The sequence below is a fragment of the Flavobacterium sp. Arc2 genome, from assembly GCF_041431385.1.
Taxonomy (GTDB): domain Bacteria; phylum Bacteroidota; class Bacteroidia; order Flavobacteriales; family Flavobacteriaceae; genus Flavobacterium.
On record NZ_JASMRH010000009.1, the window covers coordinates 1 to 57,671 of the forward strand.

59 protein-coding genes, 1 pseudogene and 1 riboswitch (1 of these 61 running past the window's edge) are annotated in these 57,671 nt (G+C 34.6%); of the genes and pseudogenes, 22 read left to right on the forward strand and 38 right to left on the reverse strand.

Features of this window, described 5'->3' with window-relative positions; genetic code table 11:
• Positions 1-104: 104 nt before the first annotated feature.
• From QO182_RS07695 to QO182_RS07725, 7 genes and pseudogenes are all read right to left on the reverse strand, one after another.
• Entirely contained in the window at positions 105-638 is a 534-nt protein-coding gene (locus tag QO182_RS07695; protein ID WP_371560828.1) for a carboxymuconolactone decarboxylase family protein, read from the reverse strand.
• Between the two features lie 27 nt (positions 639-665).
• Positions 666-824: a hypothetical protein gene (locus tag QO182_RS07700; protein WP_371539254.1), complete on the reverse strand. Its 159-nt coding sequence runs from the start codon at positions 822-824 to the stop codon at positions 666-668.
• A 547-nt stretch (positions 825-1,371) separates the two neighbouring features.
• Complete coding sequence (locus QO182_RS07705; RefSeq protein WP_371560830.1) at positions 1,372-2,193, reverse strand: helix-turn-helix domain-containing protein; 822 nt, start codon at positions 2,191-2,193, stop codon at positions 1,372-1,374.
• Complete coding sequence (locus QO182_RS07710; protein WP_371560832.1) at positions 2,171-2,452, reverse strand: hypothetical protein; 282 nt, start codon at positions 2,450-2,452, stop codon at positions 2,171-2,173. The genes QO182_RS07705 and QO182_RS07710 overlap by 23 nt, the downstream gene beginning before the upstream one ends.
• Before the next feature lie 15 nt (positions 2,453-2,467).
• Positions 2,468-2,602 (reverse strand): annotated as a pseudogene (locus tag QO182_RS07715) (FAD-dependent oxidoreductase); the annotation flags it as partial.
• Between the two features lie 113 nt (positions 2,603-2,715).
• On the reverse strand, positions 2,716-3,468 hold the full coding sequence (locus tag QO182_RS07720) for an SDR family NAD(P)-dependent oxidoreductase (RefSeq protein ID WP_371539248.1): 753 nt from the start codon (positions 3,466-3,468) through the stop codon (positions 2,716-2,718).
• Between the two features lie 84 nt (positions 3,469-3,552).
• Positions 3,553-4,425, reverse strand: coding sequence for an AraC family transcriptional regulator (locus QO182_RS07725; protein ID WP_371539245.1), 873 nt, complete (start codon positions 4,423-4,425; stop codon positions 3,553-3,555).
• Positions 4,426-4,638: 213 nt separating this feature from the next.
• Between QO182_RS07725 and QO182_RS07730 the strand changes: the two genes are divergently transcribed.
• Entirely contained in the window at positions 4,639-5,985 is a 1,347-nt protein-coding gene (locus QO182_RS07730) for a deoxyguanosinetriphosphate triphosphohydrolase (RefSeq protein ID WP_371539243.1), read from the forward strand.
• Here QO182_RS07730 and QO182_RS07735 read toward each other — a convergent pair whose 3' ends face one another.
• The 3 genes from QO182_RS07735 to QO182_RS07745 are packed head-to-tail and all read right to left on the reverse strand — an operon-like array spanning position 5,986 to position 9,775.
• Positions 5,986-6,954 carry a DUF3078 domain-containing protein gene (locus QO182_RS07735; RefSeq protein ID WP_371539239.1) on the reverse strand — a complete coding sequence of 323 codons (969 nt, stop codon included), beginning with the start codon at positions 6,952-6,954 and terminating at the stop codon, positions 5,986-5,988. It abuts the gene before it with no gap.
• Positions 6,955-6,994: 40 nt separating this feature from the next.
• Positions 6,995-8,776, reverse strand: a complete 1,782-nt coding sequence (locus QO182_RS07740) for a 1-deoxy-D-xylulose-5-phosphate synthase (RefSeq protein ID WP_371560834.1) — start codon at positions 8,774-8,776, stop codon at positions 6,995-6,997.
• 48 nt (positions 8,777-8,824) lie between these two features.
• On the reverse strand, positions 8,825-9,775 hold the full coding sequence (locus QO182_RS07745; RefSeq protein ID WP_371560836.1) for an energy transducer TonB: 951 nt from the start codon (positions 9,773-9,775) through the stop codon (positions 8,825-8,827).
• Positions 9,776-9,836: 61 nt separating this feature from the next.
• On the opposite strand from QO182_RS07745, the gene QO182_RS07750 reads away from it, so the two are divergent.
• Positions 9,837-10,280 carry a nucleoside deaminase gene (locus QO182_RS07750; RefSeq protein WP_371560838.1) on the forward strand — a complete coding sequence of 148 codons (444 nt, stop codon included), beginning with the start codon at positions 9,837-9,839 and terminating at the stop codon, positions 10,278-10,280.
• 52 nt (positions 10,281-10,332) lie between these two features.
• Here the strand turns inward: QO182_RS07750 and QO182_RS07755 are convergent, their stop codons facing one another.
• The 3 genes from QO182_RS07755 to QO182_RS07765 all read right to left on the reverse strand — a co-directional run bounded on the left by QO182_RS07755 (position 10,333) and on the right by QO182_RS07765 (position 14,997).
• Positions 10,333-11,373: a potassium channel family protein gene (locus QO182_RS07755; RefSeq protein ID WP_371560840.1), complete on the reverse strand. Its 1,041-nt coding sequence runs from the start codon at positions 11,371-11,373 to the stop codon at positions 10,333-10,335.
• Positions 11,374-12,695: 1,322 nt separating this feature from the next.
• Positions 12,696-14,240 carry an Rne/Rng family ribonuclease gene (locus QO182_RS07760; RefSeq protein WP_371560842.1) on the reverse strand — a complete coding sequence of 515 codons (1,545 nt, stop codon included), beginning with the start codon at positions 14,238-14,240 and terminating at the stop codon, positions 12,696-12,698.
• A gap of 466 nt (positions 14,241-14,706) precedes the next feature.
• Positions 14,707-14,997 (reverse strand): HU family DNA-binding protein, encoded by a 291-nt coding sequence (locus QO182_RS07765; RefSeq protein WP_016989051.1) that lies wholly within the window; start codon positions 14,995-14,997, stop codon positions 14,707-14,709.
• Between the two features lie 134 nt (positions 14,998-15,131).
• Between QO182_RS07765 and mutY the strand changes: the two genes are divergently transcribed.
• From mutY to gldD, 4 genes are read left to right on the forward strand one after another with little or no spacing between them, the layout of a single operon-like run.
• Positions 15,132-16,166, forward strand: a complete 1,035-nt coding sequence (mutY, locus tag QO182_RS07770) for an A/G-specific adenine glycosylase (protein ID WP_371560844.1) — start codon at positions 15,132-15,134, stop codon at positions 16,164-16,166.
• Between the two features lie 50 nt (positions 16,167-16,216).
• Positions 16,217-16,657: a single-stranded DNA-binding protein gene (locus QO182_RS07775; protein WP_371560846.1), complete on the forward strand. Its 441-nt coding sequence runs from the start codon at positions 16,217-16,219 to the stop codon at positions 16,655-16,657.
• A gap of 23 nt (positions 16,658-16,680) precedes the next feature.
• Positions 16,681-17,979, forward strand: coding sequence for a gliding motility-associated protein GldE (locus tag QO182_RS07780; RefSeq protein ID WP_371539209.1), 1,299 nt, complete (start codon positions 16,681-16,683; stop codon positions 17,977-17,979).
• Positions 17,972-18,562: a gliding motility lipoprotein GldD gene (gldD, locus tag QO182_RS07785; RefSeq protein ID WP_371539207.1), complete on the forward strand. Its 591-nt coding sequence runs from the start codon at positions 17,972-17,974 to the stop codon at positions 18,560-18,562. Before QO182_RS07780 ends, gldD begins: the two co-directional genes overlap by 8 nt.
• Positions 18,563-18,845: 283 nt before the next feature.
• Here the strand turns inward: gldD and QO182_RS07790 are convergent, their stop codons facing one another.
• Positions 18,846-19,226: a heavy-metal-associated domain-containing protein gene (locus tag QO182_RS07790; RefSeq protein ID WP_371560848.1), complete on the reverse strand. Its 381-nt coding sequence runs from the start codon at positions 19,224-19,226 to the stop codon at positions 18,846-18,848.
• A gap of 110 nt (positions 19,227-19,336) precedes the next feature.
• On the opposite strand from QO182_RS07790, the gene QO182_RS07795 reads away from it, so the two are divergent.
• Positions 19,337-20,203 (forward strand): DMT family transporter, encoded by an 867-nt coding sequence (locus QO182_RS07795; RefSeq protein WP_371560850.1) that lies wholly within the window; start codon positions 19,337-19,339, stop codon positions 20,201-20,203.
• A gap of 77 nt (positions 20,204-20,280) precedes the next feature.
• Here the strand turns inward: QO182_RS07795 and QO182_RS07800 are convergent, their stop codons facing one another.
• From QO182_RS07800 to QO182_RS07815, 4 genes are all read right to left on the reverse strand, one after another.
• Entirely contained in the window at positions 20,281-22,329 is a 2,049-nt protein-coding gene (locus QO182_RS07800) for a M16 family metallopeptidase (RefSeq protein WP_371560851.1), read from the reverse strand.
• Between the two features lie 12 nt (positions 22,330-22,341).
• Positions 22,342-23,667: a M16 family metallopeptidase gene (locus tag QO182_RS07805; protein WP_371539197.1), complete on the reverse strand. Its 1,326-nt coding sequence runs from the start codon at positions 23,665-23,667 to the stop codon at positions 22,342-22,344.
• Between the two features lie 217 nt (positions 23,668-23,884).
• A complete protein-coding gene (locus QO182_RS07810; RefSeq protein WP_371539194.1) occupies positions 23,885-25,252 on the reverse strand; it encodes a M16 family metallopeptidase in 1,368 nt (455 codons plus the stop codon).
• Positions 25,253-25,311: 59 nt separating this feature from the next.
• Positions 25,312-26,622, reverse strand: a complete 1,311-nt coding sequence (locus QO182_RS07815) for a M16 family metallopeptidase (protein WP_371539191.1) — start codon at positions 26,620-26,622, stop codon at positions 25,312-25,314.
• 257 nt (positions 26,623-26,879) lie between these two features.
• On the opposite strand from QO182_RS07815, the gene rplU reads away from it, so the two are divergent.
• Together rplU and rpmA are read left to right on the forward strand one after the other, a co-directional pair.
• On the forward strand, positions 26,880-27,515 hold the full coding sequence (gene rplU / locus QO182_RS07820) for a 50S ribosomal protein L21 (RefSeq protein ID WP_371539189.1): 636 nt from the start codon (positions 26,880-26,882) through the stop codon (positions 27,513-27,515).
• Between the two features lie 32 nt (positions 27,516-27,547).
• The gene (rpmA, locus tag QO182_RS07825) at positions 27,548-27,814 is read left to right on the forward strand and encodes a 50S ribosomal protein L27 (RefSeq protein WP_091082981.1); all 267 of its coding nucleotides are present in this window, start codon (positions 27,548-27,550) and stop codon (positions 27,812-27,814) included.
• 304 nt (positions 27,815-28,118) lie between these two features.
• Here the strand turns inward: rpmA and QO182_RS07830 are convergent, their stop codons facing one another.
• From QO182_RS07830 to ahcY, 5 genes are all read right to left on the reverse strand, one after another.
• On the reverse strand, positions 28,119-28,457 hold the full coding sequence (locus QO182_RS07830; RefSeq protein WP_371539186.1) for a DoxX family protein: 339 nt from the start codon (positions 28,455-28,457) through the stop codon (positions 28,119-28,121).
• Positions 28,458-28,467: 10 nt separating this feature from the next.
• Positions 28,468-28,803, reverse strand: coding sequence for a DoxX family protein (locus QO182_RS07835; protein ID WP_371539184.1), 336 nt, complete (start codon positions 28,801-28,803; stop codon positions 28,468-28,470).
• 250 nt (positions 28,804-29,053) lie between these two features.
• Positions 29,054-29,653: a hypothetical protein gene (locus tag QO182_RS07840; RefSeq protein WP_371539182.1), complete on the reverse strand. Its 600-nt coding sequence runs from the start codon at positions 29,651-29,653 to the stop codon at positions 29,054-29,056.
• A 282-nt stretch (positions 29,654-29,935) separates the two neighbouring features.
• Positions 29,936-30,295, reverse strand: a complete 360-nt coding sequence (locus QO182_RS07845) for a hypothetical protein (protein WP_371560853.1) — start codon at positions 30,293-30,295, stop codon at positions 29,936-29,938.
• 249 nt (positions 30,296-30,544) lie between these two features.
• On the reverse strand, positions 30,545-31,861 hold the full coding sequence (gene ahcY, locus QO182_RS07850) for an adenosylhomocysteinase (protein ID WP_371560855.1): 1,317 nt from the start codon (positions 31,859-31,861) through the stop codon (positions 30,545-30,547).
• 270 nt (positions 31,862-32,131) lie between these two features.
• Here ahcY and QO182_RS07855 point away from each other — a divergent pair, with 270 nt between their 5' ends.
• Positions 32,132-32,776, forward strand: coding sequence for a 4'-phosphopantetheinyl transferase superfamily protein (locus tag QO182_RS07855; RefSeq protein WP_371560857.1), 645 nt, complete (start codon positions 32,132-32,134; stop codon positions 32,774-32,776).
• Positions 32,777-32,958: 182 nt separating this feature from the next.
• On the opposite strand, the gene QO182_RS07860 is transcribed toward QO182_RS07855, so the two are convergent.
• Positions 32,959-33,351, reverse strand: coding sequence for a group III truncated hemoglobin (locus QO182_RS07860; protein ID WP_371539176.1), 393 nt, complete (start codon positions 33,349-33,351; stop codon positions 32,959-32,961).
• Between the two features lie 171 nt (positions 33,352-33,522).
• Between QO182_RS07860 and QO182_RS07865 the strand changes: the two genes are divergently transcribed.
• The 7 genes from QO182_RS07865 (at position 33,523) to QO182_RS07895 (ending at position 42,229) form a co-directional block, all read left to right on the forward strand.
• Positions 33,523-34,275 (forward strand): geranylgeranylglyceryl/heptaprenylglyceryl phosphate synthase, encoded by a 753-nt coding sequence (locus QO182_RS07865; protein ID WP_371539492.1) that lies wholly within the window; start codon positions 33,523-33,525, stop codon positions 34,273-34,275.
• Positions 34,275-34,898, forward strand: a complete 624-nt coding sequence (gene pnuC / locus QO182_RS07870) for a nicotinamide riboside transporter PnuC (RefSeq protein ID WP_371539173.1) — start codon at positions 34,275-34,277, stop codon at positions 34,896-34,898. The genes QO182_RS07865 and pnuC overlap by 1 nt, the downstream gene beginning before the upstream one ends.
• Positions 34,859-36,970, forward strand: coding sequence for a DUF4301 family protein (locus QO182_RS07875; RefSeq protein WP_371539170.1), 2,112 nt, complete (start codon positions 34,859-34,861; stop codon positions 36,968-36,970). Before pnuC ends, QO182_RS07875 begins: the two co-directional genes overlap by 40 nt.
• 21 nt (positions 36,971-36,991) lie before the next feature.
• Positions 36,992-37,396 (forward strand): alternative ribosome rescue aminoacyl-tRNA hydrolase ArfB, encoded by a 405-nt coding sequence (gene arfB, locus QO182_RS07880; RefSeq protein ID WP_371539167.1) that lies wholly within the window; start codon positions 36,992-36,994, stop codon positions 37,394-37,396.
• Positions 37,397-37,554: 158 nt separating this feature from the next.
• Complete coding sequence (locus QO182_RS07885) at positions 37,555-39,324, forward strand: ATP-binding protein (RefSeq protein WP_371560858.1); 1,770 nt, start codon at positions 37,555-37,557, stop codon at positions 39,322-39,324.
• Between the two features lie 2 nt (positions 39,325-39,326).
• Positions 39,327-39,704: a response regulator gene (locus QO182_RS07890; protein WP_371560859.1), complete on the forward strand. Its 378-nt coding sequence runs from the start codon at positions 39,327-39,329 to the stop codon at positions 39,702-39,704.
• 287 nt (positions 39,705-39,991) lie between these two features.
• On the forward strand, positions 39,992-42,229 hold the full coding sequence (locus QO182_RS07895; RefSeq protein WP_371560860.1) for a TonB-dependent receptor: 2,238 nt from the start codon (positions 39,992-39,994) through the stop codon (positions 42,227-42,229).
• A 57-nt stretch (positions 42,230-42,286) separates the two neighbouring features.
• Here the strand turns inward: QO182_RS07895 and QO182_RS07900 are convergent, their stop codons facing one another.
• Positions 42,287-42,706, reverse strand: coding sequence for a Rieske (2Fe-2S) protein (locus tag QO182_RS07900; protein ID WP_371560861.1), 420 nt, complete (start codon positions 42,704-42,706; stop codon positions 42,287-42,289).
• Positions 42,707-42,869: 163 nt separating this feature from the next.
• Between QO182_RS07900 and greA the strand changes: the two genes are divergently transcribed.
• Complete coding sequence (greA, locus tag QO182_RS07905; RefSeq protein ID WP_371539155.1) at positions 42,870-43,346, forward strand: transcription elongation factor GreA; 477 nt, start codon at positions 42,870-42,872, stop codon at positions 43,344-43,346.
• Positions 43,347-43,402: 56 nt separating this feature from the next.
• A complete protein-coding gene (locus QO182_RS07910) occupies positions 43,403-43,792 on the forward strand; it encodes an HIT family protein (protein ID WP_371539153.1) in 390 nt (129 codons plus the stop codon).
• A gap of 171 nt (positions 43,793-43,963) precedes the next feature.
• Here QO182_RS07910 and QO182_RS07915 read toward each other — a convergent pair whose 3' ends face one another.
• Complete coding sequence (locus tag QO182_RS07915; RefSeq protein WP_371560863.1) at positions 43,964-45,109, reverse strand: PAS domain-containing sensor histidine kinase; 1,146 nt, start codon at positions 45,107-45,109, stop codon at positions 43,964-43,966.
• 187 nt (positions 45,110-45,296) lie between these two features.
• Between QO182_RS07915 and QO182_RS07920 the strand changes: the two genes are divergently transcribed.
• Together QO182_RS07920 and QO182_RS07925 are read left to right on the forward strand one after the other, a co-directional pair.
• On the forward strand, positions 45,297-46,178 hold the full coding sequence (locus tag QO182_RS07920) for a flavin reductase family protein (RefSeq protein ID WP_371539149.1): 882 nt from the start codon (positions 45,297-45,299) through the stop codon (positions 46,176-46,178).
• A 21-nt stretch (positions 46,179-46,199) separates the two neighbouring features.
• Entirely contained in the window at positions 46,200-46,571 is a 372-nt protein-coding gene (locus QO182_RS07925; RefSeq protein WP_091083051.1) for a DUF3127 domain-containing protein, read from the forward strand.
• A 48-nt stretch (positions 46,572-46,619) separates the two neighbouring features.
• Here the strand turns inward: QO182_RS07925 and QO182_RS07930 are convergent, their stop codons facing one another.
• On the reverse strand, positions 46,620-47,351 hold the full coding sequence (locus QO182_RS07930) for a phosphatase PAP2 family protein (RefSeq protein WP_371560865.1): 732 nt from the start codon (positions 47,349-47,351) through the stop codon (positions 46,620-46,622).
• A 93-nt stretch (positions 47,352-47,444) separates the two neighbouring features.
• On the opposite strand from QO182_RS07930, the gene aat reads away from it, so the two are divergent.
• Positions 47,445-48,089: a leucyl/phenylalanyl-tRNA--protein transferase gene (gene aat, locus QO182_RS07935; protein ID WP_371560867.1), complete on the forward strand. Its 645-nt coding sequence runs from the start codon at positions 47,445-47,447 to the stop codon at positions 48,087-48,089.
• A gap of 203 nt (positions 48,090-48,292) precedes the next feature.
• On the opposite strand, the gene QO182_RS07940 is transcribed toward aat, so the two are convergent.
• The 11 genes from QO182_RS07940 to QO182_RS07990 form a co-directional block, all read right to left on the reverse strand.
• Positions 48,293-49,003 (reverse strand): ThiF family adenylyltransferase, encoded by a 711-nt coding sequence (locus QO182_RS07940; RefSeq protein WP_371560869.1) that lies wholly within the window; start codon positions 49,001-49,003, stop codon positions 48,293-48,295.
• A 189-nt stretch (positions 49,004-49,192) separates the two neighbouring features.
• A complete protein-coding gene (gene thiH / locus QO182_RS07945; protein WP_371560871.1) occupies positions 49,193-50,305 on the reverse strand; it encodes a 2-iminoacetate synthase ThiH in 1,113 nt (370 codons plus the stop codon).
• 84 nt (positions 50,306-50,389) lie between these two features.
• Positions 50,390-51,163: a thiazole synthase gene (locus QO182_RS07950; RefSeq protein ID WP_371560872.1), complete on the reverse strand. Its 774-nt coding sequence runs from the start codon at positions 51,161-51,163 to the stop codon at positions 50,390-50,392.
• The gene (locus tag QO182_RS07955; RefSeq protein ID WP_371560874.1) at positions 51,144-51,782 is read right to left on the reverse strand and encodes a thiamine phosphate synthase; all 639 of its coding nucleotides are present in this window, start codon (positions 51,780-51,782) and stop codon (positions 51,144-51,146) included. Before QO182_RS07955 ends, QO182_RS07950 begins: the two co-directional genes overlap by 20 nt.
• Positions 51,775-52,530, reverse strand: coding sequence for a hydroxymethylpyrimidine/phosphomethylpyrimidine kinase (locus tag QO182_RS07960; protein WP_371539132.1), 756 nt, complete (start codon positions 52,528-52,530; stop codon positions 51,775-51,777). Before QO182_RS07960 ends, QO182_RS07955 begins: the two co-directional genes overlap by 8 nt.
• Positions 52,503-53,096 carry a thiamine phosphate synthase gene (locus tag QO182_RS07965; protein ID WP_371560876.1) on the reverse strand — a complete coding sequence of 198 codons (594 nt, stop codon included), beginning with the start codon at positions 53,094-53,096 and terminating at the stop codon, positions 52,503-52,505. Before QO182_RS07965 ends, QO182_RS07960 begins: the two co-directional genes overlap by 28 nt.
• 40 nt (positions 53,097-53,136) lie before the next feature.
• Positions 53,137-54,960 carry a phosphomethylpyrimidine synthase ThiC gene (gene thiC, locus QO182_RS07970; protein ID WP_371560878.1) on the reverse strand — a complete coding sequence of 608 codons (1,824 nt, stop codon included), beginning with the start codon at positions 54,958-54,960 and terminating at the stop codon, positions 53,137-53,139.
• 352 nt (positions 54,961-55,312) lie between these two features.
• Entirely contained in the window at positions 55,313-55,519 is a 207-nt protein-coding gene (gene thiS, locus QO182_RS07975; protein WP_371539125.1) for a sulfur carrier protein ThiS, read from the reverse strand.
• Positions 55,520-55,584: 65 nt separating this feature from the next.
• Positions 55,585-55,681, reverse strand: a riboswitch (TPP riboswitch).
• Positions 55,682-55,904: 223 nt separating this feature from the next.
• Positions 55,905-56,126 (reverse strand): DNA-3-methyladenine glycosylase I, encoded by a 222-nt coding sequence (locus tag QO182_RS07980; RefSeq protein WP_371560880.1) that lies wholly within the window; start codon positions 56,124-56,126, stop codon positions 55,905-55,907.
• A 355-nt stretch (positions 56,127-56,481) separates the two neighbouring features.
• The gene (locus tag QO182_RS07985) at positions 56,482-56,655 is read right to left on the reverse strand and encodes a hypothetical protein (protein WP_371560882.1); all 174 of its coding nucleotides are present in this window, start codon (positions 56,653-56,655) and stop codon (positions 56,482-56,484) included.
• A 615-nt stretch (positions 56,656-57,270) separates the two neighbouring features.
• Positions 57,271-57,671, reverse strand: the 3' portion of a protein-coding gene (locus QO182_RS07990; RefSeq protein ID WP_371560884.1) for a DNA-3-methyladenine glycosylase I. Its footprint extends 160 nt past the window's final position; only the last 401 of its 561 coding nucleotides appear in the window; the start codon falls outside the window, past its right edge; its stop codon occupies positions 57,271-57,273.

Below are 57,671 nucleotides of genomic sequence, written 5' to 3' on the forward strand. Positions count from 1 at the left end.
GGACTTAAATGTCCTTTCTTTTGAAAAAATTATCCTATCTTTTTTCCTGAGAGTTGCATTAATTAATTGAATCTAGTAATTAAACCCTCGGCTGAGATTATTAATTACAATTCAACGGCTATTGGGAAATCAATAGGTACTTCGGTTACATTGTGAAAAAGATTGGTAACGGTAATTATTCCGATCGCCATAATTAAATCAACTAGATTTTCTTTGGTATAGCCTGCGGTATGAAAAGCATCCAGGGCTTCAGCTCCTATTTGTCCTTTTGTAGCGGCAATGCGTTGTGCTGTTTGTGCTAAAATATTGATTTTGTTATCCCAGCTTGCACCTCCTTTTCTAAGTTCAATAATTTGATCGTCTGTAAAACCGTTCATCTTAGCGGTAGCGGTGTGCGCTGATTGGCAATATCTACATCCGTTTAATTGACTAACGGCTAAATCAACTACTTCTTTTTCTTTTTTAGTTAATGAGCTAGCGGCTCCTGAGAATTGTAAATAACTTCCCAATGCATTTTTAGAATGTCCCATTCCGGCATAAATATTAGGAACAAATCCTACGGCTTTTTGTAGGTTATCAAAAATGGCTTGATTGTTTTCAGAAACTTCTTCTCTTGTTGGTACGTTGAAATTTGACATGATTTTATTTTTTGTTTGAGTTAATAATTATATAAATAAGTTGCTTTCGTCACAGTAGTAATCAGTGATTGCCAGATTTTGACAAAAATTTTCCTGTGTTACTGCAATTAATTGTGGCGTTTCAGTTGGAGTGTTAAGACCTAAAATGTTTTTAAAGCCTCCAATAATTGTATGTATTGTTTTCATAATTCCTGTTGTTTCAGTTTGATGGTACAAAGGTGCGACGAAAGGAGGCCTTGAAGTTAGGTCGCATTTCCCGTAGAGTTGTTCATTCTTCCCTTAACGCCTTTTTTAGGGTAAAAAAGCGTATTTTTTTAGTTCTAGGAGCAGAAAACGGAGTGGTTTTAAGAAGATTCGTCCCGCTTTACATTGCAATCTTTTTATTTTTAAAGGAAAAATAAAAAGGATTTCCACTTCAATCAGGGCTAGGTGAGATCGTTTCGTTTTTTAAAGACGAGAAGAGAGGATAGATCAAAGAGAAGAGGAAACAGAGAATAGAACAAAGAGGAAAGAACATATCTTTGGGAACCCTTTTAATCTGTACCCTTACGTATAAGGAGTAAATATAAATTGCTAATTATTAAGTTATCTATTGTGAAAATAGGAGGTGGTATCTTGATGGCAATAGCACCGTTTCTTAGCCCAGATAGCCAATTGCTCTCGCAATTACCTTTTATGCTGGGGTTCAGCGTAAAAGATATAGCAGATGGCTGGATTAGCTGCTAAAAAGGAATTAAACTATCTTTTTAAAATCAGATGGAGAAACGCCTTCTATTTTTTTAAAAAACCGACTGAAAGACTGAATGTCTTCATAACCTATTTCGTAAGCGATCTCTTTGATACTTTTATCAGAATAACGCAATAGTCGGCGCGCTTCAAGAATGGTGCGGTTTTGAATAACCTGCAAAGGTGATTTTTCGTTGTATTTTTTGAATAAATTCGATAGCGTCTTCGGGCTTTTATTCAGCATCTCGGCATAATCAGCCACTTGATGTTTGGTTTTAAAATTGCTTTCTACCAAATAATTGTATTCTCTCACAATGTCCAATTGCTTTTTATCAAATGTGGTCAACTCGGTTTGTTCTTTGTATACTCGAGTACATAAAATTAGCAAACGTTTCAGCATCATTTGTAGCATGTCGTTTTGCAAATCGTCTTTAGAAACCATTTCGATAGCAAACATTTTCCACAGAATTTCAAATTTCTCTAGTTCTTCCTCAGGAATAGAAATCTTAGGAAATTGAGATGCACCAAAAAACAAAATTCCCTTGCAGCCTACCTCGCTGTCGTGATCTGCAATGCAGTAAAATGCCCTGTTAAACCGAATCAAACGCGCTTTGTTCAGTTTTAGAACTTCCACTTTATGGTACTCGGTTAAAAATAAAACCGAATTTTCTGGAAAAATATGCTCGGTTCCGTCAACATTAATTTTTAATTCGTCCAGCGACCAAATCACACTTAAGCCATCAGTGATTGTTTCTTTAAGCAAATCACAATTGCTAGCGTCAATTTCGGCTAGTCGGATGAATTCATTAAGTTGACCTGTATAGAGCATAGTTGTATTTTGATTTAAAATATTCGTTTGAAACTTTTGTCTCTTTTTCTTTTGTAGAAATGGTTTCGTGATAAGACGGATAATGTAGCAATTCCTGACCAAAATTAGTCTCTAATTGTATTTTTAGTTTTTCTAAATACCCTTCATGAAGGTATATCTCCATTCTGGGACTGATAGAAGTATGAAGTATAAATTTATCTAATGTGGTATTCGGTTGATCATAAAATTCAGTTATTAGGGCGCACATTGCTAAATTCACATGAATATCATTAAACTAAGTCGTACCCCTTTCTACTTGAGCGGTATTAGAATAAATAGTATGAAGTCGGCCACAAATACGGTTTCTAGCTTCAATAATTTCGATATAAAGACCTTTATTTTGTAAATGGAAAGCGGTTAATAGTCCGCTTAACCCAGCGCCTAAGGAGTAATCTTTTTATTCATCTAAATATTATTATAAATAAAAACTGATAGTGTAAAAGCACTATCAGTTTTGTATTAAATAAGAATTGTTCTAATAAATTAATTTCTTCCAGCCATAACACCACCATCAACATCTATGATCGCGCCAGTTGTCCAGCTTGATTTGTCTGATAATAAGAATACAATGGCGTTGGCTACTTCATCAGCAGATCCAAATTTACCTATTGGATGAAAGTCATTAAATCCTTGAAGTGCTTTTTCGGCTTCTTCTTTTCCGCCAAAAACGCCGTGATACAAAGTAGTATTTACTACTGCAGGAGAAACGGCATTCACACGAATATTGTAATCAGCTAATTCCATAGCTAAGTGCTGAGTGAAAGAATGTAAACCTGCTTTTTGCATCGAATAAGCTGATGAAGGGGTCGCTTTGACAGCTTGTTTTGCCCACATCGATCCAACGTTTACAATGCTTCCGCCACCATTTAGTTTCATTTTTCTTGCTACCGCTTGCGTGATAAAAAAGAAACCACGGTTTAAATCTAGGTAAGAATCGTAATCTTCAAGAGTATGATCTAAAAATGGTTTTGGGCCAAAAATACCAGAGGCATTTACCAAATAGTCAATTTTTGCTATTGAATCTAGCGCTGTGATAAAAGCGTTTACTTCGGCAGTGTTACTGATGTTTACTTGATGTGCAGTTACTTTACCTACTTTTTCGATTTCGGTTTTTGCTTCATTTAGCTTGTTTTCGGTTACACCTACAATATGTACTTCAATACCTTGTTCTGCTAATTGCAGTGCAGTTGCTTTTCCTATACCACTATTTCCTCCTATAATTAATGCTGTTTTCATGATCGTAATTTTTAAAATTTATAGTTACGAAGGTATAATAATAGTATTTTATAAAATGGTAATCCAGAGAGGGATAATGGTAAATTAGGGAATGATAGCTTGGAATTGTTTGGGAGTAACTCCAGTTGCTTTTTTGAAATACTTCGTGAAATAAGTAGGTTGATCAAAACCTAAATCAAATGCTATAGTCTGAATAGAGAGTTGTTTTTGAGCAAGCTTGCGTTTTGCTTCTAATATTTTTACGTTTTGTATAATTTGCGCTGGCGTTCCTTTTAAATATTGCTTAGTGACAGTAGTAAGCTTTTTAGTATTAGTATGAAGTTTCTGTGTATAATGTTCTAATGAAGGAAAGCTATCACGATTGTTATAGACTTCTTTTTTAAAGGAATAGGCCAGTTCAAAGTCGGTGTTTTTAAAGAGCACATTTATTTCATTTTTATTTTTGATGCGTTCAATACTGAGTAAAAGACTGCTCAACAAGAAAAAAAGTTGCTCTTTTTGCGAAGTATCTGTATGTTGGTTTTCTTCTTGAATAAATTGTAGAAGGGTGTTGATGCGGCTGACCTCAGTGTTTTGTGCCGAAATATAAGGTTGACCAATTTCGTTAAAAATGGAAAGGGAAAATCGTTGTGCTAGTTCTTGATTGAATTGATTGATAAAAAAATCATTAAAATGAAGCAATATACCTTCATTCTTTGATTCAGGACAAAAATAATGAATCTGGTTAGTGTTGATGAACACCAAACTATTTTTTGGATGGTCAATGGCTTCGTAGTCAATGTAATGAATTCCTGCCGAGGTGAACCAGATTAATTGATAGAACCCGTGGATATGTGCCTTGGAGGCTTGCGTATGATTACGGTCAAAATAGGATTTGAGGTCCTGTACTTCAAAATGAAGCTTGGAGAAATCATCTTTGTGCAAGTAGTATTTTTGTATTTGTTCTGGATTTTTCAAGGTGTTCTTTTGCGAAATACAATTTATGTGTAGTATAAATAGCGGAAGCAAGTTACATCATTCTGAGTACATAATGAAGATGCGGTACATTTTCTAAAAAAGATTCGTGCAATTTATGGATGTAAAAACTATCAAGGTAAAAGCGCTTTTTAGTTATCGCTATTTCTCTATCTTTGAAAAATAATCCAATTATTCAAATTCGAAAAATACAGTATGAACTGGGAGCAACTTTTATCACTAAAACGTCAAGGCGACACAAGCAAAAGATTACGTATTGAACAGGACGACACTCGATTGGGTTTTGAAGTAGATTACGATCGTATTATTTTTTCGGCTGCTTTTAGAAGTTTACAAGATAAAACACAAGTGATTCCTTTGTCAAAAACTGATTTTGTACACACGCGTTTGACACATAGTTTAGAAGTTTCGGTTGTTGGGCGTTCCTTAGGAAGATTGGTGGGGAAGAAAATTATAGAAAAATACCCATATTTAAAAGAAGTGCATGGTTTTCACATGAATGATTTTGGAGCGATCGTCGCTGCGGCTTCACTAGCGCACGATATCGGGAATCCTCCTTTTGGACATTCTGGTGAGAAAGCAATTGGAGAGTATTTTTCTATTGGAAACGGTAAACAGTACAAAGACCAATTGTCAAAGAAAGAATGGCAGGACCTGATTGATTTTGAAGGAAATGCAAATGGATTTGCAGTACTTACTGCTAGTCGACCAGGTATTGAAGGCGGACTACGAATTTCTTATGCGACTTTAGGAGCTTTTATGAAGTATCCAAAAGAAAGTTTGCCTAAGAAACCGACCAAAAATATAGCAGATAAAAAATACGGTTTCTTTCAAACCGACAAAAAGTTCTTTGAAGAAGCGGCAAAAGATATGGGGCTAATCCCAAATAAAACAGCTAATGATATAGGTTTTGAAAGACATCCACTTGCTTATTTAGTGGAAGCTGCAGATGACATTTGTTATACCATTATTGACTTTGAAGACGGAATCAATCTTGGATTAGTTTCTGAAGATTTTGCATTGGAATACTTAATTAAATTAGTCAAAGACAGCATTGATACCTCTAAATACAAAACACTTACTACTAAGGAAGACCGCATTAGTTATTTGCGTGCTTTGGCTATTGGTAGTTTGATCAATGATGCTGTAAAAGTTTTTATCGATAACGAAGAAGCAATTTTAAACGGAAAATTCCCTTTTGCTTTAACAGATAAAAGCAAATATAAAGCACAGATGGATGATATCATTAGTATTAGTGTGAACAACATTTATCAGAGTAGGGAAGTTATCGAGAAAGAGATTGTAGGTTACCAAATCATACAAACTTTGTTGGATAAATTCATTACAGCATACGATAATAAGTTCAATGGAAATGCATCCAATTATGATGCGCTAATTTTAAAATTACTGCCAGAGAAACACCATTACGAAAAAGCAGACTTGTATGAAAGGTTACTTCATATCTGTCATTTTGTTTCTTTACTTACGGACGGAAATGCTTTAGAGTTATTTGAAACGATCAATGGAAAGAAAAAGGATTAACTAGAAATCATAAACGATTCCCACTCCTAAAATCTGTTTTAATTGTGTTTTTGGTCCTACTGTAACTTGTGTTCCGTTGATTTCTTCTTTGGCCTTTATATCATCATCATAGATAATGTGTGCGCCAATATTTGTTTTTACATGATTATTTACAACAAGTTCTATTTGTAAATCATAATCGATATCAACGTTACCAAATTTATTTATGTAGTCTGAATACAAACTCAGTCTGTTTTCAATAGTAATATTTTTGACTATTTCTTTTTTATAAAAACCAGTTAACAGAAAACCAAGTTCAACTTTGGATCGCTCGCCTTCAGTAACTAAATTTCCATCTAAATCATACAGCGCTTTTTTAACACCAAAAGAACCTTGGTTAGCCAATCGCTGGTCCATTACCATTGTTATTTTGGAAGTGAAAGGAGATAAATAAAGTAATTTGTGCTTGTCTTTTGTAGCGTATTCTGCTCCGAGTCCAAGGAAAATATATGCAGGTGCAAATGGTCTGGAGACGGATATTTCTTTATTTGGATAAGAATATCCATCTGTGAACTGGGTAGCAAAATTAAATTTGGCGGTATGATACCAGTTCGATAGTGTGTCTTGACGGTAACCTAGCGCAGAATTGAACTGTAGCACATCTTCTGTTTTTCGCAGTTCAATTCCATCTTGTTTGTTTAAACCATAACGTACAATCAATTCGTTTGTCCAGTTGTAATTGTTTTTAGTGTATATACGATTGAACTTTCCTTTTAACAATCCTGAAATAGAGCTGGTTCCACCGGCATTCCAATTTAAAAATGCGATTTCAGAGATGTCAAACCCTATTCTGTTTTTTTTAACCCAATGAGAAATAGTGTCTGGATCGACTTTTTTAGGGACATCTATTGTCGTAATGATTTTCTGGGAGAACATATTTGCTGAAAGCAGTAAGACAAAAAACAGGAGGGGCGAAGACAGTAATTTCATTTATAGCTCAATGTGTTTAGTGGGCGCAAAATAATTATTTTCACTCAATTGAAAAAACTATTTCTAAACTTTTAACGTCAATGTTGCAATATTGTTGTAATTCTTCAACGGTGCCCTGTTCTATGAACTCATCAGGAATGCCCATTAATTGTATTTGTGATGTGTACTTATTTTTGATTGCAAACTCTAGAATAGCACTTCCAAAACCGCCTTTTATAACGCCATCTTCGATTGTTATAATCTTTTTAAAGGTTTTAAAAATAGTATGTAATTCTTTTTCATCTAAGGGTTTGACGAATGCAAAATCATAATGCGCAATTGTTTCTGGATTGTTTAAATTGGCTAATGCCAAAGTAACGTTCTTACCTATTGGACCATTCGATAAAACAGCTATTTCAGTACCTTTCTTTAGACAATTTGCAGTCCCAATTTGAATTTTTTCATAGTTCCCGAAGTTTTTAGATTGCCAATCCGAGATTACTCCTCTGCCTCGAGGATAGCGGATGGCGATAGGATGATCTAAACCTAGTTGGGCTGTATAAAGTATGTTTTGCAGTCCAATTTCATTTAGTGGAGAGTAGATAATCATATTGGGAATACAACGCAAATAAGCCAAATCAAAAACACCATGATGGGTTGCTCCGTCTTCTCCCACAAGTCCTGCTCTGTCTAGGCAGAAAATAACGGGTAAGTTTTGCAAAGCGACATCATGAATAACTTGGTCATAGGCCCTTTGTAAAAAAGTGGAGTAGATGTTGCAAAATACTACCATTCCCTGTGTCGCCATTCCGGCAGAAAGGGTGACGGCATGCTGTTCAGCAATTCCCACGTCAAATGCCCGCTCTGGTAATGCCTCCATCATGAACTTCAAGGAACTTCCTGAGGGCATAGCGGGTGTAATTCCGATTATTTTTTTGTTTTTTTGAGCTAAATCCAATACCGTTAAACCAAAAACATCCTGATATTTAGGAGGAAGGTTTTCTTCTGATTTTAAATGAATTTCTCCAGATTTAGCATCAAATTTTCCTGGAGCATGGTATTTTACCTGATCTTCCTCGGCTTGTTTTAATCCTTTACCTTTTGTTGTTATCACGTGAAGGAATTTAGGACCTTTTATTTTTTGTAAACGTTTCAGTTCTTTAATTACGGCAAATATATCATGTCCGTCAATAGGTCCAGAATAATCAATGTTCAAAGATTTGATCATGTTATTCTGTCTTGGGTTTTTTCCGTTTTTTACTGCAGTTAGGTAATTTTTTAAGGCACCTACACTAGGATCAATTCCGATAGCGTTGTCATTTAAGATCACCAATAAATTTGCATCAGTAACTCCAGCATGGTTTAATCCTTCAAAGGCCATTCCCGAAGCTATAGAAGCATCTCCTATCACTGCAATATGCTGTTTGTCGAAGTCTCCTTTCAAGTTAGAGGCAATTGCCATTCCTAACGCAGCAGAAATAGAAGTGGAGGAGTGGCCTACGCCAAAGGCATCATAGCTGCTTTCGCTTCTTTTTGGGAAACCAGAAATACCTCCAAGTTGCCTGTTGGTATGAAAATTTTCTCTTCTTCCAGTCAGTATTTTATGTCCATATGCTTGGTGGCCTACATCCCAAATTAATAAATCATCGGGTGTGTTAAAAACATAGTGCAAGGCAATGGTAAGTTCAACTACTCCAAGACTTGCTCCAAGATGCCCTTCTTTTATGGAGACAATATCGATTATGAAATCACGTAATTCTTTGGCTACTTGAGGAAGTTGAGCTTCGTCTAGGTGGCGTAAATCCGTTGGGTAATTAATGCTTGAAAGTAAATTATCTGACATAAAGCAAATTTACAGTATTATAGTGGAAATTTAGTTCATTCAAATAGCTTATTGTTTAATAATTATAGAGTCAATTCTTTGATTATATCTATTCTTTAAAAACGATTTTTTTAAAGTGTCCGTTTTTATAATTAGTGTTATGGAGTATAAATTACGTACCATTTTTCCATTTTGAGTTCCTGGAATCCATTTTTCAGATTTTTCCAAAAGTCGTATCAGGTCTTTTCCCGTTCCGTCACCAATATCTTTAAGCAATTTGATATTGCTTATGCTGCCGTCTCTTTCAGTTACGAAAGAGGCTTGTATTTCGCCATTTAAGTTGTTTGTTTTTTCAGGAAATACATAATTACTCTGAATGTAATCTTTGAATTTATCCATACCGCCGTTGTATTCAGGATCGGTGTAAATCGCTCCACCCATATATATTATTTCTTCCTCAATAGCAACTTTCTGAATATTATCTACTTCTTGTTTTTTAGGTGTTACTTCTACACATGTAATTGTTATGGGTTTGGTAAAGTTAATATGAGTTGCTCTTGGTGGAGGTGGTGGCGGAATATTATTTTGTAAACTATTATTTGGGTCGTGTTTTGGAGGTAATCGCATTCCAATAACTGTGTTTTTCATTTCTATAGAATCAGCAACTATTTCAACTTTGTCGATTTTTTGTTTGTTGCCGTTTTTATCTGCGCAGCTAAATAACGTGGTTCCCATTGCTATAAATAAGGCCATTAAAAACATCTTGTGGTATTGAGTTTGTGAATATACAACCCGACTTGGAATTTGGATTGTCAAAGAATCCAATTGTGACTTTCTGAATAGGCCACAAATATTATTGTGCTGCTGAAAATAGAGTTGAATTTCATCAGGTATCATATTGGTGAAATCAACCACAGTTTTAGAACAACTACTGCAAAACCTACCTTTATCGGTTGGTGTCATTTTGTTCCAATCCTTATTACAAGGTTCTGGTATGTTTATTTTATAATTTGATTCCATAAAATTTAATAGCAAGAATTAAAAGTACAGAATAATAATATCAAAACAGTATTTTTGTTTTATGGAAAACATCTTCACTGACGAATATTTTATGAAAAAGGCTTTGAATGAAGCCGAAATGGCTTTTGAAAAAGGTGAAATCCCCGTGGGTGCTATTGTAGTAGTCAATGATACTATAATCGCGAGGAGTCATAATTTGACGGAATTACTTAATGATGTGACCGCTCATGCCGAAATGCAAACTATAACTGCTGCGGCTAATTATCTTGGAGGTAAGTATTTAACGGGCTGTACGCTTTATGTAACGCTCGAACCTTGCCAGATGTGTGCTGGTGCTTTATACTGGAGTCAAATTTCTAAGATCGTTTTTGGAGCTCGTGATGAAAAAAGGGGTTTTGAGAAAATGGGAACCCAGCTGCATCCTAAAACGGTTGTAAAACGCGGCGTTATGGCAGAAGAAGCTTCAGACTTGATGAAGCGTTTTTTTGTTGCGAAAAGGAAATAATTTTTCATCGAACTTTGTTGGGTACATCCTGAATAAAATTCAGTCAAACGTTTCAATAGGGTTCGCTTGTGTTTATTTCATGATTGTAACTTCCGCAATTAAGGTCAGCCCACTCCCATCCATCATCTTTAATGAGTGACAACAATAACCTGCGTCTGGTTTTTAGTTTTGCATATTCTAAATCTACTTTTTCACCAGATATAACTTTTATTCCCTTATTTTCAAGTGCCGTAAGAATTAGTACGGGAGGCGTCTTTTTGCCTGGAGTTATAAAAGTGGCTGGTAGCGTTACGAGATAGCTGGAAATAGCTTTCCGGAGTCTGATAAGTACATTGAATGAAGGTCCTTGTTCTGCTGGGATGTTATGTAACAGTACAGTCAGGACCTCGTCAAGGTTTGTGAGATTAAGAACGAAGGCTTCTTTCCTATCTGATGAATGGAAAAAATGTAACACGGAGTATGCTTTATGGTTTTGGGCATGTAAAATGATAGAATCGATAAGGCTTATAAAAGGTTGTTCCAGCTCCTTGAAATCTTTTCCATTCCAATAATTCAATAGGATTTCTTCTACCGAGCCGCCAAGAGTATTGATGTGAACACTTATTTTTCTTTTCATTATTTCGGCTGAAACGACTGGGATTAAGTAAGTGATGGCAATGGAAATCAGAATCAGTCCAGTAAATGAAAGTATGGCGGTAAGTATATCCCAAAAATTACCTTCTGGTTCTATGTCTCCCAATCCCAATGTTGATAGCGTATAGCCAGTATAAAATATCTTGTTTATTACTGTCGTAGGAGAGTTGGTCTCTACATTCATCAGCGAGTCGGGACAGCTTATGAATAACAGGCTGGCAGAAATCCATATAAGCAGCAACCAGTTAATAAGAATAGAAACTAAAATGATAGCGCCGCCTAGGTCTAGGATTTTTCGGCGCCCTGTTTTTTTAGTAAGTATCAACAGTATATTCCAGATGGACTTAGATAACCGTTTCGAAATAAAACCTGCCCCACGTCCAGACAAGGAGGTGTTTATTAAATCAGCAGCGGTAGCAAGTAGAAGAATGACTCCTACAAGAAATACAAAATAGTTCATGGCATTGATTTTAATCTGTTGAAACGAACCTGTTTTAGTATTAGCGGCGCTATAGGCAGTTGTGCTAAAGTTTTTCGTGCATCAGGCGGCTAATATAGTATATATATTGATATGTAAAATGATGATTATGTCAGGCTTTAAATTTTTAAAACTAGATTTTGTGATTGCTTAATTTCCTCGGTATAGAAAATTTTATACTTTGCCCTAGGATTGCTGTTTTCTCACCACCTGGCTAATTGCAATTTAATGGCTATGTAGTATTCTGCTATTCTTAAAAATGCGAATACGATAAAGGCAATAAGCAATTTTATTAAGAACTTTGCTTTTGATTGTTCAGGTTTAGCATTATTGATCAATAATTTTAAACTTTGAATAAGTCTTTCGTTAGCCATAAAATAATTAATATCAAAAACTGATATAATATAGCGGCTTTTAATGCTCGTATGTGTATGTTGAGATAGATATCCTATAGAATAATATTAACAAGTAGTGTCGATAAAAATAAACAACCGATAACCCTGGTTCTCTTTGTCAAAAGCAGAATTCTACCCGATATTTCATAATACCTAAAATCAAAGCATAGGTCTTGGAATATCCGTAAAAGGCCCACATCAATTGCATTCCAGTCATTCAAGAAACAGCTTTTCCAATTTGAACAACTTTTCCTGTTCCGTAAACAAACATTACAATGCAAGTTATGGCAATTTCAACTATTTCAATTTTGTCTTTTGTACTGAAATACATTTGCTTTATAGAATCTGATTTGGTGTGGCTTTTTTGAGGAGCGAGCGAGGTGTTGATTTTGGCACAAGCAAAGAAGCTTCAAAATGATGAAGCTGTTTATTGTAAAGGCGGTAAAATAAAAAAAAATAATAATCTACGTTAAAAGAATTTAAAAAAATATAATTACAAACTGTTTTTATAATTCCCTTAATTCACGCTATTCCATCCTGCTAAGAATTCTCCTAGGGCAAAACGAACAAAAAATAGAAGAATAAGAACTGAAATAATAATTCCAATTGTTTTCAAAGTTTTTTGATTATTCTTTTTCATAGTTTATAGTTAATGTTTTTTTGAAGGCAAATACAGTGTTTTGCACTGTGCTAATATATACTATTTTTTTATAAAGTTTACATTTACTGTTGTTGCAATCAGGGTTCTTATCTAAAATTATTTTAGCCCGGATGGCATTGTGATTTTTTATCTTATTTTTTTTGGAATGGAATATTGTAGCGCATAGCTGGATTAGCTCCTGAAATATATAATTCTTTACTTAAAAAAAGGCAAAAAAAAACTCCTCAATTTCATGAGGAGTTTCTGATTTATTCTTTTATAACATTTCCCGTTTTGTCGTAGAAATGATATTCTAAATACGTGTAAGCGTCACGAGGTATAATTTTCACCCACTTTTTATGCTCAAAAAACCATTTTGAACGTAATGATGGAAAACCTTTTGTAAGGTATGCTGCAACAAAGGGGTGTACGTTAAGTACAACGTCTTTGTTAGTTTTTAATATTCCTTCTAAATCAGAATTGATTCTGTCGATAATTAAGATTGGCGCTTCAATTTCACCATTCACATCGTTAGGATCTTCTTCTCTAGTTTTAATGTTTACTTCAGGTCTTACTCTTTGTCTTGTAATTTGGACTAATCCAAATTTACTAGGAGGCAAGATCTTGTGTTTTGCTTTATCATCGCTCATTTCTTCTCTCAAGAAGTCGAACAATGTTTTACGATTTTCTGGATTAGACAAGTCGATAAAATCAATTACGATAATACCACCCATATCACGTAGACGCAATTGTCTGGCGATTTCAGCAGCGGCAATCATATTGACTTCCATTGCAGTATCTTCCTGGTTAGATGCTTTATTAGAACGGTTTCCGCTGTTTACGTCAATGACGTGTAAGGCTTCAGTATGTTCGATAATAAGATAAGCACCTTTACTCATGGATACTGTTTTCCCGAATGAAGTCTTGATTTGTCTCTCTATGTTGTATTTCTCAAAAATGGGCGTGTCATTTGATTGATAAAACTTAACAATTGATTGTTTTGAAGGTGCAATTTCTTGCAAATAGTCCTTCGTTTGGTTGTACAACTCTTCATCATCAATTTGTATACTAGTAAAAGTATCATTAAAGACGTCTCTTAAGATAGAAGAAGCTCTGTTGAGTTCCCCTAAAATTTTTGACGGATGATGAGCGGTCGGTAATTTTTTACACATTGCATCCCATCTGCTAAGCAGGTTCTGCATGTCTTTTTCTAATTCGGCTGTATTTTTGCCTTCTGCTACTGTGCGAACAATAACACCAAATCCTTTTGGTTTGATGGATTGTACAAGTTTTTTTAGTCTGTCTTTTTCTTTCTTGTCTTCTATTTTTTGAGAAATAGATACACGGTCAGAAAACGGAACTAAAACAATAAATCTTCCGGCAAGAGAAAGCTCAGCGCTTATTCTTGGACCCTTGGTAGATATTGGTTCTTTTACAACTTGTACTAAGATCGATTGATTAGCATTAATTACATCAGTAATAATACCGTCTTTGTCTATCTCTTTGTCAAACTGAAAGTTTTTTAGGGAGAAATCTTTTATTTTACCTGCGCTTACAAGTTTTATGAATTTCAGTTGGGAAACTAAATTAGGACCTAAGTCATGATAGTGTAAAAAAGCGTCTTTTTCGAAGCCTACATTTACAAAAGCAGCATTAAGACCAGCAACTGGTTTTCGTATTTTGGCAATAAAAATATCACCTACTTGAAAATTGCTTTTTTCTTCTTCCTTGTGTAATTCAATTAGTTTTCCATCTTTTAATAAGGCAAAATCTACAAAATCAGAACTAGATCGAATGATTAATTCTTTATTCACGTTGTAAATTTTTATCCAAACTTTTAATAAAGAGAAAAGAATATGGAATAAAGAATAGGGAGAAGCGAATAGAGATTTTAAAAACTAGAGTTAGAATTTATGTTTTCTTTTCTCTCTTTTCTAAAATCTTTTTTCTGTCTTCTATTTTCTAAAATCTATTTTCTAACCTCACACTTAAAGCTAGGATGGATTAAACAATAATTTTAACAGGTATTGAACCCGGGGAAAACTAGCTAGCAGTCCTCAGATTTAAGGAATCAGTATACTGAATGCTTACATCTGAGGACTGAGGACTAATTTTCGATTTCAATGAACTTTTAAAAAGGAAAAAGTAGTTAAAAACTACTTTTTCTTTTTGTGACGGTTAGCTCTCGCTCTTTTTTTACGTTTGTGAGTTGCTACCTTATGTCTCTTTCTTTTTTTACCACTTGGCATATCTTGTCGATTTTATGATTAATTAATATTTTTATTTTGCTTCGTTATTGATCTTTACTCCTTCAACAAAAACTTTTGCTGGTTTGAATGCAGGTATGTTATGTGCAGGAATTTTTATTGTTGTATTTTTGGAAATATTTCTTCCAGTTTTTTCAGCTCTAGTTTTCACGATAAAACTTCCGAAACCTCTTAAATAAACATTGTCTCCAGTTTCTAATGAATTTTTAACTTCATTCATAAAAGTCTCTACTGTTGCTTGCACATCACCTTTTTCAAGACCTAATTTTTCTGAAATTTTTGCTACGATATCTGCTTTCGTCATTTTCTTTCCTTATTTATTATATTGTAATCATTTTTTTGAGTGTGCAAATATATGAATTTAAAAAACAAATATTCAAGCTAATTCATTAAAATTTAATCACATAAACTTTTACTTTTGCTAACAAATATTTAATAATGAAATTTTCTAACTTGCTTATAAAGTGGTATTTACAAAATAAAAGAGATTTGCCATGGCGAAGCACTACAAATCCATACCCAATTTGGCTCTCAGAAATCATGCTTCAGCAGACTCGTGTTGCTCAAGGAACGCCTTATTTTTCAGCATTTACTGCTGCATTTCCCACTGTTTTTGATCTTGCCGCAGCGAGTGAAGAACAAGTGCTAAAGCTTTGGCAAGGACTTGGGTATTACTCGCGTGCTAGAAACTTGCATAAAACAGCTCAATATGTGGCTTCCGAATTATCAGGTGTTTTTCCTCCTACTTATAATGAGTTATTAAAGTTAAAAGGAGTAGGGGAATATACCGCCGCCGCGATTGCCTCTTTTTCCTATAATGAAGTGGTTCCTGTTGTAGATGGAAATGTTTTTCGGGTATTGTCTCGTTATTTTGACGTAGAGACTGATATTGCTTTGGCTTCCGCCAAAAAAGAATTTGCTGCTTTGGCTTTCGAACTAATGCCAAAAGACAATCCTGCGACTTTTAATCAAGCCATTATGGAGTTTGGCGCTTTGCAATGTGTTCCTAAAAGTCCAAATTGCAGTATTTGTGTGTTTAACGATAGCTGTGCTGCACTCCAAAAAAACAAAGTTGACCAGTTGCCGGTGAAATCTAAGAAGGTGAAAGTGCGCAATCGCTACTTTAATTACTTGGTTGTTGAGGACGATAATGAAAATACTGTGATTCAAAAGAGAACAGCAAAAGGGATTTGGCACAATTTATATGAGTTTCCTGTGATTGAAACCGATAAAGTGGAGGACTTGCAATATATATATGAACAAGTTCAGAATGATTTTTTTCAGGATAATGAGGTGGTTCGTTTTATGGAGTGTAATGAAGAAAGTATAATTCATAAATTATCACATCAACATCTATATATTAAGTTCTGGAAAGTGAGTCTGAAAGGAACTGTCGAAAACGGAATAAACAATGAAGATTTGAAAGCCTTTCCTTTCCCAATAGTGATTCATAATTTTATCGAAAAGGAATAAAGAGAACATTTAAAAAAATGTATCTTTGATAGAAATACCATAAAAACAAAATGAACGGAACGTTAAATAAAGTGATGCTGATTGGGCATGTAGGCGATGAAATAAAAATGCATTATTTTGATGGGGGAAATTGTATCGGTAGATTTCAACTGGCAACAAATGAAGTCTATATTAATAAGACAACGAACGAAAAAATCACTTCTACGGAGTGGCATAATTTAGTGGTGCGAAATAAAGCAGCCGAAATTTGTGAAAAACATTTATCAAAAGGAGACAAAATTTATATAGAGGGACGTATTAAATCACGCCAATGGCTGACAGAGGACGGGACGACAAAACACACCACTGAAATTCAAGTTACGGAGTTTACTTTTTTGTCAACCAAGAAATCTGCTGAAAACAACAAACAAATTGACGGCCCGGAATCCGTAAAAAACACTAACTTTGACCCACAAAATAATGGCTTGCCTATCAATGATTTGCCATTTTGATTGTTTAACTAATCTTTTTTAATTTGGACCCAGAGCCCAGTTTAAATTTCGCATATACATTAGATACAGATCTAGTGTTTGGTTTTGCCGGAATATTTGTATTGCTTCTTTGCTCTGCATTAGTTTCTGGTGCTGAAGTAGCCTTGTTTTCTTTGTCTCAAACAGACATTGACGAGACAATGCAAGGGAATGATTCTAAAGGAAGAATTCTTGCGGATCTTATAGACAGACCCAAAAAACTTTTGGCGACACTTCTTGTGGCTAATAATTTTATCAATATCGGAGTGGTAATTTTATTCTCGTTTATTGGGAGAAACTTATTTTCTGCGATCAGTTCTCCAGCTTTAAAATTCACCGTCGAAGTTATTGTAGTCACCTTTTTACTTTTGTTGTTTGGTGAAGTATTACCTAAAGTATATGCTAGCCGAAACAATATCAAGTTTGCAAAAATGATAGCGTACCCAATTTCGATATTAGATAAATTGCTTTCGCCTATTAGCGTTCCTATGCGTGAAACGACCATTTATTTGCACAATAAATTAGGAAAGCAAAAAACAAATTTTTCAGTTGATCAGTTGTCTCAAGCTTTAGAGCTTACTTCTTCGGATGAAACTTCTTTAGAGGAGCAGAAGATATTGATGGGGATTGTAACTTTTGGTAATACAGATACGAAGCAGGTTATGAGTCCGAGGATTGATATTTTTGCTTTAGAAATAACAGAACCATTTTCTGAGATCTATTCTAAAATTATCGAAAAAGGATATTCACGAATTCCTGTTTATAGAGACAATATTGATCAGATAGAAGGCGTTTTGTTTGTTAAGGATTTATTGCGTCATCTTGATGAGAAAGATTTTGAGTGGAACACCTTAATAAGAGAACCCTTTTTTATTCCTGAGAATAAGAAACTGGATAATTTGCTAAAAGATTTTCAGAGAATGAAAAGTCATCTTGCTATTGTGGTGGATGAATACGGGGGAACCTCTGGTTTGGTTTCTCTAGAAGATGTAATTGAGGAAATTGTTGGAGACATCAGTGATGAGTTTGATGATGACAATGTCAATTTTACTAAAATTGATGAAAAAAACTATCTTTTTGAGGGTAAAATAAACCTGAAAGACTTCTATAGAATTATAGATGTTAACGAGGACGTTTTTGAGATAAAAAAAGGGGAAGCCGAAACCTTGGCTGGATTTATTCTTGAAATATCAGGAAATTTCCCAATGAAAGGGCAAAAAATCTCTTACGAAAATTGCCTGTTCACAATTGAGACAGTAGATAAGAAACGTATAAAACAGATAAAAGTAACGGTTGATGTTTAATTTGCAGCGGGATAACAAAAAATATTTTTCTAGTATAGTACTTGCACTAGTGTTTATGGGATTGTTCCTGTTTTCTGGTTGTAAAGAGGATGTTTTTCCAAAACCTGCCAGTTATTTGCGCTTAGATTATCCGGTTGCGAATTATGCTCATTTTGAAAATGAATGTCCGTTTACTTTCGAAATGAATTCAGAAGCGGTTATAAAAGGAGAAAAGGATTGCGGATTCACAATTACGTATCCAAAAATGAAAGCGACCATATATTTGACTTACAAACCCGTAAATAACAATATCAATGTCTTGTTGCGGGACGCTCAAAAGTTAACCTACGAACACGTTATAAAAGCCGATGATATCCTAGAACAGCCTTATTTAAACCCTTCAAAAAAGGTATATGGTATGTTTTATCAGGTAGACGGGAATGCGGCAACTAATTCGCAATTCTATGCAACTGACAGTACCAAGCATTTTGTTACTGGTTCGGTTTATTTTTATGCTAAACCTAATTTTGATTCTATTATGCCGGCGGCCAGTTATATCAAAAATGACATGCAACGCTTGATGGAGACTTTAAAATGGAAGTAAGTTTTAATTACAGCTATATGAAAAAAAAGACAATATTTTTTTTGATTTTAAGCGTATTATTAATCTACCTTTATTTTAGTGACTTCTTTTTTACAGTAAATATTGGAGACGCCTATTATTTGATTAATTATTTCTTTGTAGTAGCTTCAATTCTTTTTTTTACTATTATGTTCTTTCTTTTGAAAATGGCAATCAAAAAGACAAGGTCCTAATAAAATCAAATTCATATTGTATAAAAAAAGCATCCACATGGATGCTTTTTTTATACAATAAAGAGGTGTACTTACGACTTCATATTTGAAACGGTGTAGGTTTTTCCATCTCCAGTTGCTTGAACTACTTTAGTTAAGCTTTCAGGAGTTTGTACTGTTTTATCAAAAGTTACCGTTGCTAATTTTGTATCAAAATCTACCGTAGCGGTTTGTACTCCGTCAAGCTCGGTTAGTTCTTCTTGAATTGTTTTAGCGCAACCTACTGCGCATACCATTCCTTCTACAGAGAAGTTTGCAGTTTGTACGTTTTCGGCAGCGATTTCTTTTTTTAGTTTTGGAGCTTCCGTTTCTGTTTTTGCAGTTTCTTTTGGCGCTTCTTCAGTGTTTTTTTTGCAGCTAACAAACAAAAGTCCCGCTAATGCTATAACAGCAATTGATTTTTTAATGTTCATTATGATTTGATGTTAAGGGTTTTAACTATTTTTTTAACCGAAAACAAAATTACTTAAAAAAGTAGAGCTAATTCATAAAAATAATACAATTTTGGGGTAAAATTAGAATCATGGAATCGAAACAGTTAAAATGGGGTTATTTATTAGTGCTTTCTTTAGTCTGGGGAAGTTCATTTATTTTAATAAAAAAAGGATTAATTGGCTTGACCGCAATTCAAGTGGGCTCGCTTCGAATAATTTTTGCTGCTGTTTTCTTATTATTGATTGGTTTTAAGAGTTTATCGAAAATCCCGAAAGAAAAATGGAAATATATTGCCTTAACGTCTGTTTTTGGGACTTTTGTGCCTGCATTTCTTTTTGCTATTGCCGAAACAGAATTAGATAGTGCAGTTACGGCAATACTTAATTCTTTAACACCTTTAAGTACATTGATATTAGGAGCGGTAGTATTTGGTATAAGTTTCCAAAAAAGACAAGTTTGGGGTGTTCTTATTGGTTTGGTTGGTAGTTTGCTTCTGGTTTTTAATGGTGCTATGAATCATCCCAATCAAAATTATTATTATGCGATTTTAGTAGTAATTGCGTCTATTTGCTATGCTATAAATGTCAATTTAATTAAACGCTTCCTTTCTGATTTGACACCGCTAAGTATTACAACAGGGAATTTCTTGATTTTGATATTTCCAGCTTTGGCTATTTTGTATGCTACAGGTTTCTATGATGTAATGACAGTGGAAAAAGTGCAGCACTCGGTACTGTTTATTATGATTTTGGGAGTGGTAGGTACTGGAATTGCAAATATATTATTCTTTAAACTAATTCAGATTTCTTCGCCAGTTTTTGCAACTTCGGTAACGTATCTAATTCCGGTCGTGGCTTTTTTCTGGGGGTTGTTAGATAATGAAATGCTAACGTCAATTCAGTTTTTAGGAGCTTTTATAATATTAATAGGAGTGTATTTATCTGCTAAAAAGTAATGTTCTTAAACTAGATATTTATAAAATAATAAAGGCTATCGATTAAGATAGCCTTTATTTGTTAATGAGGGATTTGATTATTTAAAATCTGCATCTGTAACTCCCTCGTTGATTTTTACATCGGACATTTTGATATCCAATTCAAAACCTACGTTTTGGATAATGTTAAAAGGGACTTTCACTCCTTTAACTTCTCTATAATCCCCAAAATTAGTTACTTGAGTAATAGATTTACCGCCTTGATCCATTGTTTTTGAATCTGCTAGTTTTAAACCAGTAGCTACATCATAATAAAGGGTAGTTTTACCGTCTTTGATGGCATAAGAATCCTTACCATTAATAGTCTCGATACCATCAAGTGCTACTCCTTCTTTTTTAGCCAACTGTAATTCGTCGAATAGGACTGCGCTATTTTTCATTTCAGTCAATTCAGCTCCTTCAAAGTCTTTGCGTTGTCCTTGTTGTAACACATAAGCATTAGTTTCAGTAACTACTTGCTTCATTATGCTCATCGTTCCCATTGCTAATTCTACACTTAATTTTCCTTTTGCATCCGCTTTTGAAGTAAAAGTTAAAGGTGATGGTGCTTGAGGTATTACTGTTGAGCCTACCATAGAGATTGTTTTTACAGCTTTTACGGCTTTTTCTCCACCTATGGCGGTAATGTATTTATCTAATACGCTTTTGATGGTTACGCCTGCTGGTATGTCTTTTTTGAAAACTGGTTTTTCTATTGAATTTCCATATTTATCAAAATAAAACATAGGGATTTTTAGTTTTTCCAAGGCAGGAGCTACTTCTGATCCTTTACCCACAACTACTATTCTGATGTTGTCAGCTAAGAAAAATCGGTTAGCTACGCTTTTAATATCTTCTACTGTTACTGCATTTATATTTTTAATATAATTTTCGTAAAAATCAGCAGGTAGATTTTGTGTTTCAGTGTTTAATGCATAACGTGCTACTGTCGTTGGTTTTTGAATTTGCATTACAAAGTTACCTATGTATTTTGCTTTTGCATTTTTTAAATCGTCAGCAGAAACTAATTCTGTTCTGATTTTTTTCAACTCGCTTAATATTTCAACTACTGAACTGTCTGTTACAGCATTTCTTACTGATGTTGAAGAACGAAATTTTTCTACGTATTTACCAAATCCTATATTAGAATAAGCTCCGTAAGTCCAGCCATGTTTTTCACGCAAGTTTAAAAATAATCTTCCTTCTCCACCGCCACCAAGAATCTGGTTTGCTAAAATTGCAGCAAAATATTGTTTGTCGGTAATTTTTAAATTAACTGTATTAACCACTGCGATTTCAGATTGAACTGCATTTGGCATATCAACAAAATCAATTTGTGATTTTTGTACATTTTTAGGATCAGGATATGTAAGTTGCGGAGCACTTGCTTTAGCCCAAGAGCTAAAAAGTTTTTCAACCATTTTTTTAACTTCTTTCGTATTAACATCTCCTACAACAACTAGGTAGGCATTTCCAGGTACAAAATTAGTTTTGTAGTTTGCAACGGCATCTTGTAGGTTGACTTTATTAATGCTTTCGGCACTTAAAAATTCACCTGAAGGATGATTTACTCCAAAGGTCAAAACGTCTTCAACGCGTCCAGCAACTGCGGTCACACTTTTTTCTTGTGTTTTTATTCCTTCTAAAAGCTTTGCTTTTATCTTATCAAATTCTTCTTGTTTAAATACAGTGTTCAATGCGCCATCAGCCATTAATTCCAGTATTCTACCAGAATATTTAGACAATCCGCTGGCTGAAGCGCCATTTGAATTAAAATTTATTTCTGCACCTAAGAAATCAATTTCTTCATTAAAGGCATCTTTTGGTGTTTTGGTAGTTCCACTGCCGATAAGCATACCGGTAATATCTGCTACTCCTTTTTTGTCTCCTTCCGCATAAGGCATGTTGTCTAAGCTAAGTCTGTAGGCAACTCTTGGTAATTTATGATTTTCTACTACCATTACCTTCAGCCCGTTCTTTAGCTCAAAATTATTGGATTTACCAATCTTAATTGTAGGAGGAGCGGTAGGCTCTGGTTGCGGAATTACTTGTGCCTGTAAGGCTAAAGTCAAAAACAGGCTTGAAATTATATATATTGTTTTTTTCATGATAGTTCTGTATTATTTTTTGGCTTTGTCTGATGATGGAACATAATCTAATACTAATCTTTGGTTAGGATTTAGATATTTTTTTGCAACAGCTCTAATCTCTTCTGGAGTAATGGTGCGGTACATTTCAATTTCTGTATTGATTAAGTTTACATCCTTGTAAAGCATGTAGTAGGTTGCAAGATTATCTGCTATTCCTTCAATAGAGGCATTGCTGTTTACATATTGATTCTCATATTTGTTCTGAAGTTTTTGTAACTCTCTGTCAGAAATTAATTCTGTTTGTAGTTTTAGGATTTCAGAATCAATTTCGGTAAGAATGTCTTCAGATGTGCTTGGTGCTTGAGGTAAGCCATAAAGGATATATGTTCCATAATCTTCTTGACTGTAACTGAACGCACCAATTTGCAAGGCCATTTTTTTATCGTCAACTATCTTTTTGTATAGTCTAGAGCTTTTACCATCACTTAATATTGTTGAGATAAAATCCAAAACTCTAGCGTCACGAGTTTTCATAGATGGAGTTCTGTATGCCGCAACAACCATTGGGATTTGGATGTTTGTGTCCTCAAATCTTGCTTTGATGGTTTCAGTAATTGGTTTCTCTACGAAAGTTTCTCTTTCAATAGCAGCTCCTTTTTTTATGGCGCCAAAGTATTTTTGGATCCATTCTTTCGTTTGAGCAGCGTTAAAGTCTCCCGCTACTACAAGAACTGCGTTGTTTGGGATATAAAATTTCTTATTGAAGGCTTGAAACTCTTCTAATTTAGCAGCGTCTAAATGATCCATTGAACCAATAGTCGTCCAGCGATAAGGATGATTTGTGAACATTTTTTTCTTTACCTCTGGAATCATTTGTCCATAAGGGCTGTTGTCATAACGCAATCTTTTTTCCTCTTTTACAACCTCATTTTGGGTGTCAACCCCAATTTGGTTGATAACAGGATGTAACATTCTCTCAGATTCCATCCATAAACCTAACTCAAGATTGTTAGAAGGAAATACTTCGTAGTAGTACGTGCGGTCTTCGGTTGTATTAGCATTATTTGTTCCTCCGTTACCGGTCACAATTTTAAACCACTCACCTCGTTTGATATTCTCAGTACCTTCAAACAATAAATGTTCAAAAAAGTGAGCAAAACCAGTTCTTTCTGGGTTTTCATTTTTGGCTCCTACGTGATACATCACTGATGTTATCACAACTGGGGCCGAAGGGTCGTTTTGTAAAATAACATGTAGACCATTGTCTAAATTGTATTCTTCGAAGGCTACTTTTTGTGCAGAAACGGCTCCGCCAAGCAAAAGTGTGGCGCTTAACGCCATTATTGATTTTTTCATAGGTATTAATAGGTTGATTATTGTATATGTCGTGTTTTTGATTGTATTGTTACATCAAAAATAATTTTTTATAAGAATTTACATCTTTTTCAGGTATTAAATAACTTTATTGTATAATTATCGGGTCTTTTTATGAGGTAAAAAAAATAAAAAAAGACTCTCCATCAGTGAATTTGAGGGGAGTCTTTGTAAATTTATAGTCTGGAATAGCTGTCTTTTATTTTATTGTAGGTTTTGCTATTGGCTGACCAAATTTGTCGAAATAAAACAACGGAATATTAAGTTTTTCTAATCCCGGAATAACATCTGCAGCTTTTCCTGCAACTATAATCCGGGTATTGTTGATAAGGAAATATTTGTTGGCTGCTTTTAGAACATCGTCTGCTGTTACTGCGTTTATGGTTTTGATGTAGTTTTCATAAAAGTCAGGAGATAAATCTTCAGTTTCAACATTTAATGCATATCGTGCAATGGTCGATGGTTTTTCTACCTGCATTACAAAACGCCCAATATATCCCGCTTTCACATCCTTCAGTACTTCTTCAGATACTTTTTCGGTTCTTATTCTTTTAATTTCTTTTATAAATTCTATCACCGCGCTATCAGTTGCTGTATTTCTTATTGAGGCCGTCGATTTTAATTTTGAAACATATTTTCCTGCTCCTATAATGGTATTGGCGCCATACGTCCAGCCGTGTTCTTCTCTTAAGTTCATGTTTAAGTAGCTGTTAAAGTCTCCTCCGAGTATGAAGGTCGCGATTACTGCGGGAAAAAAATCTTTGTCGGCCATTTTTAAATCAATGGTGTTGACTAATGAGATTTCTGACTGAACAGCATTAGGGACGTCAATAAAATTAATTTGGGTAAAAGGAACATTTTGTGGATTGGTATACGTTATGACGGGTGTGTTAGCCCTTTTCCACGATCCGAAAAGGTTTTCAACAATAGGTTTTACCTCTTTGTATTTGATGTCTCCTATAATTACCAAATAGGCATTTTCTGGTGCGAAATGCGCCCCATAATTTGTCTTTACATCGTCTAAGGTAACATTGTTAAGTGTTTCTTCGGTGGTATATTCTCCCGCTGGATGATTCTTGCCAAAGGCCAAAGCGTTAACAGCTCTATTCGCAATTGCGGGAACATTTTTTTCCTGCGCTTTTATGCCTTCGAGTAACTTTGCTTTTTCTTTGTCAAACTCTTCCTGAGTAAAATTAGGATACAACGCGCCATAAGTTAATAGTTGAAGTACTCGACCAGAATGTTTAGAAAGGGCGCTTGCATAAGCTCCATGTGAGTTAAAACCAATGTTTGCTCCCAGAAAATCTACTTCTTCATTAAAATCATTTTTTGTGATTTTTATGTTGCCGTTTCCTATTAAGTTACTGCAAAGTTCATCTACTCCCTTTTTGCCGTATTCTGCAAAAGGAGGGTTGTCAATAGTCAGGTTAAAAGTGACTCGGGGTAATTTATGATTTTCCACAATCAATACTTTTAATCCATTGGCTAAAAAAAAGGTCTGTGGTTTTTTAAGATTTACAACTGGAGGTTTTCCAGGTTTGGGTTGGTTGCGATTTTCTGCTTGCATAATTCCTGTTACAAATAATAGGATGAATAGAATACTTGTTTTTCGTAGTTACGGAGTCGTTAATTTAGATCTGCTTCTATAGTAGGGATGTAGTCTAAGACTAATCTTTGATTCGGATTTAGATACTTTTTTGCCACTTCCCTAATTTCTTCTCTAGTGATAGAGTGATAAAGATTAATTTCGGTATTGATCAAATTGACGTCTCCATAAAGCAAATAATACTTTGCCAGATTTTCAGCAATTCCTTCCACAGTGGAGTTGTTACTCACATATTGGTTTTCAAACTGGTTTTGTAATTTTTGATAATCTTTTTCAGAGATTAAATCCGTTTGGATTTTTACGATTTCTTCGTCAATCTCATTTAGTAAATCTTGGGCGGTATGTGTCCCCATCGGTAAGCCATATAGAATATACATTCCGTAATCTTCCTGACTAAAACCTACAGCGCCTATTTGAAGGGCTATCTTTTTTTCGTCTACAATTTTCTTGTATAGTTTCGAACTCTTACCGTCGCTTAAATAAGATGATATAAAGTCGAGAACGCGAGCGTCTCTCGTTTTCATAGAAGGGGTTCTATACGAAGCAACCACCATCGGAATTTGAATGTTAGGGTCTGTATAAGTAGCTTTAATCGTGTGCGTTATTGGTTCTTCGACAAACATTTGTCTTTTAAAGACTTCGCCTTTTTCGATTGGACCAAAATATTTCTCAATCCATTCTTTTGTTTGATTTTTTTCGAAATCTCCAGCAACTATTAAAACTGCGTTGTTGGGTGTGTAAAACTTTTTGTGAAACGCTTTAAAATCTTCTAAAGTTGCGGTGTCTAAATGTTCCATGGATCCAATAGTAGACCAACGGTACGGATGATTTTTAAACATGTTTTCCTTAACAATAGGTAAAATTTTACCGTAAGGCTGGTTGTCGTAACGGGAGTTTTTTTCTTCTTTAATAACTCCGTTTTGGGTGTCGACCCCAATTTGATTGATAACCGGGTGCATTAGTCTTTCTGATTCCATCCAAAGAGCCAGTTCTAAGTTATTGGAAGGGAATACCTCGTAGTAATAGGTGCGATCATCAGAAGTATTGGCATTGTTAACTCCGCCATTAGAGCTTACAATTTTAAACCATTCACCTCTTTTGATGTTTTTAGTTCCTTCAAATAATAGGTGTTCAAAAAAGTGGGCAAAACCAGTTTTTTCTGGACTTTCGTCTTTGGATCCTACATGATACATCACTGAAGTTATTACAACAGGTGCCGAAGGGTCATGGTGCAGAATAACATGCATGCCATTATCGAGATTGTATTCTTCAAAAGCTATTTTTTGAGCAGTAGCGACTCCGCCAAGGAGAAGGGCATTATTTAATCCCATTATTGTTTTTTATTAAGATTAATAAACATGCATTTACAATAGATAAAAACATAAATTATTGTTAGTTCAAAAATACCTTTTTTTAATGATGTATGTCTAGTATTCCGTTTTTTTACTGGGAGGTATTAAATTTAGTACTTGTAAGCCCCCGAAAATAGGCAGGAAAGCAAAGAATTTGTATTTTTACTTTTAAGGGATTGCACAATAAAAATTAAATTGTATATTTGCAACCTTAAAAATCAATAAATCAATTTGGTATGTATGCAATCGTAGAGATAGCAGGGCAACAATTCAAAGTAAGCAAAGACCTAAAGGTTTACGTTCACCGTTTGGCAAATGAAGAAGGAACTACAGTTTCTTTCGACAAAGTTTATTTGTTAGACGACAATGGCGTAATCACGATAGGCGCCCCCGCTATAGAAGGTGCTTCAGTAGAAGCTAAAGTGTTACAACACTTAAAAGGTGATAAAGTTATCATTTTCAAAAAGAAAAGAAGAAAAGGGTACAAAAAGAGAAACGGTCACAGACAGTATCTTACTCAGATTCTAATCGAAGGTATTTCTGCATCAGGTGCTAAAAAAGCGGCTCCAAAAGCGGCAAAAGTTGCTGAAGCTAAAGCTCCTAAAGCATCTAAAAAAGCTGATGATTTAAAAATTGTTGAAGGTGTTGGTCCTAAAGCTGCTGAAGCTTTAGTTGCTGCTGGTATCGATACATTTGCTAAATTAGCGAAAGCAAAAGCTGCTGCTGTAAAAGAAATTTTAGAAGCATCAGAATCTAAATTATCTCATTTAGATCCAACTACTTGGGCTCAACAAGCACAATTAGCTGCAGATGGTAAAATGGATGAATTAAAAAAATTACAAGATGAATTAAACGGCGGTAAAGCAGTTTAATTAATTTATTAACAATACAAAACTAATACGTCATGGCTCACAAGAAAGGTGTCGGTAGTTCCAAGAATGGTAGAGAATCAGAATCAAAACGTTTAGGCGTTAAGATTTTTGGTGGACAAGCTGCTATCGCAGGGAACATCATCGTAAGACAAAGAGGTTCAAAACACAATCCAGGTGCAAATGTTTACATCAGTAAAGATCACACCCTACACGCAAGAGTAGATGGAGTTGTACACTTCCAAAAGAAAAGAGATAACAAATCTTACGTTTCTATACTTCCATTTGAAGTTGAAGCATAATTGATTTTATCAATGATTTTAAAACCCGTTTCGAAAGAAACGGGTTTTTTTATGTTCTTTTTCCAACGGTCATTGTAAGCTCCGAAGCGGCTCGCAGTGGAATTGTTGGTTTTTCACACCTTTTCACCTAAAAAAAAGCTGCCAGTCTTTTAAAGGCTAGCAGCTTTGGTACTCTATATCGCTTACGATCGGGAGACTCTGAATGGCATTTTTTTGTTTTAGGTTGTGATAAGAATGGGCAGCTAGTCGTCCTTTCAAAGAATTTCAAATCATCGACGAAGAAGATGAAAAGCTTCAGATGGGTTTACGCTACTGTTTCATATAAAATAAATGCGTTTAATAAAAAGTAAAAAAAGGCGGGTAAAGAAACCAATAAAGAATCTTTCATCTTTATTCTTACCCCCGTGCCAAGAAGCATCAATAAAGCCAACCCTGCTGAAGACAGAACTAAAACGGTATGGTTTTGCAAGCCTATAAATAAACCTGTGGCCCCAGCCAGTTCTAAAAGAGCGGTTAAAGGGCCAAATTTTTCAAGACCAAAGCGTTTAAATTCATTTTTCATGTTCGAGGAGACAAAATAAGCTATCCCGTATACGAGAAAGGAGGTTGCCGAAAAGAAAATAAGTGCATTTAAGAAATCCATATTTTTATTATTAAGAAGCCGATAGGGCCACAAAGAGAGATAATGCTAAAAGAAATAAAGAAGGCAGGTGTTTCAGCCATGGGTTTTTTGCTTTGAAATGAAAAAACTGTGCGCACACCATTAAAAAAGCCATTACGAGTGCCGGTATAAACACTAATGTTGGAAACCATATTCCAGTTATTAATAACGTTGCCAATGCTATTTTTGAAGCGCCCACGATATTTCTCGTCAAATCAGACAGGCCATATTGTTTGAATTCTTTCACGATGTTGTCAAATCTAAAAATCCAGACGTAACCCACGGATATCGCGATTACAAGTTGGCCGATGATGGTGTAAGTATTCATAATTTTATTTTTAAAGTTTTTTACTTGATTTTTACAAATAGAGCTTATCAGTGAATTTATTTCTCTAAAGTAATCAAATATACCATAAACTTAGACTAATACAGGGCTGTAGTGTTGATTTATAATAATTATGTATTTCGTAGCGATATGCGGTAGTGGAGACAGACTGTAGCGTCTCTATTTGTAATTACTGTAGATTATAAGGTAGTTGTATTTCTTAGTGTCGATTTTAGACTTGTGTGGTCAGTCCTTACTGCAGTTTAAAATAGTAAAAAACTAGATTGCCACAAACTAATTGAGTATAATTATCTCCTATTTTTTCTCCAATATAAAATGCTGTTAATTCACCTGAATCTTTGTTAATATTGTAATCCCAGACTTCGTTATTTGAATATAAAATATCTGCAAAAGAATAGGACTCGGGATTTTCGGAAAAATTAATTTTTTCAGTTTTTGCTAATTCCCACTTTTTTGAATTACGATACAATCCAAAAAACAGAATTTCATCGGCGGTAATTGTTATCATTTTTGCAACTAAGCCATCACCTGGCATCGCCCAATTTGCATCTTTAGAAATCCATTTCCAATTCCCTATTAAACTATTAATTTTATCCTTCCTCAAAATAGTTTTTATAGAATCTGCTTTTTTTAAAGCAATTTGGGCAGTTTCTGAATTTGGGTTTATCTTATGTGCTATTGTAAATCCTCTGATCGCGACCAGATAATCGTGATTTTCAAGTAAATTTTGCGCCAACTTAAATTCTTGTTGCTGATATTCGTTTCGATTATTGTCTTGGGCCCAAAGTGCAGTGGTTAATAATAATAGTAAAGGGAGTATATAGTTTTTCATAGGATTAAAAACTGGTTTTTTTGATTGTAATCCTATCAAATATACTATAATTAAGAATCAGTTTTATATAATTAATGTAGTGTGTTACTATTCGAAAGTTTGTGTTAATTAACGAAAACAATATTGTTTAAAATGGGTAGCATGAAGGATGGAAGCGTAAATCCTTTATGTTTTTTCTTTAAAAACATAAAGATTGCAGCGCACAGCCTGACCCGCTGTAACGTTAGTGGAAGTGGGACATGCCCAAAAACAAAAACCAGCCTTTAAGGCTGGTTTCATTTTTTAGTCAATTTTTGCTTTTTCAAGCGTTCTGTTATACGCTTCTTTAGTGTCTTGACCCGCCTCTTTCATCGCAGCTTTCGTGCTTTCCCATGCTAATTTAGCTTTTGCTGAGGCTTCACGTGCCGTTTTTTCAGCGGTCGCATCTCCTCGTTTCACAGCGTCTGCAACGTCATTTTCTGCTTGACGGTACTCTCTTTCAGAATTGTCCAAATCTAGGACATAGTCAACTTCAGTGTCTAGTTCTGTTGTAACTGTTCCATCTGAATGAACTACTGTTTCCTTTTCTGTCGTAACCTCTTTTTTACAAGATGTGGTAAAAATTAAACCGCAAATTGCTAATGCTAATGTGATTTTTTTCATGATTTTTATTTTAGATTAGATATAAATTTAATAATAATTTTAATCACTAGTTTGCGAAATAGTTGATTTTTACCATTTTTTCAGAAATGTTATAAATTTAAATATTACAAACAAACCTAGCACAATACAATAAATTTTTTAAAATTACATAAAAAAAACCCTCACATTCAAACTGAATTTAGTTCAGTTTCCTGCAAGGGTTTCTATAAATCTGAAATCATAAATCGCCATTCAGCGATCTACAATCATTTAGTATCTGTAATATTCTGGTTTGAATGGACCGTCAACTGGAACTCCAATGTAAGCAGCTTGATCATCACGTAAAGTTTCCAATTCAACTCCTAATTTAGCCAAGTGAAGCATTGCTACTTTCTCGTCTAAGTGTTTTGGTAACATGTATACGTCATTATCGTAATTTGCGCTGTTTTTCCACAATTCGATTTGAGCTAGAGTTTGGTTTGTAAATGAGTTACTCATTACAAAACTTGGGTGACCTGTAGCGCAACCAAGGTTCACTAAACGACCTTCAGCCAAAAGGATGATGTCTTTACCGTCAATAGTGTATTTATCAACCTGAGGTTTGATTTCAACTTTAGAAGCTCCGTGGTTAGTGTTTAACCAAGCAACTGCAATTTCGTTATCAAAGTGTCCAATGTTACAAACGATAGTTTTATCTTTCATTTGCTCAAAGTGACTTCCTAGAACGATATCTTTATTTCCAGTAGTTGTGATGATGATATCAGCATTTCCAACAACAGTGTTTAATTTTTTAACTTCAAAACCGTCCATTGCAGCTTGTAAAGCACAAATAGGATCGATTTCAGTAACTGTAACAATAGATCCAGCACCTCTAAAAGAAGCAGCAGTACCTTTTCCTACGTCACCGTATCCACATACAACCACTCTTTTACCAGCAAGCATAATGTCAGTTGCACGACGAACTGCATCAACAGCCGATTCTTTACAACCGTATTTGTTGTCAAATTTCGATTTAGTAACCGAGTCATTAACATTGATAGCAGGCATTGGTAAAGTTCCAGCTTTTACTCTTTCGTATAATCTGTGAACTCCAGTTGTAGTTTCTTCAGATAAACCTTTGATTCCAGCAACTAATTCTGGATAACGGTCAATAACCATGTTAGTTAAATCTCCACCGTCATCAAGAATCATGTTCAATGGTTTTCTATCTTCACCAAAGAATAATGTTTGCTCGATACACCAGTCAAAATCAACTTCGTTCAACCCTTTCCAAGCGTAAACTTGAATTCCAGCAGCAGCCATAGCAGCAGCAGCTTGATCTTGAGTAGAGAAAATGTTACAAGATGACCAAGTAACTTCAGCACCAAGAGCGATTAAAGTCTCGATTAAAACTGCAGTTTGGATTGTCATGTGAAGACATCCAGCAATACGAGAACCAGCAAGTGGTTGTTCGTCTTTATATTCAGCACGAAGTGCCATTAAACCTGGCATTTCAGCTTCTGCTAATTCAATTTCTTTTCTTCCCCAGGCCGCTAGAGAGATATCTTTTACTTTGAAAGCCACAAAAGGCATAGTTGTAGTACTCATTTATAGTATATTTGTATTGTATTTTTTTGCAAATTTACGGAATAACTTATGATTTAAAAAGGATTCGCTTATATTTATGAATTGTTTAATAGTGTAATCTTTTAAAAATCAGTAAAATAATAATTAAAATACCCTTTAGCTTCATTTTCAGGAGCTAATCCCGCTGTTCACTATATCTTTTTATCTGGAACTTGTTTTGGTAACCAGAAACTATTTGCAAGATAAAAAGGATGCCGTTTCCATCGGGGCTATGAAAATCAATTATAGATCATGCCTTTATACAAAACGATACACTTTAGTTCCACAACACAAATTTTCGTTTGGAAAATCACCGAATCCTTCGAGCAATTAAACAACGAAGTACAACTAAACGAGAAAAACTGCATTCGTCTTGACGGAATGAAGTCTGAATTGCATCAGCGGGGTTTTCTCAGTGTTCGCAAACTATTGCAAACTGCCGGTTATACTGATTTTGATTTGTATTATGATGAATTTGGGAAACCACATCTCAATGACGAAAAGTACATTTCTATAACGCATTCCCATAATTTTTCGGCCATTATAGTGAGCAACGAAACCGTAGGAATCGACATCGAATTGCAGCGCCCAAAAATCACCCGTATTGCGCACAAGTTTGTTGATGAGGAATATAGCTATTTGGATGAAAATGATTTAGAAGCCTATGTCAAAAAGCTTACCGTGATTTGGGGAGCAAAAGAAGCTATTTTTAAAATCCGAAATGAAAAAGGGATCAGTTTTAAAGACCATATTAAGGTTGCAGCATTTCAATTAGATGATCTAAAAGGAAAAGCAGAGCTTCATTTTGAGGGTATAGTTGTGGATTACGAATTGTTTTATGAAGAAATTGAAGGTTTCGGACTTGTTTATGCTTTAGAGGAAAAGAATAGAAGTTAGAAAATAGACTTTAGAGGTTAGAAAAAAGAGAATATAGCTACGCTTTTCAAAATTCTAATTTCCATAAAACTTATATGAGCTTATATTTCTTAAATGTTTAAATTATTTTAAACATCAATAAAGTAGCAAAGCCACGTAAAGCTACTAAACTTATATGGCTTATATGTTAAATAAAAATTACCCTAACTTCTACTATTAAACATACCCATATAGATAAAGGTCCCCATTTTTCGGGCTCTACGTTTTAGGATTTCAACGTTTTCGCCTTCAAAAAGTTCGTCTAGCGTTTGTGTCCAATAATTCAACCAGATCCCAAATTCGTTAGGTCCTATTTTACCACCAAAATGGGCATCAACTTTAACATGAGCTTTTAAAGGATCCCCTTTGTACATTTTACCACCAAAGAGATTCATCTCCCAAAAATTAGTTAGTTTCTCTAGATGTTCGTCCCAATCTTCAATCATTTCATTAAAGAAAAAATTAATCTCCTCGTCTGCTCTTATTTTATCGTAAAAAGTATTCACTAAAAGCGCAAGGTCTTCTCGGCTAGTAATGTCTTTAGGAGCAATATTCATATTAGTTTATTTAGTGACAAATGCCAAACTTGTAATTTATTTTTACAAAGATAGTTTTATAAAAAACCGTGTTTTATGATTTTGGTCAGGTATTGAAGAAATAACTTTGACTACAATGTCTTGTAAAATGTGTTTAAACATTCAAATAAAAACCGCTATTTTTACAGTCTGATGCAAAATAACAACAAGATATATCAAGAAATACTAAACTGTAGGACTAATAAAAAGAAACTATTAGCGATTCTGCTAGACCCAGACAAGGTTGTTTGGGAAAATTTAGACAATTTAATAAATAAAATTAATCAATCGCCAGCGACTCATGTTTTCATTGGGGGAAGCTTGGTAGAATCTAATAGGATAGATGAATTGATTCTTGAAATTAGGCAAAATTGTATTTTGCCCATGGTACTTTTTCCAGGCAATCCATCCCAAATATCTAAAGAAGCCGATGCGATTTTATTCCTGTCTCTTATCTCAGGAAGGAATTCAGATTATTTAATAGGGCATCATGTAAAAGCGGCACCCATTTTAAAACAAACCCAACTTGAGATAATTCCCACGGGCTATATTTTAATAGATGGCGGAAATGAAACTGCAGTAGAACGAATAAGTAAAACAAAACCCTTGGATAGAGATAATCTTGATTTGGTGCTGGCGACGGCCCAGGCAGGCGAAATGTTAGGTAATAAATTGATCTATCTTGAAGCAGGCAGTGGTGCAAAACAGGCAGTTCCCGTAAAAATGATTGATTTAATTTCTAAAAACACTGAAATACCTTTAATTGTTGGTGGTGGAATTGTAGATTTACTCGGAATTCAAAACGCCTATGATTCTGGAGCTGATTTAGTAGTCATAGGAACTGCCTTTGAAAGAAATGTCGATTTCTTTGAAGTGGCTGAACAACACCAAATTGAAAGTAAATAATGATAGATTTTTTTTTAAATGCATACAAAGATGTTTCTTTAACCCATATTATACTGGAGTTTATCGCCTTTGTATTTGGAATTTTAAGCGTGTGGTTTGCCAGACAAGAAAATATTTTAGTTTATCCTACGGGTCTAATTGCAACGATAATTTCCGTATATCTTCTTTTTATAGCGGGCTATCTTGGGGATATGATGATTAACGGGTATTTTACAATTATGAGCATTTATGGGTGGTATAAATGGTCGAGAAAAGTAAAAGACGGTGACAATCTACCGATTACAAGAACAAATAAGAAAGAAAAAATAATTGGATTAGGGCTGTTTTTTATTACAATTTTTGTAGTTTTCGGTATTTATAAAGTTTTCGATTATAAAATAAACACAGATAATTATATTGACATTATAGCCTCCGGAATATTTTTTACAGGAATGTGGTATATGGCCAATAAAAAAATAGAAAACTGGACCCTCTGGATTATTGGGGATATAATAGTAACACCTTTATACGCCTACCGCGGACTAGGGATGTTATCGTTACAATATTTAATTTTTACAATTTTAGCTATTTCAGCCTATTTAGAATGGAGAAAAATCTTAAACAAGAGCAATCTGCAATTATAAAAATTGCAATGTTTGGACCGGAAAGCACAGGAAAAACAACTTTAGCGATACAACTTGCCAATCACTATAAAACGGCTTGGGTTCCTGAATTTGCACGGAACTATTTGCAAGAAAAATGGAATGAAAAGCAGCAGATTTGTGATGTAGATGATATGCTACCCATTGCTTATGGCCAAACTAAATTAGAAAATGAAGGCCAGTCAGTTGCTAATAAGTATTTGTTTTGCGATACAAATTTGATGGTGACTAAGGTTTTTTCAGAAGTATATTACAACTACTGTGACCCATTGTTAGACAAGGCTGCTCAGGAACATGAGTATGATTTGTTTTTTCTTACAGATATTGATGTGCCGTGGGAGAAAGATGATTTAAGAGATAGGGCTGAGGGGCGAGATATTGTTTTTGGGTTGTTTAAAAAATCACTGATCGAAAACAACAAACCATTTATAACACTTTCTGGAGATAAGGACCTCCGACTGCAAAAAGCAATCTCAATTATTGATGATTTGGCAAAGGCCAAAGAAATGGGTTTGTCTTCGCTCGATTTTGTTCAAATTTATGAGTATGGAATTCCAATTGAAAACATAAAACGTCAGTTAGCGATTTTTAAGAACGGTATCCCTAAAATGAAACTGCTGTCGGCAGCAACATTTGATAACGGAATTGTGAAATTTACTGAGAAAGAATTTGCAGAAAAGGGCGCTTTTTTCGATGAAGAGAAATCAAAATATAAGTTGCTAAAATTTGTTCCTGCCTCAGGAGCTGCTAGTAGAATGTTTAAGTTTTTACTAGTCTTTTTGTCTGAGTTTAAATTAGGAGAAGAGACCATAAACGCCTATGTCAACAGAAAAAAAGATACAGATTTGGCGGTGTTTATTGTGGGTATGGATAAATTTGCTTTTTTTGATAGAGTTCATGAAAAATTAAGAACGGTGTACCCCAATTTTAATATTCTAGAGAGAGATTATAAAAACTATTATTTTATAAAAATGCTTCTAGATCCTGAGTATTTTGATTTCGCTAATAAGCCAAAGGGAATTTTACCTTTTCATAAATATTACGCCAATAACGCGTCTCCGATAGAAGAACATTTGTATGAATGCGGTTACTACGCTAGTTCAAACGGAAAATCTAATCTTCATTTTACAGTTTCAAAGGAGCATCAGTCTCACTTTCAAAAAATCATTAAAAGCACTTTAGAAAGGGTAGAACTAGAGACAAAAAACAGTGTTGATATTGAGTATTCTTATCAGAAAAAAAGTACTGATACTATTGCGGTAGAGGAAAACAACGCTATTTTTAGAAACGATAAAGGGAATTTAGTTTTTAGACCAGGAGGACACGGTGCTTTAATTGAAAATCTAAATTCGCTAGACGCAGATGTTATTTTTATAAAGAATATTGATAATGTAATCTTGCATAATAATGATGAAATTGCCTTGTATAAAAAAGGCTTGGCAGGGGTTTTATTAGAGATGCAAAATCAAGTTTTTGAATACCTTAATGCAATTGACTCTGGTACAATTGATGCTAATAAAGTAGATGAAATAGTTGCTTTTCTAAATGATAAGCTAAATGTGAAATTGCCTGAAAATTTTGATTCTGTTACATTCGAAAATAAGATTGCTGCTATTACAATGGCTTTAGATAGGCCAATGCGCGTATGCGGAATGGTTAAAAACGAAGGAGAAGCTGGCGGAGGACCGTTCTGGATAGAGGATGAGAATAATAATGTTTCATTGCAAATAGTAGAAACCTCGCAGATAGATTTAAACGATAGTAAACAAAATAGTATTTTGAATAGTGCGACTCATTTTAATCCGGTTGATTTAGTATGCGGAACCAAGAATTATAAGAACGAAAAGTTTGATTTGACGCTATATATTGACCATAATAGTGGGTTTTTAGTCAAGAAAACTAGTTCTGGAATAAATATTAGAGGCTATGAATTGCCAGGACTATGGAATGGTGCTATGGCTAATTGGTTAAGTATTTTTATAGAAGTTCCTTTGCTAACTTTTAATCCAGTAAAAACGGTAAATGATTTGCTGAAAAATGCACACCAAGAATAATTTGCATTAAATTAAATCCAAATGGATATTCAGAAAACTTTAAGCGAAGTTAATTATAAAGCAGTTCGCAGCAGCGGTGCTGGAGGACAAAACGTAAACAAAGTATCTTCTAAAGTTGTTTTGACTTTTGATGTGGAACATTCGCAAGGATTAAACGAGGAAGAAAAAGAATTGCTGAAAGTGAATTTGTCTTCGAGATTAACAACTGATTTTGTTTTAATTTTAAATTGCGACGAAGACCGGAGCCAGTTCAGGAACAAAGAAATAGTCACTAAACGTTTTCTAGAAGTCATTAAAAAAGGCTTGGAGGTTCCGAAAATTAGAAAAGCGACTAGAATTCCAAAATCGGCGATACGAAAAAGGATTAAAAATAAAAAGAACGTATCTCAAGTGAAGCAAAATCGTAGGAAACCAAATATTGATTAATAATGGTAGAAAGCATCAAGTCAAAAAATGTTTGAATAATTAAGATTAAAGTAGAAATATAAAAAAAAGAAACAGTACAAATTTTTTCTTTTTCAAAATGCAATTAAGAATTTATAGTTGAACAGGTTAATTGCATTCCTAGCATATAAAATATAGAAATGAAAAGAAAATTGAAGGAAGTATTAAGTAAGTTATTAAGCATTAAGAGCCTAAAAAAATCGATTTTCATTCCTTTTTTCTTGTTTGCCTTTGTATTTATTGGTGTTTCGCTTTTTAGTATTTATGTATTGCATAAAAAAGTAATACAAAAAGAAGTTTCGTTTGAATATGAAAATATTGACACGATGCTGAAAGATAAAGTTCAGTCTGACGCACTAAGTCTGCGTTTGTATATTGGTCGTTTGAGTACAAATGATTCTTTGATTGAAGCTTTTAAAATGAATGACCTTGATTTATTTCAAAAAGTCTCAAAGTCGTATTATAACAATGCAAATTTAGATTTAAAGCCTGATTTATTAAATTTTATTTCTGATGATGGAATTGTTAGATTTAGAAGTCATCGCCCGGATGAATATGGACAAAAAGTAACGCAACAATCTATATATCAAAAAGCGGTTGCAACTAGAACGAGTTTCTATCATATCGGTTCAGGAACTTATTCAAATGTGAGTTTAAAAGTAATTGTGCCTGTACGTGATACGGCTCAAAAGGTAGTGGGTTATATCGTTGTGGGTAAAGATTTTTATAGAATATTACAAGAGACTGCTAAGCAAACTCACATGGATTTTCTTTTTTTTGCAAAAGTAAATGCATCCAACTTAAAATCAAATAAAGATAAAATTAAAAAGTTTGGCCTTTTTAAAAAGGGAAAAAACAATTTGTTTTTAGAGTGGTCAACACTTCCTGAAAACACTAAAATCAATAAGGATATTATCGAAACAAAGATTGTATCAGATTCAGTAACTTCTATAAACTTGAATGGTATTGACTATTTGTCAAAATCAATACCACTGATCGATTTTGATGAAACAGAGTTTGGTCATGTATTTGTTCTACATGACAATTCAATTCATTTTAATGATTTGAAGAAAAGCATTAGCTCTTTGATTATAATTTCAATTTTGATGATTATAATTCTTTCATTAATATTTAATAAGATTCTAGATCGAGCTGGTAAAAACTTATTTGAAAAGAATCAAAAACTATCGCTAGAATTGAAAAAAAGGAGAATAGCTGATGAAAAGCTAATTGAAAATAATAATGAACTAAAACAAGTTACTTTGATTGCGTCTCATGATCTCAGGAGTCCTTTAACTAATTTAGAGGGATTGTTGGACCTTTTGAAACAAGAGGACAAAGATCCTGAGTTGACTTCTTTATTAATTGACAACGCAAGTACTAGTGTCGAATTGATGAAAAACACCATAGATAGTTTGACGACTATTGTCAAACAAAAAGAAAGTTTTTCAAAGCAAAGAGTCAAAGAACAAGATATTAAAGAGGTATTCGATAATGTGATTTTACAACTTAAATTTCTTATCGATGAAAAGAAAATAGAGATAAAATCAGATTTCTCTGAATGTCCAACTTTTTTAATTTCAAAAGTCCATTTAAAAAGTATGCTATTAAATGTAGTAAGTAATGCAATTAAGTATGCGTCAGAGGATGGAGAGATAGTACCTTTTATTGAGGTTAGTAGTCAAATGAATAATGGAGTTAGTTCGATTATCATAAAAGATAATGGGATAGGATTTGACTCTAATTTTCAAAAAGGCAAACTTTTTAAACCTTTTAAGCGTTTCCATCATGAGAAGACGGGAAGCGGAATTGGATTGTATCTAACAAAGCTAATTGTTGAGAATTATAATGGGAAAATACAAATTGAAAGCGAAGTTGGTAAAGGAACTATCGTGAAAATAGATTTTTAACTATGGAAAAACCAAATTTTATATTGATCGACGACGATAAAATCATGTTGTTTTTAATTGAGTTTGAAATTAAAAAGCATTTTGATTCCTCTTCAATTGTGAGTTATGATAGATCAGACGTGGCTTTTAATTTTATCCATCATAATGTAAGGGATTTAGAAAATACGGTTATTTTATTAGATCTAAACATGCCAGTTATGGATGGGTTCCAATTTTTAGAAAATTTAAATTCATTTTCTCATAATTTAAAAGTTATTATTGTTACCAGTTCCATTTCTGATGAAGACAGGGAAAAAACTATGATCTATCCGTTTGTTAAAGAATATATTAATAAACCACTAAAAGGACTTGACTTAAAAAGAATAATTGCAAATAGCTAAAATGAGATTCCAACTTTAAATCAATTTTTAACATTTAATGAGGATATTATTAATTTTTAATTAGTTGTTTGATTTTTATTCTTTTTAGGATTACCTTTGCCCCGTCTCAAAGGGGTGCTCTAAATAACGAGCTGAGATCATACCCAACGAACCTGAGCGAGTAATGTTGCTAAGGGAAAAAACGACACAATTATAGAGTGCACGCTATTATTTTGCCGTAGGAAACAATCATTTATTAATTAAACAAAAAGAATAATTCCCCCTTTTATTTGTAATCTTTTTTACGGATGAATACAATTATTGGTTACAAAGTTGCAAAGTCTCAAAGTTGCAAAGTCTCAAAGTTGCAAAAAAATGCAAATCGCAAGACATTTTTATTTACTCTTTTCTCCATCTTCTTTTCTCTATTTTCTTATTCACAAGTTAAAGATACTACCTCCGTTAATCAACTAGATGAGGTGCTGGTTTCGGCAGTGCGTGTTACTACAAAAACGCCGGTTAGTTTTAGTAATTTGGACAAAAAGGATGTTAAATCTCGAAATTTAGGACAAGACATTCCTATTTTAATGAATTATTTGCCGTCAGTGGTCACTACATCCGATGCTGGAAATGGTGTTGGTTATACCGGAATTCGTGTGCGTGGTAGCGACGCTACGCGTGTTAATGTTACCATCAACGGGATTCCTTATAACGACTCAGAAAGTCATGGAACGTATTGGGTAAACATGCCCGACTTTGCTTCCTCTGTTGAGAGTCTGCAACTGCAACGCGGTGTAGGAACATCAACGAATGGATCTGGTGCTTTTGGCGCAAGCCTAAACATGCTTACGGATAGTTATGCTAAAGAAAGTAATGGAGAAATATCAAATTCTTTTGGAAGTTTTAATACGCGGAAGCATACCGTAAAGTTCAGTACGGGTTTAATTGATGATCATTTTGAATTAGCAGGGCGTCTTTCTGCTTTGAAGTCTGATGGATACATTGATCGCGCTAGTTCCGACTTGAAATCGTATTTTTTACAAGGAACATATGTGGGTACAACGACTTTGATTAAAGCACTGGCTTTTGGAGGTACAGAAAAAACGTATCAATCATGGAATGGTTTAGAAGATTTAGATGTGCTCAAAAATGACCGAACTTTTAATACTGCTGGAATGTATACTGATGAGTTTGGTGAAACTCGTTTTTATGATAACGAAACTGATAACTACCAGCAAGATCATTATCAATTGCACTGGAGTGAAAAGGTGTCAACAAATTGGAATACTAATTTAGCTTTTCATTATACCAAAGGGAATGGTTATTATGAAAATTATAAAGAGAACGCAAAATTCTCAGCTTATGGATTTACTCCTATTGTGATTGACGGAACTACAATTAACAGAACAGATTTAGTTCGTCAAAAATGGTTGGATAATGATTTTTACGGAACGACTTTCTCTGCTAATTATAAAAGCGAAAAATTAGATGTGATTGTTGGCGGAGGTTATAATAAATATGAAGGAACTCATTTTGGTAAAGTAATTTGGGCTAGATATGCCTCAACATCTGAATTAGGAGACCGTTATTATGATGATGCAGCGACAAAGACTGACGGAAATATTTTTGCAAAAGCAAACTATCAAATAGCAGATAAGCTAAGTCTTTTTGGCGATTTGCAGTTGAGAAACGTACACTATAAAGCTAATGGAGCCGAAACCGGAATTGTCAATGACAACTTTAACTTTTTTAATCCTAAGGCAGGCTTGAATTTTGAAATCAATACTAACAATGCCTTGTATTTTTCTTATGCTCGTGCCAATCGCGAACCAAATAGAACTGATTATGAAAACGGAAGTCCAAAGCCTGAAAAACTAAATGATTTTGAATTGGGATTGCGTCATGCTACTGAGAAAGTAAAATTTAACGCTAATGTGTATTATATGGCATACAAAGATCAATTGATTCTTACAGGAGCGTTAGATGATGTAGGCGCACCTGTACGTAAAAATAGCGGAGATAGTTACCGTTTAGGTCTTGAGCTGGATGCTACAATTGCAGTGCTAGACAATTTGTTGATTAGACCTAATATGACTTTAAGTACCAATAAGAATAAAGATTTCTTTTTTACAAGAGACGGAGTTTTAACTGCATTAGGAAATACAAATATTGCCTATTCTCCAGATGTTATTGTTGGGAATGCTATTACTTTTTTACCGGTAAAAGATTTTCAAATAACGTTTTTCTCTAAGTTTGTTGGTGAGCAATACATGGGAAATATAGATTCTGATGGATCTAAACTGAAATCTTATTTTGTAAACGATTTGAATGTGTCTTATGAGTTCAAACCTAAGTCGGTTTTTAAATCTATTTTGATAACAGGATTAGTAAATAATATTTTTGATTACAAATACATTTCAAACGGGTATTTTTATACGTATGATGATGATTATTCTAATCCTCCGGCAGTTACTACTATTGAAGGAGCTGGGTATTATCCTCAAGCAGGAATTAATTTCCTTGTAGGATTGACATTGAAGTTTTAGATTAAAAACCTCTACTATATTAAAAGGCCCGAAAGTTTTTGCTTTCGGGCCTTTGTGTTAATTATAAATCCTCAATACGTTTCCGTTGACTTCAACACGATATTGCTTTAAAGGATACTGCAATCCAGCTTGACTTAAACCGGTAAATAAACTGTATTCTGTATTATCGCAGGGACAAACCACGTTAATGCCTTTTAAGGTCATAGTAGAACAAGATGTTAAAGTTTGATTAGGGCAAGCAGCGTCGAATGCATTGTACCCACTTCCAGTATTGAAAATATAGATGCCCCTGATTCCTGCTCCAGAATAATAGACGGCATTACTAGGGTATTGAAGATTTGAATAGGCAGGCAAATTCATGTTGATATCTATAGTAAATGTATAGTTAGGCAAATAGGGGTTTTTATTGTTAAAACCACTGTCGCTACAGCCAAAAAAGAAGGGTAATAATACAAGTAAAAGAAGGTGTTTTTTCATTATCTAAAATAAATTGAAAGTATTAGCGAAACAAATTTAATTTATTTAACTTTGAATTAAATATGATTAACATATAATTATAGACTACAAAAAATAAAAGTATCTTTGTGGAAAGAAATCCCGTCCTGATGGGATTTTTTCTATTTACATAAACGATGAAACTATGAGCGCAATATCTTACTATACGGCAGAAGGATTAAAAAAATTGAGAGAAGAATTAGATTATTTAAAAAGTGTGATGCGTCCAAAAGCATCTGCAGATATAGCTGAAGCTAGGGATAAAGGTGATTTATCTGAAAATGCAGAGTACGATGCCGCAAAAGAAGCACAGGGAATGCTGGAGATGAGAATCGCTAAGCTGGAAGAAGTACATTCTAATGCACGACTAATTGACGAGACACATCTTGATGTTTCTAAGGTGTTAGTTTTATCTAACGTAAAAATCAAAAACCAATCTAACGGAATGGAATTGAAATATAGACTTGTTGCTGAAAGTGAAGCCGATTTGAAAACCGGAAAAATATCAGTTACTTCCCCTATTGGGAAAGGACTTCTTGGTAAAAAAGTAGGCGATGTTGCTGAAATTACAGTGCCAAATGGGGTGCTTCAATTTGAAATAATGGAGATTTCTCGTGACTAGCTAAGTTTTAGTATTTGTTCATAGAATAACAGTTATAATAATCAAAATCTTAAAAAATGAGTTCAATATTCACTAAAATTGTAAACGGAGAAATTCCTTGTTATAAAATAGCGGAAGACGATAATTATTTGGCTTTTTTGGATGTAAATCCAAATGCGAAAGGGCATACGCTTTGTATCCCGAAGTTTGAAGTCGATAAGATTTTTGATATGGACGAAGCCCATTATCTAGGATTAATGCATTTTGCAAGAAAAGTGGCTATTGCATTAGAAAAAACAGTTCCGTGCAAAAGGGTGGGGATGGCAGTTGTAGGACTGGAAGTTCCTCATGCACATGTTCATTTGATTCCATTGAATGAGATGGATGAAATGCGTTTTCAAAACAAAGTCTCCCTAACTAAGGACGAATTTGAAGAATTAGCCAAGAGCATTCACAATAACTTATAATTTAAGTACACGGATTTCACAAAGTAATACCAATTTTATAATAGGTGTACGGTAGTGAAATCCGTATTTTTTAATGGAACAATTCAAATGAAAAATCTTATTTAGTTTTGTCTGTTTTTTTTCTCCATTGGAAGTAGAATAATGGTGAACAATTTTAAAGAGCGAGATTGATTATTTTAGTTTATAAGAAATTTGCATTGTTGTTCCTTTTCCTATTTCAGAACGGGAAACTTTAATTGATCCTTTATGGTATTCTTCCACAATCCTCTTTGTTAAAGATAATCCTAATCCCCATCCTCTTTTTTTAGTGGTAAAGCCTGGTTCAAAGACTCTTTTGAATTGACTTTTCTGAATCCCATTCCCGCTATCAGTCACACTTATTTTTACGGAGTCATGTTCTTGTTCTATTTTTAGAGAGAGTTTGCCTCTTCCTTTCATAGCGTCAATAGCATTTTTAACTAGGTTTTCAATGGTCCAACTGTGCAAGGTTGGGTTAATCATAACAAAAATGGGTGATTTCGGACCTTCGAAAGTGAATTCAATTTGTTTCGAAAATCGGGATTGAAGGTAGTTATAGGATTGAAAAGTCTCGTCTACAATATCTTTCTTTTCTAAGATGGGTTCTGAACCAATTTTTGAGAATCGATCCGTAATAGTTTGTAATCGGTCGATGTCTTTTTCGATTTCCATCGTTGTTGATTCGTCAATGTTTTCAGATTTTAAGATTTCGACCCAGCCTATTAAAGAAGAAAGTGGTGTGCCTATTTGATGGGCCGTTTCTTTTGCCATTCCCGCCCAAAGTTTGTTTTGAGTTGCTATTTTCGTACTTCGATAAAAATAATAAACTAAGGCTGTAAACAATACGATAATTAGTAGTAATGCTATAGGATAGTATTTTAGTTTATTGAGTAATGCTGAATTTCCATAATACAACTTTTGAAATTTTCCAGGGTCGTATTCAATTACAATAGGGTCATTTTCGTTTTTTAAATCTGATAAAAATGCGACAGCTCTGGTATTGTTTTCTATAATTGCATCATCAATGTTAACAGTGTTTATAATGCTGTCATGCTCTGTAAGGATAATAGGTATAGAAGTGTTGTTACTAAAGATTTGAAGAGGGAGTTCAACATCAGTGTTTTCACCTGCGTTAATCAGTGTTTTTTGAGCTTTTGCCCAAAGGTTCATTTTTAATCGTTCTTCATTTTTGAATATTTGAAAAAAGGTATAGGTGTTCCAAAGAATCAATGAAATGATCAAAAAGGAAGCGAATATAATTACCCAACGGGTCGTGTTTCTTCTTTCGGAAAACTGCATAAAGGAGGTTTTGTGGGATAAATATAACGAAATATAAACAGTATTATTTTAGTTCTCAATACAAAGGAAAAAAAATATTGTGTGGGACTGTTCTTGAGGATTAAATAAAGGCGCGCTCTCTTTTTAAACTTAAACCATTTACTTACTTTTGTAAATCGAGGAACTAATGTAGTGAAAATAAAAAAGTATGATTAGTATTGATCCAAAAAGTATAGAAACAGCAAAGTTACAAGGGTATCTTCAAGGTTCTGTTGGTCCTAGACCAATAGCTTTTGCAAGCACCGTAGACGAAAATGGAAACCCAAATTTGTCTCCGTTCAGCTTTTTTAATGTTTTTAGTGCGAATCCCCCTATTCTGGTATTTTCACCGGCTAGAAGAGTACGTGATAATTCAATTAAACACACTTTAATTAATTGTGAAGCAACGGGAGAAGTGGTTATTAATGTCGTGAATTTTGACATGGTACAGCAAACTTCTCTTGCAAGCACAGAATATGCCGATGGTGTAAATGAGTTTTTAAAATCAGGATTAACGCAAGTGGAGTCTGATATTGTAAAGCCATACCGGGTAAAAGAGTCACCTGTACAATTTGAATGTAAAGTGACTCAAATAATTCCATTAGGAAGTGAGGGTGGTGCCGGAAATTTAATCCTCTGTGAAGTTGTACGAATTCATATTAACGAAGCTGTTTTAGATGCTAATGGAGCAATAGATCAGTATAAAATTGATCTAGTTTCCAGACTAGGAGGTAATTGGTATTCGAGATCAAATCAAGGTTTATTTGAAGTGCCTAAGCCTTTATCAACGCTTGGGATTGGAGTAGATGTCATTCCGCATCGTGTTAAGGAAAGCCATATTTTTGATGGAAATGATTTAGGTAAATTAGGAAACATAGAAGCCTTGCCTACCCCAGAAGAAGTTAGTATCTTTGTAAAACAGAATTTTTCTGTGAAGGGAGTTTTAAGCTCTGACGACCAGGATAAGCTGCATTTAGAGGCTAAAAAGTATCTAAATGAAGACGATGTTCTTACCGCATGGAAAGTACTTTTGGCCAAAAAACAAGAGTAAATAACAATTAAAATAACGAAGATGGAAGTTACAGGAAAAATTAAAGTTGTTAATCCAGAACAACAAATTAGTGCCGCATTTAAAAAGAGAGAGTTAGTTGTTACAACAGAAGAACAATATCCTCAACATATTATGATTGAGTTTACTCAAGACAAATGTGACTTGTTAAACAATTACGCAGTTGGTGAGCCAGTTAAGGTTTCTATCAATTTAAGAGGTAGAGAATGGGTTAATCCACAAGGAGAAACTAAATATTTCAATAGTATCCAAGGATGGAGAATTGAGAAAGCAGGAGTTGAGCCTCAAGCGCCTTCAGCACCTATGCCTACTGCTCAAACTTTTGCTCCAGCAACAAACTTAAATGAAGACGAACCAGACGATTTGCCTTTTTAATAAAAAATAAAGTTTAAAAAGCCTTGAATTTCAAGGCTTTTTTTATGCTTAAAAATTAGGGTTTATGATTGCGCCCAGTCCTATTTGGTTTCCTACTTGCGGATAAATAAAAGCAGTAGTTTTTGATTTTTTAGAAACTCTAATAGATTTTAGCGGACTAAGATGCGAGAATATAATGCCAGAAGCTAGACCTATTCCGGCTCCAGCAATCACGTCAGAAGCAAAGTGTTTGTTGTTTGCAATTCTAAAAGCTGCAGTTGCTCCCGCAAATAGAAAGCCACTACTAGCGTACCAAAAATTAGAATCTTTATATTCGTAATATAAAAGCGTTGCGTTTGTAAAAGCAATAGCTGAATGTCCAGATGGGAAACTTAAATCATTAGACTTGTCCGGACGTTCTCTTTTGGCTAAGCTTTTAGTTATTTCAACAATAACCAAAGTCGCTGTATTAGCAAGTACGATGTTTACAGTTTGATTTTTAAAGTCAGTTTTGGGTTTAAATCCTAGATATTTACCTAAATAGATTTGTCCAATAGGAACTAGGGGGAATATATTATCTGCTTGTGATCTAAATCCAGAACCAAAAATATTATTTGTTTTTGTTTGAATATCATTATTTAATTCGGAGTTCAATAAAATAACACCAGTAGTAATAAATGCAGCGGGTACAATAAAAGACTTATAAGTTAGTTTTTTTGATACCGTTAAACTATCTGCATTTTGTCCATACATTTGTGTAATCATTAGGATAAAAAGGAGTAGTAATGTTGTTTTTTTCATTTTGGTAATTTATTAAAAAAAGGGCTGGGCTGTTGTAAATTAAGTAGTTTTATCAAAAATAAGCCTTTACATTGTAATTATAATGCCAAATTTATGTATTATTTATCTCAAGATTTATTTTTTCCAGATGTTACTTTAACGCATTCTTCCGGAATTATTGCGCTAGGTGGTGATTTATCACCACAACGGTTGCAATTAGCGTATAGTAGCGGAATTTTTCCCTGGTTTGAAGATGGAGAGCCCATTACTTGGTGGTCGCCTGATCTACGAATGGTTTTGTTTCTAGATGAATTTGTAGTTTCAAAAAGTATGCGAAATGTCCTTAATCGAAAGACTTTTACAGTAACATTTAATCAAAATTTTAGAGATGTAATAGCTAATTGTCAACAAATAGAACGCGACGGGCAAAACGGAACTTGGATTACAAATGATATGATTGAGGCGTATTGTAAACTTAACGAATTAGGAATAGCAAAGTCAGTAGAGGTTTGGCAGAATAATGAATTAGTCGGCGGTTTATACGGCATCGATCTAGGTCATGTTTTTTGCGGTGAAAGTATGTTTTCAAAAGTTTCAAATGCGTCCAAAGTAGCCTTTATTGCCTTGGTAAAACACTTGCAGCAAAATGACTACAAACTATTAGACTGTCAAGTGTATAATTCACATTTAGAGAGTTTAGGTTGCCGCGAAATTGAGAGAGACGATTTTATTAAATTTTTGAAAAAAGACCAATTCTGAAAAGTGCCTATATTGGAAAAGTTCAGTTTAAAAATGTAAAACCCTGCGGTAGATGAATTATGGTAAATAATAATCCAAAAACAGGGGTGGTTACAAAAGAACCTTTACGGACATTAAATACCTATAGAGAAGTTAATAACTCCATTTTATTTGATGTAAATATAGTATGTCAAAATTTAGGAATCATATCCGTTGAAGATGTTTTAGAATTTTAGTTTAGTAAAACTCCAATCTAAAGTTTTAAATAAAACCAGTTCATTTCTTAAATTCGGCAACCCGATGATTAATTTCAATGTTTCATGCGCCATCATCGTGCCAATCATTCCCGGTAAGGTCCCTAGCACGCCATTAAAACTACAATTAGGAGCGTCTTTAGGATTTGGCGGTTCCGGAAATAAATCACGTAAATTTTTACTTCCTTGATGATTGAAAACAGCAAGCTGCCCTTCAAAACCCAGGATACTTCCATATACTAAAGTTTTGCCCAAAGCCACACAAGTATCATTGACCAAATACCGTGTGCTAAAATTATCGGAACCATCAATCACAATGTCAAATTGACTGATGATTCGTGAAGCATTATCCAAAGTAAGTTTCTCATCAAAGGCTATAACTTCAATTAACGGATTTAGTTTTTCAACCATAGCTTTTGCCGTAGTAGTCTTTGGTAATCCTACTTGGTCTTCATTGTATAAAATTTGACGATGTAGGTTGTGAATTTCGATTATATCAAAGTCAACTATTCCAATAGTCCCCACGCCAGCCGTGGCAATATATTGCAAAATGGGACAGCCTAGTCCGCCAGCACCAATCACTAAAACTCTCGCTTTCTTAAGCTTTCCTTGTCCCTCGTCACCAATTTCGGGTAACATCGTTTGGCGGTTGTATCGTAAAAAATCTTGTATTATGCTCATGTTTAGGTCTTAGTAAATAGTTGGTTATTCCTTAGTGAAAAAGTCCATAAGTGTATAGTTCTTAGTGAATGGACTTAAGTAGTTACTGTGTTTTTTAGTTTTCTTATCATGGTTTTCTTGAATCATATTTCACTACGACCGCTGTCACAAACAATCTGCAATCAAAATTCGTTAATTAAAAATCTACAATTATTTGTAGCTTCGGTCCCAATCTTTCCAAACCGGTTCGTACCCACTTTGCGTTATCATTTGTGCAATTTCAGCTACTGAGCGTTCGTCGCTAATCTCAAACTGTTCTAGTGATTGCGGATCGACTACATATCCACCAGGATTAGTTTTTGAACCCGCACTCATACTCGTCGTTCCAATGGGAATAATGTTGTTTCTGAATTTCTCATTTTCCCGAGTCGAAATCGAAATCTCCAAATCTTCATTCCATAAGCGGTAAGCGCATATCAGCTGGGTTAAGTCTTTATCATCCATAATAAAGTTGGGCGGAACAGTTCCTTCCGCGGGGCGTAGGCGTGGAAATGAAACAGAGTATTTCGTTTGCCAATATGTTTTTTGTAAATAGTCTAAATGCAAGGCGTTAAAAAAACTATCAGTACGCCAGTCTTCCAGTCCAAGCAAAACACCCAAGCCTATTTTATGAATACCGGCTTTGCCAATTCTGTCTGGCGTGTCTAAACGGAAATCAAAATTGGATTTCTTACCTTTGGTATGGTACTTTTTATACACTTCCTGATGATAGGTTTCTTGATACACCAATACTGAATACACGCCTGCTTCATGTAATCGCTCGTATTCATCTTGTGAAAGTGGTTGCACTTCAACAGATATTGTCGAAAAATCATTTTTAATAACTTCAATCGCATTTAAGAAATAATTGATATTCACCGTATAATTAGCTTCTCCAGCGACTAATAAAACATGGTCAAAACCAAGGTTTTTCAAAGCTTGTACTTCTTGCTTGATCTCAGAATCCATTAATGTTTTTCGCTTGATTTTGTTATCTAAACTAAAACCACAATAAGTGCAAATGTTTTGGCATTCATTGCTTAAATACAAAGGCGCATACATTTGGATGGTTTTCCCAAAACGCTTCTTGGTTAGTTCATGACATTCTTGCGCCATTTGTTCTAGATAAGGTTGAGCAGCGGGAGAGATCAAAGCTAAAAAGTCATCTAAGTTCCGTCTGGTTTTAGCGAGTGACTGTTCTACTTCTCTGGCGTTCGTCTGGTAGATTTTTGTTTGGATTGTTTCCCAATCGTATTGTTCAAAGACTGATTTAAATGTGTTCATAGGCTTAAGCGCAAAGCGCGCAAGATTTTGTTATTTTTAACCGCAAGGTTCGCAAAGCGTTGTGGACTTTGCGGTTAATTTTTATTAGTGTAAAAAAGCGGTCAACGGACTCGAAGCTATCGCATGTTTATATTGCTGTCCTAGCTTTGCTTCATATGCTTTTCTACCAGCAATCACCGCTTCTCTAAATGCTTCAGCCATTAAACGGGGGGTTCCAGCAACTGCAATAGCTGTATTTACTAAAACAGCATCTGCTCCCAGTTCCATAGCTTTTGCAGCGTCTGATGGGGCTCCAATTCCGGCATCGATAATTACAGGGACTTTACTTTGTTCGATTATAATTTCGAGAAAATCAATCGTTTTCAAGCCTTTGTTACTACCTATTGGCGAACCCAAAGGCATCACGGCGGCTGTTCCTGCATCTTCTAAACGTTTACATAAAACAGGATCAGCATGAATGTACGGTAAAACAATGAAGCCAAGTTTAGTCAACTCTTCTGTTGCTTTTAAGGTTTCAATAGCATCTGGCATCAAGTATTTTGGATCGGGATGAATTTCAAGTTTCAACCAGTTGGTTTCTAATGCTTCTCTAGCTAATTGAGCAGCAAAAACAGCTTCTTTGGCATTTCTTGCTCCCGAAGTATTGGGTAATAAATTGATGTTTGGATGCTGTAAACAAGATAAGATGGCATCAGTGTCCGTTTCAAGGTCAATTCTTTTAAGAGCAACCGTAACTAATTCGCTTCCTGAAGCTAAAATCGCCTCTTCCATTTGTAGATTAGAACCAAACTTTCCCGTTCCTAAAAACAAACGAGATCGTAATATCTTATCACCTATTTTAAACGATGATGCTTCCATGTAAGTCGTTTTTTAGTTGTTTGATTATTTTTTTCTGGTTAGTTGAATGGGTTATTAATGCTGAAACAGCAATCCCGTAAATGCCAGTTTGCATTAACGGCTCAACGTCGTCTAATGTGATTCCGCCTATTGCATAAACAGGCGTTGTTAATCCGTTTTCTTGTATTTTTGCCATAATGTTGTGATAGCCATCAAGACCTAAAATCGGACTCAGTTTTTCCTTGGTTGTGGTGAATTTAAAAGGGCCTAAACCAATATAATCACAGCCATTTTGAACATGATTTTGAATGTCTTCGAATGTATTAGCAGTGGCTCCAATAATTTTTGTGTCTCCAAGAATGCTGCGCGCTTCTTTTATTGACATGTCGGTTAATCCTAGATGTACACCATCGGCGGCGATTTGTTGTGCGAGATATACATTATCATTAATAATGAAATTGGCTAAGTATTCTTCGCATAAAATTTTTGCGGCTTCCGCCAATGCAAAAGCATCGTCAGAAAAATGATTTTTAAACCGAATTTGCACCCAGGTGCATCCATTGTCTAAAGCTTGATGTATGTTCTTAACCTGTTCTTCGACGGTTCTGCCCTGCGAGATGTATTGTAGTTTGTTAAGCATAATGATATCCTAATTTTGAATTGTTAGATAATAAGTAGTTTTCAATATATATTTTGGCGTTTTTACATGCATTTAATAGGCTTTGGTCCTTGGCGAGATTAGCTGTAATCGATGCTGACAGCACACAACCAGAGCCATGTTTTTCATATATTTTGTTATGATGCCGTTCGAGTCTGAAAAAACGGTCTTTGATGTATAAATAATCAACTCCCTGCTCAGTGGGATTATGGCCACCTTTTAATAATACATTACAATGTTCTGATAGGTTTTTTGCTATTTTTTCGGCAGTTGTTGGTTCGTTAGATAACTGTATTATTTCAGTATAATTGGGTGTAATTAGATCGATTTGAGTCAAAATGTTTTTTAGGATTTCTTGGTTTTCAATGACTAAAAAATCAAATGCAGTCGAAGATTTCAGAACGGTGTCCCAAACGATTTTTGTTGTTGGCGAAAGTTTTTTTATATGCATTACAACCGAATTTAAATACGGTAGCGAAGGTGTAATTCCAATTTTCACCGCTTTTATTTTATATGTATCAAACAGCTTGTCTAAGGATGTTATAATAAAATCTAGCGAAGTCCACTGAATTTCAAAAAATTCGTTTTCAGTTTGTATGGTGTTTGCTGTGGTAACAGCAAGGCCATAAACCTGATGTTGCTCAAAAGTTTTGCAGTCAGCCAAAACTCCTGCACCTCCTGAAGGATCAAAACCTGCGATACTTAATACAAATGGGCGATTTTCTGGCATAATTTAAAATTTTGTATGGGTTGGTTCGTATTCCAAATTATTCCTAAAAGCGCCACATCATCAAAGCCGGATTGATAGGTGTTTTCTATATTTTTATGAGAGATTCCGCCCAAGGCAAAGAGTTTGGTATTAAAATTAGTACGATCTTTAATGGCTTTTTCTATATCAAAATTCGATTGGTAGTCTGGTTTAGAGATACTTTGATATATCGGACTCAGAAAGGCGTATTCAAAACAATCATCTAATTGATTAAAATCAGAAATAACATGAGTCGATGTCGATTTGATAAATTGATCTCGCTTTTTTTCTGTTCCCAATTTCCATGTTGCTCTTGTACTTTCGGTTAAATGGATTCGGTTAATTCCGAAGTCTAATGCTAATTGATGGTGCTGATGCAAAACCAAACGAGAGTTATAATCCTTTGTAACCTTCGACAAAAAGACCTTCATTTCCTCCTCGGAAAAATAGGGTTTCCGTACATGAAGCAACTCCAATCCACACTCAAAAAGAGCGTGAATGGTGTTGGTTTCATTTTGTGTTGAAATAGGGTTTGTGATTACAATCATAATCTGGTCTCTTTGATCTTTATTCTATTCTCTTTTTTGCTTAGCTATAAATTTCCTTCCCTCGCTCAATAAACTCTTCTGATTTTTCCTTCATGCCTTTTTCGGCTTCGGCTACATCACGTATTTCTTGAGATATTTTCATAGAGCAGAATTTTGGTCCGCACATAGAACAAAAATGGGCAACTTTGGCACCTTCAGCAGGAAGCGTTTCATCATGGAATTCTCTCGCGGTATCGGGGTCTAATGATAAATTAAACTGGTCTTCCCAACGGAACTCAAAACGCGCTTTACTCAAAGCGTTGTCACGATATTGAGAACCAGGATGACCTTTAGCTAAATCGGCAGCATGAGCGGCAATTTTATAGGTGATTACACCGTCTTTTACATCTTTTTTATTAGGTAGGCCAAGGTGTTCTTTTGGGGTAACATAACACAGCATCGCGCAACCGTACCAACCAATCATTGCAGCGCCAATTGCCGAAGTAATGTGGTCGTAACCAGGAGCGATATCAGTAGTTAATGGTCCAAGAGTGTAAAAAGGTGCTTCGTTGCAATGTTCTAATTGTTTCTCCATGTTTTCTTTTATCATGTGCATGGGTACATGTCCGGGACCTTCAATGAAAACTTGTACGTCGTGTTTCCACGCAATCTTTGCTAATTCACCTAAAGTTTCTAGTTCAGCGAATTGTGCAGCATCATTTGCATCAGCTATCGAACCTGGACGTAAACCATCTCCAAGGGAAAAAGCCACGTCGTACTGTTTCATTATTTCGCAAATGTCTTCAAAGTGAGTGTAAAGAAAATTTTCCTTGTGGTGAAATAAACACCATTTGGCCATGATAGAACCACCACGAGATACGATTCCGGTTACGCGTTCTGCAGTTAAATGAATGTAACGTAACAGCACTCCTGCGTGAATGGTGAAATAAGAGACGCCTTGTTCTGCTTGTTCGATTAAAGTATCACGAAAAACTTCCCAAGTTAAATCCTCGGCAATTCCATTTACTTTTTCTAGTGCTTGGTATATAGGGACGGTTCCAATAGGCACTGGCGAATTGCGGATAATCCATTCCCTAGTTTCGTGAATGTTTTTACCTGTTGATAAATCCATGATAGTGTCGGCGCCCCAACGGCAAGCCCAAACCGATTTTTCTACTTCTTCTTCAATGGTTGAGGTTACGGCGCTGTTCCCGATGTTAGCATTTATTTTGACCAAAAAGTTACGTCCTACAATCATTGGCTCGCTTTCAGGATGATTGATGTTGTTCGGGATTATGGCGCGGCCAATGGCTACTTCGTTACGAACAAACTCGGCTGTGATTTTGCTTTTAGGTGTGTTTGCTCCCCAGCTGTGCCCTTGGTGCTGGCATTGCATCGCTTTTTTTTGACTGTCTAATTGCTCAATGCGCTGGTTTTCGCGAATTGCGATGTATTCCATTTCAGGAGTTATGATGCCTTGTTTTGCGTAATATAATTGCGAAACATTTGCACCTTTTTTGGCGCGCATGGGTTTGTGTAAATATTCAAATCGCAATTCGTCTAGTTTTTTGTTATTCAGGCGCTCTTTTCCGTAATCAGAGCTGATTTCTGTCAATTCTTCTACATCATTACGGTCTAGTATCCATTGTTCGCGGATGCGAGGCAATCCTTTTCGAATATCGATTTCGATATCAGGATCTGTAAACGGACCAGATGTGTCGTAGATTGTTACTGGCGGGTTTTTCTCTATGCGACCATTAGACATTTTTGTGTCGGCAAGTGAGATTTCGCGCATGGCTACTTTTATCGGATGGATTGTACCATTGATATATACTTTTATAGAATTGGGGAATGGGGTTCTAGATATTTTTTCTTCGTTTGTCATTTTATGAGTCTTAAAGTTATAAAGTCGAATGTCTTAAAGTTTATTTTTGATTGTGTTGTTACTTGTGTTTAATGGAACGCGGATGAAACGGATTCGCAAAAGCGAAAACACGAATTTGCACGGATTCTCTAGTTTGCAGAGTTTGTGATTTTCTCTGTTTTCTTACTTCTTTGCTCTTTATTCTATGTTCTATCTTCTTTCTCCTGCTAGGGATAGCAATGGAAAGCCCGTAAAGTGATAAACTGATAGAAACAAGGAGCAAGAAAGCGACCGTAGGAAGCTCTTGTTGCGACTGTTTTTTTACAGTTTATAACTGCGGACTTGAAACGAATAGCCCGCCCGAGCAGTCTAATTAGCCTCCTTGGGTTGCTGAAATAATTAAGATTTCGTCAGATTGGGATAAGGGGTGGTCGTTCCAGTTGGATTTTGGAATAACGGTATTGTTGATTGCGACGGCAATGCCGGATTGTTTTAGGGGAAATTCAATATCGAGCAGGTTTTGAATGCTTAGGGCATCTGCTTGAAATTGTTTGATTTGGTTGTTGATTTTTAGCTCCATTCCTGTTGAATTTAGTATATAGTTATACTTTAGGAATGGCTACAAAGTGCCCAAGATGGGACCACGGAAGTCATCTTACTTTTCCCTACGCTAGTATGAACTAGATCAGGTTCAGAGGGTAATTCTCAGCCTACAATGTTGTAGACACCCCTAAAGTTAGAGACAAATGTAATGTTTTTTTTACTAATCAGTCGCTGTTTTTAATTTTTATTATTTTAAAGCTATGCTTATCGCATCAAAAAGTGAGATAGTGGTAGGGATGTATTTTAGTCTTTTTGGCGAGTTTTTTTTTCTATTGTAAGTAGCCAAATGTATTTTGAAAAGTTTCCAAATTATTCTTGGGTTTTGATGAAGAAAAGTGCGTTTGTAACGGCAGAATATACTTTTAGTTTATTGTAAATGATTCCTGCATATAAAGTAGTTGCTGAATTTTTCCCTCAGAATTGTTAGTGGCTATTTTACAATCAAAGTGATCAAATGCCGTTCTAAATTTTTTTGGTTTGTTGAGGATATTTATCCAATTTAGTGCTGCATAAAAAGTGTGGAGAATCAAAAAGTCAAATAAAGTAATATCATCATAAATAGGTTTTGTCCCATTCTTAATCATAGTATATTTCGTGTAATTGTCAGGCGGTACACACCAATTGTATCTTAGCTTTTAATATTTATATACTAAAAAAAGATAAAGGGAAGGAGTAAGTAATTCTTGAGTGTTTATTAGGTAATGTAAGTATTTAAGCCTGAAGTTGTAATTAGCCTAAATAAGTTTACTTTTAAAAAGAAGTGATTTGATAAATATACCACTGCATGGGGCAAATGCATTGGTTTTTAAAATACATGCTAGAATGAAATAAAAAGAGTTGCTATTAATTATAATGTTAATAATCTCTTTTGAAGGAAATTTTATATCTAGATTATGTTATTTTTTATTGTGTAAAAAATCTCTGTGCGATTACAGCGTCTTAGTTAGCTTGTAATTCTTTAATGCTAAAATCGATATTGCTAGCAATTACAGGATTAGTTTGAGTTTCGATAAAAGTAACAACTTTCTTATTGTTCTTGTTTTCTTTTTTAGTGTTGCTCGCAATAGTTAATGCGATTAAAACTATTCCGAATAGTAGTAAGAATCTTGCCATGATGTTATGTTTTTAAGTTATCTGAAAGTAAAATTACTCAATGTTATTTCATTTTAAAATTTACTTGTTTAAGTGTTTAATAATTCAGTTTAAGTGCATGTTTTGGGTTTTTATGGGTTTTTTTTGACTCTTTTTTTTCACGTTTTTGGTTTTGTGAGATATGGTAAATGGCATTGTTATACATGAAAAATCCCATTCATTTTGACGAATGGGATTCTTTATGTTTTTATCGAATTCTAGTATTTTAAAGTTTCTTGGTTTTATGAGGGAACACATATGAAACGGATTCGCAGATGGGCTAAGACGGTTTTGTAGGTGTTTTTCTTGTGTCTCGCTTTTCTTTTTCTTGTTATGTAAATGGAATCCCATTTTGAGCAGCATTGATTGCTGAAATGATTAGACTTTTGTCAGATAGGGATGAGGGGTGGTCATTCTGGATGGGTAATGAAATAACGGTATTGTTGATTGCAGCGGCAATACAGTTCTGTTATTTAGTAAAGTAAATATCAATAGGTTTTTATTGCTTGATTTGGATTTTTAGTTCCATTACTAAAGTATATAGCTATGCTTCAGTAATGGTGAAACAATACCGCAATTGCAAACGGATACTGAACGTTATTTTCTTGTCCAGCAGTCGGCAATGTGGTCGTTGACCATTCCGGTGGCTTGCATGTTTGCATAGATAACTGTGGAGCCAACAAATTTGAAACCACGTTTTTTTAAATCTTTACTTATGGCATCAGAAAGTGGGGTAGTGGCAGGAACGTCTTGTAGTGTTTTTGGGTTGTTGATAATAGGTTTGCCATCTGTGAAAGCCCAAATGTATGTAGAGAAACTACCAAATTCCTTCTGGATTTCTATAAAGGCAATAGCATTTGAAACTGCTGAACGTACCTTCAATTTGTTACGGATGATTCCTGCATCTAATAGGAGTTCTTCGATTTTTCCTTCGGAGTATTGGGCTATTTTTTTATAGTCAAAATTATCAAATGCTTTGCGGAAATTCTCCCTTTTAT

Coding starts and splice junctions, on each gene's coding strand:
- mutY (WP_371560844.1), top strand. CDS start 15,132: ATGAAATTTTCTAACTTGCTTATAAAGTGGTATTTACAAAATAAAAGA.
- QO182_RS07805 (WP_371539197.1), bottom strand. CDS start 23,667: ATGAAAAAATCAATAATGGCGTTAAGCGCCACACTTTTGCTTGGCGGA.
- QO182_RS07915 (WP_371560863.1), bottom strand. CDS start 45,109: ATGCAGTTTTCCGAAAGAAGAAACACGACCCGTTGGGTAATTATATTC.
- QO182_RS07910 (WP_371539153.1), top strand. CDS start 43,403: ATGAGTTCAATATTCACTAAAATTGTAAACGGAGAAATTCCTTGTTAT.
- QO182_RS07790 (WP_371560848.1), bottom strand. CDS start 19,226: ATGAACATTAAAAAATCAATTGCTGTTATAGCATTAGCGGGACTTTTG.
- QO182_RS07960 (WP_371539132.1), bottom strand. CDS start 52,530: ATGCCAGAAAATCGCCCATTTGTATTAAGTATCGCAGGTTTTGATCCT.
- QO182_RS07885 (WP_371560858.1), top strand. CDS start 37,555: ATGAAAAGAAAATTGAAGGAAGTATTAAGTAAGTTATTAAGCATTAAG.
- QO182_RS07730 (WP_371539243.1), top strand. CDS start 4,639: ATGAACTGGGAGCAACTTTTATCACTAAAACGTCAAGGCGACACAAGC.
- thiC (WP_371560878.1), bottom strand. CDS start 54,960: ATGACAAACGAAGAAAAAATATCTAGAACCCCATTCCCCAATTCTATA.
- QO182_RS07875 (WP_371539170.1), top strand. CDS start 34,859: ATGGAGAAAAATCTTAAACAAGAGCAATCTGCAATTATAAAAATTGCA.
- thiH (WP_371560871.1), bottom strand. CDS start 50,305: ATGAACACATTTAAATCAGTCTTTGAACAATACGATTGGGAAACAATC.
- QO182_RS07920 (WP_371539149.1), top strand. CDS start 45,297: ATGATTAGTATTGATCCAAAAAGTATAGAAACAGCAAAGTTACAAGGG.
- QO182_RS07810 (WP_371539194.1), bottom strand. CDS start 25,252: ATGCAAGCAGAAAATCGCAACCAACCCAAACCTGGAAAACCTCCAGTT.
- QO182_RS07950 (WP_371560872.1), bottom strand. CDS start 51,163: ATGGAAGCATCATCGTTTAAAATAGGTGATAAGATATTACGATCTCGT.
- greA (WP_371539155.1), top strand. CDS start 42,870: ATGAGCGCAATATCTTACTATACGGCAGAAGGATTAAAAAAATTGAGA.
- QO182_RS07815 (WP_371539191.1), bottom strand. CDS start 26,622: ATGGGATTAAATAATGCCCTTCTCCTTGGCGGAGTCGCTACTGCTCAA.
- gldD (WP_371539207.1), top strand. CDS start 17,972: ATGTTTAATTTGCAGCGGGATAACAAAAAATATTTTTCTAGTATAGTA.
- QO182_RS07735 (WP_371539239.1), bottom strand. CDS start 6,954: ATGAAATTACTGTCTTCGCCCCTCCTGTTTTTTGTCTTACTGCTTTCA.
- QO182_RS07895 (WP_371560860.1), top strand. CDS start 39,992: ATGAATACAATTATTGGTTACAAAGTTGCAAAGTCTCAAAGTTGCAAA.
- pnuC (WP_371539173.1), top strand. CDS start 34,275: ATGATAGATTTTTTTTTAAATGCATACAAAGATGTTTCTTTAACCCAT.
- QO182_RS07855 (WP_371560857.1), top strand. CDS start 32,132: ATGCCTTTATACAAAACGATACACTTTAGTTCCACAACACAAATTTTC.
- QO182_RS07840 (WP_371539182.1), bottom strand. CDS start 29,653: ATGAAAAACTATATACTCCCTTTACTATTATTATTAACCACTGCACTT.
- QO182_RS07940 (WP_371560869.1), bottom strand. CDS start 49,003: ATGAGCATAATACAAGATTTTTTACGATACAACCGCCAAACGATGTTA.
- rplU (WP_371539189.1), top strand. CDS start 26,880: ATGTATGCAATCGTAGAGATAGCAGGGCAACAATTCAAAGTAAGCAAA.
- QO182_RS07900 (WP_371560861.1), bottom strand. CDS start 42,706: ATGAAAAAACACCTTCTTTTACTTGTATTATTACCCTTCTTTTTTGGC.
- QO182_RS07930 (WP_371560865.1), bottom strand. CDS start 47,351: ATGAAAAAAACAACATTACTACTCCTTTTTATCCTAATGATTACACAA.
- QO182_RS07745 (WP_371560836.1), bottom strand. CDS start 9,775: ATGGAATCAAATTATAAAATAAACATACCAGAACCTTGTAATAAGGAT.
- QO182_RS07775 (WP_371560846.1), top strand. CDS start 16,217: ATGAACGGAACGTTAAATAAAGTGATGCTGATTGGGCATGTAGGCGAT.
- QO182_RS07985 (WP_371560882.1), bottom strand. CDS start 56,655: ATGGCAAGATTCTTACTACTATTCGGAATAGTTTTAATCGCATTAACT.
- QO182_RS07925 (WP_091083051.1), top strand. CDS start 46,200: ATGGAAGTTACAGGAAAAATTAAAGTTGTTAATCCAGAACAACAAATT.
- QO182_RS07720 (WP_371539248.1), bottom strand. CDS start 3,468: ATGAAAACAGCATTAATTATAGGAGGAAATAGTGGTATAGGAAAAGCA.
- QO182_RS07980 (WP_371560880.1), bottom strand. CDS start 56,126: ATGATTAAGAATGGGACAAAACCTATTTATGATGATATTACTTTATTT.
- rpmA (WP_091082981.1), top strand. CDS start 27,548: ATGGCTCACAAGAAAGGTGTCGGTAGTTCCAAGAATGGTAGAGAATCA.
- QO182_RS07890 (WP_371560859.1), top strand. CDS start 39,327: ATGGAAAAACCAAATTTTATATTGATCGACGACGATAAAATCATGTTG.
- QO182_RS07740 (WP_371560834.1), bottom strand. CDS start 8,776: ATGTCAGATAATTTACTTTCAAGCATTAATTACCCAACGGATTTACGC.
- QO182_RS07860 (WP_371539176.1), bottom strand. CDS start 33,351: ATGAATATTGCTCCTAAAGACATTACTAGCCGAGAAGACCTTGCGCTT.
- QO182_RS07765 (WP_016989051.1), bottom strand. CDS start 14,997: ATGACGAAAGCAGATATCGTAGCAAAAATTTCAGAAAAATTAGGTCTT.
- QO182_RS07705 (WP_371560830.1), bottom strand. CDS start 2,193: ATGCTCTATACAGGTCAACTTAATGAATTCATCCGACTAGCCGAAATT.
- QO182_RS07845 (WP_371560853.1), bottom strand. CDS start 30,295: ATGAAAAAAATCACATTAGCATTAGCAATTTGCGGTTTAATTTTTACC.
- QO182_RS07755 (WP_371560840.1), bottom strand. CDS start 11,373: ATGAACTATTTTGTATTTCTTGTAGGAGTCATTCTTCTACTTGCTACC.
- QO182_RS07695 (WP_371560828.1), bottom strand. CDS start 638: ATGTCAAATTTCAACGTACCAACAAGAGAAGAAGTTTCTGAAAACAAT.
- QO182_RS07700 (WP_371539254.1), bottom strand. CDS start 824: ATGAAAACAATACATACAATTATTGGAGGCTTTAAAAACATTTTAGGT.
- ahcY (WP_371560855.1), bottom strand. CDS start 31,861: ATGAGTACTACAACTATGCCTTTTGTGGCTTTCAAAGTAAAAGATATC.
- arfB (WP_371539167.1), top strand. CDS start 36,992: ATGGATATTCAGAAAACTTTAAGCGAAGTTAATTATAAAGCAGTTCGC.
- QO182_RS07865 (WP_371539492.1), top strand. CDS start 33,523: ATGCAAAATAACAACAAGATATATCAAGAAATACTAAACTGTAGGACT.
- QO182_RS07830 (WP_371539186.1), bottom strand. CDS start 28,457: ATGGATTTCTTAAATGCACTTATTTTCTTTTCGGCAACCTCCTTTCTC.
- aat (WP_371560867.1), top strand. CDS start 47,445: ATGTATTATTTATCTCAAGATTTATTTTTTCCAGATGTTACTTTAACG.
- QO182_RS07750 (WP_371560838.1), top strand. CDS start 9,837: ATGGAAAACATCTTCACTGACGAATATTTTATGAAAAAGGCTTTGAAT.
- QO182_RS07795 (WP_371560850.1), top strand. CDS start 19,337: ATGGAATCGAAACAGTTAAAATGGGGTTATTTATTAGTGCTTTCTTTA.
- QO182_RS07965 (WP_371560876.1), bottom strand. CDS start 53,096: ATGATTGTAATCACAAACCCTATTTCAACACAAAATGAAACCAACACC.
- QO182_RS07955 (WP_371560874.1), bottom strand. CDS start 51,782: ATGCTTAACAAACTACAATACATCTCGCAGGGCAGAACCGTCGAAGAA.
- QO182_RS07800 (WP_371560851.1), bottom strand. CDS start 22,329: ATGAAAAAAACAATATATATAATTTCAAGCCTGTTTTTGACTTTAGCC.
- QO182_RS07835 (WP_371539184.1), bottom strand. CDS start 28,803: ATGAATACTTACACCATCATCGGCCAACTTGTAATCGCGATATCCGTG.
- thiS (WP_371539125.1), bottom strand. CDS start 55,519: ATGGAGCTAAAAATCAACAACCAAATCAAACAATTTCAAGCAGATGCC.